This is a genomic window from Streptomyces sp. NPDC051569 (assembly GCF_044454085.1).
Classification (GTDB): domain Bacteria; phylum Actinomycetota; class Actinomycetes; order Streptomycetales; family Streptomycetaceae; genus Streptomyces.
Genome location: NZ_JBITDJ010000007.1, coordinates 61569 through 116762 on the forward strand (window position 1 = coordinate 61569; position 55194 = coordinate 116762).

At 72.3% G+C, this 55194-nt stretch carries 53 protein-coding genes and 2 pseudogenes; 28 read left to right on the forward strand and 27 right to left on the reverse strand.

The genetic code is table 11. From position 1 onward, the window contains the following. A pseudogene (locus ACIBAE_RS13835) lies at positions 1 to 310 on the forward strand (MMPL family transporter); the annotation flags it as partial. A 92-nt stretch (positions 311 to 402) separates the two neighbouring features. Continuing rightward, positions 403 to 612: pseudogene (locus tag ACIBAE_RS13840) on the forward strand (ATP-binding protein); the annotation flags it as partial. On the opposite strand, the gene ACIBAE_RS13845 reads toward ACIBAE_RS13840, so the two are convergent. Next, positions 600 to 1088, reverse strand: a complete 489-nt coding sequence (locus ACIBAE_RS13845) for an NUDIX hydrolase (RefSeq protein WP_399284770.1) — start codon at positions 1086 to 1088, stop codon at positions 600 to 602. The pseudogene ACIBAE_RS13840 and the gene ACIBAE_RS13845 overlap by 13 nt on opposite strands. 317 nt (positions 1089 to 1405) lie before the next feature. Then, positions 1406 to 2836, reverse strand: a complete 1431-nt coding sequence (locus tag ACIBAE_RS13850) for a dihydrolipoyl dehydrogenase family protein (protein ID WP_399284771.1) — start codon at positions 2834 to 2836, stop codon at positions 1406 to 1408. A gap of 127 nt (positions 2837 to 2963) precedes the next feature. On the opposite strand from ACIBAE_RS13850, the gene trxA reads away from it, so the two are divergent. Further along, positions 2964 to 3347 (forward strand): thioredoxin, encoded by a 384-nt coding sequence (gene trxA / locus ACIBAE_RS13855; RefSeq protein WP_399284773.1) that lies wholly within the window; start codon positions 2964 to 2966, stop codon positions 3345 to 3347. A 28-nt stretch (positions 3348 to 3375) separates the two neighbouring features. Here trxA and ACIBAE_RS13860 read toward each other — a convergent pair whose 3' ends face one another. Both ACIBAE_RS13860 and ACIBAE_RS13865 read right to left on the reverse strand, forming a co-directional pair. Next, complete coding sequence (locus tag ACIBAE_RS13860; RefSeq protein WP_399284775.1) at positions 3376 to 4560, reverse strand: thiolase family protein; 1185 nt, start codon at positions 4558 to 4560, stop codon at positions 3376 to 3378. A gap of 190 nt (positions 4561 to 4750) precedes the next feature. Beyond that, on the reverse strand, positions 4751 to 5014 hold the full coding sequence (locus ACIBAE_RS13865; RefSeq protein WP_399284776.1) for a hypothetical protein: 264 nt from the start codon (positions 5012 to 5014) through the stop codon (positions 4751 to 4753). A 189-nt stretch (positions 5015 to 5203) separates the two neighbouring features. On the opposite strand from ACIBAE_RS13865, the gene ACIBAE_RS13870 reads away from it, so the two are divergent. Then, positions 5204 to 5668: a type II toxin-antitoxin system PemK/MazF family toxin gene (locus tag ACIBAE_RS13870; RefSeq protein ID WP_399284777.1), complete on the forward strand. Its 465-nt coding sequence runs from the start codon at positions 5204 to 5206 to the stop codon at positions 5666 to 5668. Between the two features lie 120 nt (positions 5669 to 5788). On the opposite strand, the gene ACIBAE_RS13875 is transcribed toward ACIBAE_RS13870, so the two are convergent. Beyond that, positions 5789 to 6649 carry a TIGR02452 family protein gene (locus ACIBAE_RS13875; protein ID WP_399284779.1) on the reverse strand — a complete coding sequence of 287 codons (861 nt, stop codon included), beginning with the start codon at positions 6647 to 6649 and terminating at the stop codon, positions 5789 to 5791. A gap of 171 nt (positions 6650 to 6820) precedes the next feature. Here ACIBAE_RS13875 and egtA point away from each other — a divergent pair, with 171 nt between their 5' ends. From egtA to egtD, 4 genes are read left to right on the forward strand one after another with little or no spacing between them, the layout of a single operon-like run. After that, a complete protein-coding gene (gene egtA, locus ACIBAE_RS13880) occupies positions 6821 to 8095 on the forward strand; it encodes an ergothioneine biosynthesis glutamate--cysteine ligase EgtA (protein WP_399284780.1) in 1275 nt (424 codons plus the stop codon). Further along, entirely contained in the window at positions 8092 to 9441 is a 1350-nt protein-coding gene (gene egtB, locus ACIBAE_RS13885; RefSeq protein WP_399284782.1) for an ergothioneine biosynthesis protein EgtB, read from the forward strand. Before egtA ends, egtB begins: the two co-directional genes overlap by 4 nt. Next, the gene (egtC, locus tag ACIBAE_RS13890) at positions 9441 to 10196 is read left to right on the forward strand and encodes an ergothioneine biosynthesis protein EgtC (protein WP_399284783.1); all 756 of its coding nucleotides are present in this window, start codon (positions 9441 to 9443) and stop codon (positions 10194 to 10196) included. The genes egtB and egtC overlap by 1 nt, the downstream gene beginning before the upstream one ends. After that, positions 10193 to 11155, forward strand: a complete 963-nt coding sequence (gene egtD / locus ACIBAE_RS13895; protein WP_399284785.1) for an L-histidine N(alpha)-methyltransferase — start codon at positions 10193 to 10195, stop codon at positions 11153 to 11155. Before egtC ends, egtD begins: the two co-directional genes overlap by 4 nt. Here egtD and ACIBAE_RS13900 read toward each other — a convergent pair. From ACIBAE_RS13900 to ACIBAE_RS13915, 4 genes are all read right to left on the reverse strand, one after another. After that, on the reverse strand, positions 11050 to 11997 hold the full coding sequence (locus tag ACIBAE_RS13900) for a lysophospholipid acyltransferase family protein (protein ID WP_399284787.1): 948 nt from the start codon (positions 11995 to 11997) through the stop codon (positions 11050 to 11052). The two genes, egtD and ACIBAE_RS13900, sit on opposite strands and share 106 nt — an antisense overlap. Continuing rightward, positions 11994 to 12776, reverse strand: a complete 783-nt coding sequence (locus ACIBAE_RS13905) for a GNAT family N-acetyltransferase (protein WP_399284789.1) — start codon at positions 12774 to 12776, stop codon at positions 11994 to 11996. The genes ACIBAE_RS13900 and ACIBAE_RS13905 overlap by 4 nt, the downstream gene beginning before the upstream one ends. A gap of 495 nt (positions 12777 to 13271) precedes the next feature. Continuing rightward, positions 13272 to 14525: an extracellular solute-binding protein gene (locus ACIBAE_RS13910; RefSeq protein WP_399285046.1), complete on the reverse strand. Its 1254-nt coding sequence runs from the start codon at positions 14523 to 14525 to the stop codon at positions 13272 to 13274. 246 nt (positions 14526 to 14771) lie between these two features. Continuing rightward, positions 14772 to 15470 (reverse strand): GntR family transcriptional regulator, encoded by a 699-nt coding sequence (locus ACIBAE_RS13915; RefSeq protein ID WP_399284791.1) that lies wholly within the window; start codon positions 15468 to 15470, stop codon positions 14772 to 14774. Between the two features lie 316 nt (positions 15471 to 15786). Between ACIBAE_RS13915 and ACIBAE_RS13920 the strand changes: the two genes are divergently transcribed. From ACIBAE_RS13920 to ACIBAE_RS13970, 11 genes are all read left to right on the forward strand, one after another. Continuing rightward, positions 15787 to 16134: a Dabb family protein gene (locus ACIBAE_RS13920; RefSeq protein WP_399284793.1), complete on the forward strand. Its 348-nt coding sequence runs from the start codon at positions 15787 to 15789 to the stop codon at positions 16132 to 16134. Then, a complete protein-coding gene (locus tag ACIBAE_RS13925; protein ID WP_399284795.1) occupies positions 16118 to 17242 on the forward strand; it encodes a zinc-binding dehydrogenase in 1125 nt (374 codons plus the stop codon). The genes ACIBAE_RS13920 and ACIBAE_RS13925 overlap by 17 nt, the downstream gene beginning before the upstream one ends. Then, the gene (locus ACIBAE_RS13930; protein WP_399284797.1) at positions 17239 to 18672 is read left to right on the forward strand and encodes an amidohydrolase family protein; all 1434 of its coding nucleotides are present in this window, start codon (positions 17239 to 17241) and stop codon (positions 18670 to 18672) included. Before ACIBAE_RS13925 ends, ACIBAE_RS13930 begins: the two co-directional genes overlap by 4 nt. Positions 18673 to 18835: 163 nt before the next feature. Beyond that, positions 18836 to 19762 carry a VOC family protein gene (locus ACIBAE_RS13935; protein WP_399284799.1) on the forward strand — a complete coding sequence of 309 codons (927 nt, stop codon included), beginning with the start codon at positions 18836 to 18838 and terminating at the stop codon, positions 19760 to 19762. A 141-nt stretch (positions 19763 to 19903) separates the two neighbouring features. Continuing rightward, positions 19904 to 20740, forward strand: a complete 837-nt coding sequence (locus ACIBAE_RS13940) for a fumarylacetoacetate hydrolase family protein (RefSeq protein WP_399284801.1) — start codon at positions 19904 to 19906, stop codon at positions 20738 to 20740. Positions 20741 to 20830: 90 nt separating this feature from the next. Then, positions 20831 to 21586: a CoA transferase subunit A gene (locus ACIBAE_RS13945; protein ID WP_399284803.1), complete on the forward strand. Its 756-nt coding sequence runs from the start codon at positions 20831 to 20833 to the stop codon at positions 21584 to 21586. Further along, positions 21586 to 22236 carry a CoA transferase subunit B gene (locus ACIBAE_RS13950; protein WP_399284805.1) on the forward strand — a complete coding sequence of 217 codons (651 nt, stop codon included), beginning with the start codon at positions 21586 to 21588 and terminating at the stop codon, positions 22234 to 22236. Before ACIBAE_RS13945 ends, ACIBAE_RS13950 begins: the two co-directional genes overlap by 1 nt. Positions 22237 to 22361: 125 nt before the next feature. Continuing rightward, on the forward strand, positions 22362 to 22577 hold the full coding sequence (locus ACIBAE_RS13955; RefSeq protein ID WP_399284807.1) for a dodecin: 216 nt from the start codon (positions 22362 to 22364) through the stop codon (positions 22575 to 22577). 59 nt (positions 22578 to 22636) lie between these two features. Beyond that, positions 22637 to 23671 (forward strand): LLM class flavin-dependent oxidoreductase, encoded by a 1035-nt coding sequence (locus ACIBAE_RS13960; protein WP_399284809.1) that lies wholly within the window; start codon positions 22637 to 22639, stop codon positions 23669 to 23671. Between the two features lie 54 nt (positions 23672 to 23725). After that, positions 23726 to 26113, forward strand: a complete 2388-nt coding sequence (locus tag ACIBAE_RS13965) for an ATP-binding cassette domain-containing protein (RefSeq protein ID WP_399284812.1) — start codon at positions 23726 to 23728, stop codon at positions 26111 to 26113. Continuing rightward, positions 26113 to 27540, forward strand: coding sequence for an MFS transporter (locus ACIBAE_RS13970; RefSeq protein WP_399284814.1), 1428 nt, complete (start codon positions 26113 to 26115; stop codon positions 27538 to 27540). The genes ACIBAE_RS13965 and ACIBAE_RS13970 overlap by 1 nt, the downstream gene beginning before the upstream one ends. Positions 27541 to 27583: 43 nt before the next feature. Here the strand turns inward: ACIBAE_RS13970 and ACIBAE_RS13975 are convergent, their stop codons facing one another. From ACIBAE_RS13975 to ACIBAE_RS13985, 3 genes are read right to left on the reverse strand one after another with little or no spacing between them, the layout of a single operon-like run. Beyond that, complete coding sequence (locus ACIBAE_RS13975) at positions 27584 to 28330, reverse strand: succinate dehydrogenase/fumarate reductase iron-sulfur subunit (protein WP_399284816.1); 747 nt, start codon at positions 28328 to 28330, stop codon at positions 27584 to 27586. Then, the gene (locus ACIBAE_RS13980; protein WP_399284818.1) at positions 28327 to 30348 is read right to left on the reverse strand and encodes a fumarate reductase/succinate dehydrogenase flavoprotein subunit; all 2022 of its coding nucleotides are present in this window, start codon (positions 30346 to 30348) and stop codon (positions 28327 to 28329) included. Before ACIBAE_RS13980 ends, ACIBAE_RS13975 begins: the two co-directional genes overlap by 4 nt. A 1-nt stretch (position 30349) precedes the next feature. Then, a complete protein-coding gene (locus ACIBAE_RS13985) occupies positions 30350 to 31066 on the reverse strand; it encodes a succinate dehydrogenase cytochrome b subunit (RefSeq protein WP_399284820.1) in 717 nt (238 codons plus the stop codon). Between the two features lie 82 nt (positions 31067 to 31148). Between ACIBAE_RS13985 and ACIBAE_RS13990 the strand changes: the two genes are divergently transcribed. Then, entirely contained in the window at positions 31149 to 32033 is an 885-nt protein-coding gene (locus ACIBAE_RS13990) for a LysR family transcriptional regulator (RefSeq protein WP_399284821.1), read from the forward strand. 220 nt (positions 32034 to 32253) lie between these two features. Here ACIBAE_RS13990 and ACIBAE_RS13995 read toward each other — a convergent pair whose 3' ends face one another. Together ACIBAE_RS13995 and ACIBAE_RS14000 are read right to left on the reverse strand one after the other, a co-directional pair. Continuing rightward, positions 32254 to 34422 carry a putative bifunctional diguanylate cyclase/phosphodiesterase gene (locus ACIBAE_RS13995; protein WP_399284823.1) on the reverse strand — a complete coding sequence of 723 codons (2169 nt, stop codon included), beginning with the start codon at positions 34420 to 34422 and terminating at the stop codon, positions 32254 to 32256. After that, positions 34422 to 35234, reverse strand: a complete 813-nt coding sequence (locus tag ACIBAE_RS14000) for an SAM-dependent methyltransferase (RefSeq protein WP_399284825.1) — start codon at positions 35232 to 35234, stop codon at positions 34422 to 34424. The genes ACIBAE_RS13995 and ACIBAE_RS14000 overlap by 1 nt, the downstream gene beginning before the upstream one ends. 960 nt (positions 35235 to 36194) lie before the next feature. Between ACIBAE_RS14000 and ACIBAE_RS14005 the strand changes: the two genes are divergently transcribed. From ACIBAE_RS14005 to ACIBAE_RS14015, 3 genes are all read left to right on the forward strand, one after another. Next, entirely contained in the window at positions 36195 to 36326 is a 132-nt protein-coding gene (locus ACIBAE_RS14005; RefSeq protein ID WP_399284827.1) for a hypothetical protein, read from the forward strand. A gap of 14 nt (positions 36327 to 36340) precedes the next feature. Next, a complete protein-coding gene (locus tag ACIBAE_RS14010; protein WP_399284829.1) occupies positions 36341 to 37105 on the forward strand; it encodes a hypothetical protein in 765 nt (254 codons plus the stop codon). 201 nt (positions 37106 to 37306) lie between these two features. Next, the gene (locus ACIBAE_RS14015; RefSeq protein WP_399284831.1) at positions 37307 to 37915 is read left to right on the forward strand and encodes a hypothetical protein; all 609 of its coding nucleotides are present in this window, start codon (positions 37307 to 37309) and stop codon (positions 37913 to 37915) included. Between the two features lie 141 nt (positions 37916 to 38056). Here the strand turns inward: ACIBAE_RS14015 and ACIBAE_RS14020 are convergent, their stop codons facing one another. Next, on the reverse strand, positions 38057 to 38542 hold the full coding sequence (locus tag ACIBAE_RS14020) for a hypothetical protein (protein WP_399284832.1): 486 nt from the start codon (positions 38540 to 38542) through the stop codon (positions 38057 to 38059). 311 nt (positions 38543 to 38853) lie between these two features. Between ACIBAE_RS14020 and ACIBAE_RS14025 the strand changes: the two genes are divergently transcribed. Further along, complete coding sequence (locus ACIBAE_RS14025; protein ID WP_399284834.1) at positions 38854 to 39513, forward strand: class F sortase; 660 nt, start codon at positions 38854 to 38856, stop codon at positions 39511 to 39513. A 132-nt stretch (positions 39514 to 39645) separates the two neighbouring features. On the opposite strand, the gene ACIBAE_RS14030 is transcribed toward ACIBAE_RS14025, so the two are convergent. Next, on the reverse strand, positions 39646 to 40524 hold the full coding sequence (locus ACIBAE_RS14030) for a polysaccharide deacetylase family protein (RefSeq protein ID WP_399284836.1): 879 nt from the start codon (positions 40522 to 40524) through the stop codon (positions 39646 to 39648). A gap of 177 nt (positions 40525 to 40701) precedes the next feature. On the opposite strand from ACIBAE_RS14030, the gene ACIBAE_RS14035 reads away from it, so the two are divergent. Further along, the gene (locus ACIBAE_RS14035; protein WP_399284838.1) at positions 40702 to 41163 is read left to right on the forward strand and encodes a universal stress protein; all 462 of its coding nucleotides are present in this window, start codon (positions 40702 to 40704) and stop codon (positions 41161 to 41163) included. A gap of 86 nt (positions 41164 to 41249) precedes the next feature. Here the strand turns inward: ACIBAE_RS14035 and ACIBAE_RS14040 are convergent, their stop codons facing one another. Continuing rightward, positions 41250 to 42449, reverse strand: coding sequence for a CapA family protein (locus ACIBAE_RS14040; RefSeq protein ID WP_399284840.1), 1200 nt, complete (start codon positions 42447 to 42449; stop codon positions 41250 to 41252). Between the two features lie 218 nt (positions 42450 to 42667). Between ACIBAE_RS14040 and ACIBAE_RS14045 the strand changes: the two genes are divergently transcribed. Next, on the forward strand, positions 42668 to 43288 hold the full coding sequence (locus ACIBAE_RS14045) for a sigma-70 family RNA polymerase sigma factor (protein WP_399284842.1): 621 nt from the start codon (positions 42668 to 42670) through the stop codon (positions 43286 to 43288). A 200-nt stretch (positions 43289 to 43488) separates the two neighbouring features. Next, complete coding sequence (locus tag ACIBAE_RS14050; protein WP_399284844.1) at positions 43489 to 44004, forward strand: hypothetical protein; 516 nt, start codon at positions 43489 to 43491, stop codon at positions 44002 to 44004. Positions 44005 to 44078: 74 nt separating this feature from the next. On the opposite strand, the gene ACIBAE_RS14055 is transcribed toward ACIBAE_RS14050, so the two are convergent. The 5 genes from ACIBAE_RS14055 to ACIBAE_RS14075 form a co-directional block, all read right to left on the reverse strand. After that, positions 44079 to 45269 (reverse strand): sensor histidine kinase, encoded by a 1191-nt coding sequence (locus tag ACIBAE_RS14055; RefSeq protein ID WP_399284846.1) that lies wholly within the window; start codon positions 45267 to 45269, stop codon positions 44079 to 44081. Beyond that, positions 45266 to 46774, reverse strand: coding sequence for a cation acetate symporter (locus ACIBAE_RS14060; RefSeq protein ID WP_399284848.1), 1509 nt, complete (start codon positions 46772 to 46774; stop codon positions 45266 to 45268). Before ACIBAE_RS14060 ends, ACIBAE_RS14055 begins: the two co-directional genes overlap by 4 nt. Further along, entirely contained in the window at positions 46771 to 47079 is a 309-nt protein-coding gene (locus tag ACIBAE_RS14065) for a hypothetical protein (RefSeq protein ID WP_399285048.1), read from the reverse strand. Before ACIBAE_RS14065 ends, ACIBAE_RS14060 begins: the two co-directional genes overlap by 4 nt. Before the next feature lie 148 nt (positions 47080 to 47227). Beyond that, complete coding sequence (locus ACIBAE_RS14070) at positions 47228 to 47977, reverse strand: LytR/AlgR family response regulator transcription factor (protein WP_399284850.1); 750 nt, start codon at positions 47975 to 47977, stop codon at positions 47228 to 47230. Positions 47978 to 48044: 67 nt separating this feature from the next. Then, a complete protein-coding gene (locus ACIBAE_RS14075) occupies positions 48045 to 48911 on the reverse strand; it encodes an Fpg/Nei family DNA glycosylase (protein WP_399284852.1) in 867 nt (288 codons plus the stop codon). Positions 48912 to 49073: 162 nt separating this feature from the next. Between ACIBAE_RS14075 and ACIBAE_RS14080 the strand changes: the two genes are divergently transcribed. Then, on the forward strand, positions 49074 to 49790 hold the full coding sequence (locus ACIBAE_RS14080) for an alpha/beta fold hydrolase (protein WP_399284854.1): 717 nt from the start codon (positions 49074 to 49076) through the stop codon (positions 49788 to 49790). Here ACIBAE_RS14080 and ACIBAE_RS14085 read toward each other — a convergent pair. The 5 genes from ACIBAE_RS14085 to ACIBAE_RS14105 all read right to left on the reverse strand — a co-directional run bounded on the left by ACIBAE_RS14085 (position 49778) and on the right by ACIBAE_RS14105 (position 55136). Continuing rightward, on the reverse strand, positions 49778 to 50641 hold the full coding sequence (locus tag ACIBAE_RS14085; RefSeq protein WP_399284856.1) for an amidohydrolase family protein: 864 nt from the start codon (positions 50639 to 50641) through the stop codon (positions 49778 to 49780). The two genes, ACIBAE_RS14080 and ACIBAE_RS14085, sit on opposite strands and share 13 nt — an antisense overlap. A gap of 6 nt (positions 50642 to 50647) precedes the next feature. After that, positions 50648 to 50959 (reverse strand): L-rhamnose mutarotase, encoded by a 312-nt coding sequence (locus ACIBAE_RS14090; protein ID WP_399284857.1) that lies wholly within the window; start codon positions 50957 to 50959, stop codon positions 50648 to 50650. After that, positions 50956 to 51945: an aldo/keto reductase gene (locus ACIBAE_RS14095; RefSeq protein WP_399284858.1), complete on the reverse strand. Its 990-nt coding sequence runs from the start codon at positions 51943 to 51945 to the stop codon at positions 50956 to 50958. Before ACIBAE_RS14095 ends, ACIBAE_RS14090 begins: the two co-directional genes overlap by 4 nt. Positions 51946 to 52068: 123 nt before the next feature. Then, positions 52069 to 53595 (reverse strand): wax ester/triacylglycerol synthase family O-acyltransferase, encoded by a 1527-nt coding sequence (locus ACIBAE_RS14100; protein WP_399284859.1) that lies wholly within the window; start codon positions 53593 to 53595, stop codon positions 52069 to 52071. Positions 53596 to 53921: 326 nt separating this feature from the next. Beyond that, entirely contained in the window at positions 53922 to 55136 is a 1215-nt protein-coding gene (locus ACIBAE_RS14105) for a DUF6777 domain-containing protein (protein WP_399284861.1), read from the reverse strand. Positions 55137 to 55194 lie beyond the last annotated feature (58 nt).

Below are 55194 nucleotides of genomic sequence, written 5' to 3' on the forward strand. Positions count from 1 at the left end.
CGGCGCTGCGGCGCTGCGGCGCTGCGGCGCTGCGGCGCTGCGGCGCTGCGGCGCTGCGGCGCTGCGGCGCTGCGGCGCTGCGGCGCTGCGGCGCTATCGAAAGCCACGTTTCCGAGAAAGCTCCCAGCGCTCCGGAACCGCGTCGACGTCGATCTCCTTGCCGGGCACCGAGGCACAGAAGGCGTTCGACCTGTTGGAGGACCGCTTCCCGGCCGCCAACGCGGAGAACGCCGGCGCACGCGTGGTGCTGCGCGCCCCCGGCGAGGACAACCTCGGTAAGTCACACCGGGCCGATGTCGAGGGGCGCTGAATCAGCTGCGGGCCTCCTCCGGCGAAGTGGCTTCGGTCAGCGACCCGTTCACGACGAAGACCGTCAACCAGGATGGCCCCACCGCCTACGACGACCCGGTCTCGCTCTCCAGCAATGGGCGGATCGAGGGCTTCACGAATCCGAACGCCGTCTTGGCCGGGATCATCGGTATGGGCAGGTCCGCGCCGGCCAAGTCGGTGGCCACCCGGGCGAACGCCCATGGCTATCGGGTCTACGTTCCCTGCGATCCCAAGGGAGGGTGGACGGCGATCGCGCAGGCGCGCGGCGGTTACAGCATCGCTCGATATCGGTCGAATGCCTCGCGGGCATCCGGGACGAACTCGGAACGGCGGACGATCTCTTCGAGTTCGGTCTCTGTCAGCCAGTCGAACCAGGCGACTTCCTGGGGGTCAGGTTGAACTGGTGCTGTGATCACGGCTTCATGAAGGCCCAGCCAGTAGGGGCTGATCACACCGTCGCACAGGAACTTGAGCACGAAGCGGGGATCAGCGTGGACCCCGAGCTCCTCCGCCAGTTCCCTGGCCGCGGCTTCCTCGTACGACTCGCCGACGTCGACGGCGCCACCGAGCATCCAGTTGAACTGCCCCGGGAAGCGGGATACATCGTCCGGGCGACGGTGTACGAGGATCCGTCCATCGCCGCTGCGGCACACGATTGTCGCGATGCGGTGCGGCCAGCGCTCCCGAATTGCCTCTCCACGGTCGACGACCGCCACGACGTGGTCCTGTTCATCGACCCGCTCCACCAGTTCACCCATGGGACACACGATCGCAGGGGCCTCTCCCGGGGCCACGTTCGGCTGTCTGCACCACTGAGCTTGTTCCGCTGTGACGGACACCAAATCGACCCGGACAGATGACACATCCAGAGGACATCCTCCTGTGTGCGGCGACGTGGCTCTGTGGGGTTCGCTCGCCGCCGCCGGCTACGGGTTCTGGGACGCGACCACGGCCTCCCTGGTTCTGGACCTCTTCCTCCCGTTGGCCGTCCCGGCGGTGGCCGTGCCGTTGTCCCGCCGCCGGCCGGAAGCCGCCGTCGTGCTTGTCAACGGGCTGTGCGGGCCGCCGTCCGTCCCTAACCGCGGTACGTCTCCAGCAGCCGCAGCCAGATCTCGCTGATCGTCGGATAGGCCGGGACGGCGTGCCACAGGCGGTCGACGGGGACCTCGCCGACGACCGCGATCGTGGCGGACTGGAGCATCTCTCCGACGGCCGGGCCGACGAAGGTGACGCCGCGCAGGATCTCGCGGTCGAGGTCGACGATCATGCGGGCGCGGCCTCGGTAGCCGTCGGCGTAGAGGCTCGCTCCCGCGACGGCGCCCAGGTCGTAGTCGACCGCGCGGACACGGTGGCCGGCCGCTTCGGCCTCGGCGAGGCTCAGGCCGACCGAGGCGACCTCCGGGTCGGTGAAGACGACCTGCGGGACGGCCGCGTGGTCGGCGGTGGCGGCGTGGGCGCCCCACGGGTCGGTCTCCAGTACGGGTACGCCCGCGGCCCTGGCCGCGATGGCGGCGCCCGCGATCCGGCCCTGGTACTTGCCCTGGTGGGTGAGGAGGGCGCGGTGGTTCACGTCGCCGACCGCGTAGAGCCAGTCGCTGCCCTCGACCCGGCAGCTGTCGTCGACCGTGAGCCAGGAGCCCGCTTCGAGGCCGACCGACTCCATGCCGAGGTCGTCCGTGCGCGGCGCGCGGCCGGTGGCGAAGAGCACCTCGTCGGCCTCGATCCGCTCGCCGCCGTCCAGCACGACCGTCACGGGGCCGGTGCCTCCGTCGCGTTCGACCGCGCTGACCGAGACACCCGTACGGACGGTGGCGCCCGCTTCCGTCAGTGCCTCGGCGACCAGCTCACCGGCGAAGGGCTCCATCTTCGGCAGCAGGCCGCCGCCCCGGACGAGCAGCGTGACCTCGGAGCCGAGCGCCCGCCACGCGGTGGCCATCTCCACGCCCACGACTCCCCCGCCGACCACCACCAGCCGGTCCGGGACCTGCTGGGAGCTGGTCGCCTCCCGGCTCGTCCAGGGGCTGGCGCCGGCGAGTCCCGGCAGGTCGGGAAGGAGGGCCCGGCTGCCCGTGCAGACGGCGACGGCGTGACGCGCGGTCAGTGTCCGCCGCTCGCCACCGGCGCCGGTGACGGTGACCTTCTTCGTCCCGTCCAGCCGCCCGTGTCCCCGGTGGATATGGGCACCGAGGCCGTCGAGCCAGGCGACCTGGCCGTCGTCCTTCCAGTGCGAGGTGAACGCGTCGCGGTTGGCGAGCACGGCCGGGGCGTCGAGCGGCCCCCGCACGGACCGGCGCAGGCCCGGCACGCGGCGGGCCTCCGCGCGCGCGATGGCCGGGCGCAGCAGGGCCTTGCTGGGCATGCAGGCCCAGTAGGAACACTCGCCGCCGATCAGTTCGCTCTCCACGACCGCCACGCTCAGCCCGGCGGCCCTGGCCCGGTCGGCGACGTTCTCCCCGACCGGTCCCGCGCCCAGCACCACCACGTCGTACTCCATCGCTTCCGTCATGCGATCAGTCTTGTACGGGCCGCCGCACATGGCCACACGATCGCGGGGAACGGGCGAGGAATACCGCGGTGGCGCACACCGTTCCACCAGGCGGCTTCACCCGCAGACGAGGAAGAGGTATCAGGCAATGGCCACGATGGAACTCACCAAGGAGAACTTCGACCGGACCGTGTCGGAGAACGACTTCGTCCTGATCGACTTCTGGGCTTCCTGGTGCGGTCCGTGCCGTCAGTTCGCCCCGGTCTACGAGAAGGCCTCGGAGCGTCACGGGGACCTGGTCTTCGCCAAGGTCGACACGGAGGCGCAGCAGGAGCTGGCGGCCGCGTTCGAGATCACCTCGATTCCCACGCTGATGATCGTCCGGGACAATGTCGCGATCTTCGCCCAGCCCGGCGCGCTGCCCGAGGCGGCCCTGGAGGACGTGATCGGCCAGGCGCGCGCGCTGGACATGGACGACGTGCGCAAGTCGGTCGCCGAGGCGGACGCCAAGGCGGCCGGGGACGCCGGCTGAGGTCTTCGGGCGGCGGCCGGACGGGCCGTCAGCGTTCGAGGACGAGCGCGAGGCCCTGACCCACGCCGATACAGAGCGCCGCGACACCCGTACCGGAGCCCGCCGCGGCGAGTTGATGGGCGACCGACCCGGCGAGGCGAGCGCCGGAGGCACCCAGGGGGTGGCCCAGGGCGATGGCTCCGCCGCGCGGGTTGACCAGGGCCGGGTCGAGGTCGGGCCATGCGGCCAGGCAGCCCAGCGCCTGTGCGGCGAACGCCTCGTTGAGTTCGAACGTGGTGAGGTCGGCGAAGGTGCGGCCGGCCTTGCCGAGGGCGCGCTGGACCGCCTCCACCGGGCCGAGGCCGAAGAGCTGCGGCTCGATGCCGGTGACCGCTGAGGCCCTGATCCGGGCGAGCGGTTCCCGGCCGGTCTCGCGCAGCCCGGCCTCGTCCACGAGGAGCAGGGCGGCGGCGCCGTCGTTGAGGGGTGAGGCGTTCCCGGCCGTCACCGTCCCGTCGGTACGGAAGGCCGGACGCAGCCGGGCGAGGGCCTCCATCGAGGTGTTGTCGCGGACGCATTCGTCGCGGGTCAGCTCCGCACCGTCGTACGGGACGACCTCGACGTCGTAGAGTCCCGAGGCCCACGCCCCGGCGGCCTTGCGGTGGCTGGCGAGCGCGAAGGCGTCCTGCTCCACGCGGCTGATGGCGTGCTTGTCCGCGATGAGTTCGGCGCCCTCGCCGAGCGCGACGGTCCATTCGGCGGGCATCTCCGGGTTGGTCATCCGCCAGCCCAGGGTGGTCGAGTGGAGCTGCTCGTGCCCGGCCGGGAAGGCGCGTTCCGGTTTCCGCATGACCCAGGGCGCCCGCGACATCGACTCGACACCGCCCGCCACGACGACGGAGGCGTCGCCGAGGGCGACCGCGCGGGCGGCCTGGATGACGGCTTCGAGGCCGGAGCCGCAGAGACGGTTGACGGTCACTCCCGGCACGGAGACCGGCAGTCCGGCCAGCAGGACCGCCATGCGGGCCACGTCGCGGTTGTCCTCGCCCGCGCCGTTCGCGTCCCCGAGGACCACGTCGTCGATCCTGGCCGGATCGAGGTCCGGCGAGCGTCCCACGAGTGACCGCACCACGTGGGCGGCGAGGTCGTCGGGGCGTACGGAGGAGAGGGCGCCCCCGAATTTCCCGATCGGGGTGCGGACGGCGTCGACGATGTAGACGTCGCGAATGCTCATCGGATCTCCGGCTTCTCTCCCGCGCCCCGCCGGCGCGGCGCGGCGCTTCCGGTGAACGTTGGTTCACCAGGTGGAGCCGAGTCTCTGCCGCGCGCCGATCGCTGTCAACGGGCGTCAGCGGCGGACGCGCCGAGGAGGCCGAGGGGCGGGGCCCAGGGAGCGAGGTGTCGACGGCGCGGGGGGCAGGCCGTCAGGCCACCGGTACGTCCACCACGCGCACCGACAGGCCGTAGTCCACTTCGTAGCCGTCGATCAGCAGTCCTTCGACCGTGCGCGTCTCCGGGTCGATGTCGGCCACCATGCCGTTGCCCGCGTAGCGCGGGTAGCCGGACTCTCCCGTGTCGCCGGTGGCCTCGACGACGGCCGAGCGCAGGGCGTGCGACGACGCGAACGTGCCGTCGTGGCCCTCGGGGGCGACCAGCAGGATCTCGAAGCGCTGCGGAACGGTAGTCATGCGGCGACGGTAGCCACCCTCCGGTGCCCGCGCATGTCGCCGGCCGCGCCCCGGGGGTCTGCGGCGCGTACCGCGTCCCCATCTCACCCCATCGCCCCCGAAGGCGCCCCCGAAGGACATGCGGGACCGCGCGTCTCGTACCGCGACCCGCTCCGCGCGCCGGATCGGGCAGGTTCTAACGTCATGCGCATGACCTTCTCTCCCAGCACGCACGACCACGCCGACGAAGACCTGCCCGGCCGGAGCGGGCCGACCGCGACGACCGAGGCCGAGGCCCGCCGGGCGGGCCCGGTCCGCACCTCGTACGCCCCGGAGCACGACGGCGACCCCGACCCCGGCGAGATCGTCTGGACCTGGGTGCCCTTCGAGGAGAACGACGGCCGGGGCAAGGACCGTCCGGTACTGGTGGTCGCCCGGGAGGCGGCCGGCACGCTGCTCGCCGTACAGCTGTCCAGCAAGCGCCACGACCGCGACCGGGAGTGGGTGCCGCTCGGGGTGGGGCCGTGGGACCGCGCGGGCCGCGAGTCCTGGGTGGCCGTCGACCGGGTGCTGCGGGTCCACGAGAAAGGCATGCGGCGCGAGGCGTGCGCCCTGGACCGGGGACGCTTCAACCTGGTCGTGAACCGGCTCAAGGAGCTGTACGGCTGGAGCTGATGCCGCGACCGGCGATACGCCTGTGCGACGGGGGCGACGCTCGCGGGGAGCGGCACGGGACGCCCTGGTGACCGCCCCCCGGCCGCCTCACGGCGGCCTCACGGCGGCCGGGGGGCGGGCCTACGGCTGGAGCTGCCCGGCGAAGGCCAGCCGGAACGCGCCGAGCGTGGTCGCGCCCGCCGTCCGGTCCAGTACGGCGAAGACCACCTCGTCGAAGTGGCCCGCGAACCGTCCGACGCCGGTGAGCAGCGCCCGGAAGGCGTCCGCGACCCGCGCCGGGTCGTTGCCGAAGACCCCGCAGCCCCAGGCGCCCAGCACCAGCCGCCGGTAACCGCACGCCGCGGCCGTCTCCAGTACCCGTTCGGCGCGGGCGGCGAGAACGGCGGGGATCCGGTGGACCGCGCCGGGCGCGTTCCGCGCGATCACCCCCGCGTTCGGCGCGGGCGAGGTGAGGAAGCCGACGTGGAACGGGGTGCCGAGCAGCCGGCCCCGGTCGTCGCGGAAGACCGGCACGCCCGGTGAGTGGATCACCCGGTCGGTGTAGAACACGTCCCGGTCCGCGCGGTGGTGCGCGTAGAACCCTGGCGCGCGCAACAGCGTGGCGTACAGGGCGGAGGCCCGGCAGAGCGCCTCCTCCTGGGCCTGCGCGCCGTTCAGGTACCCGCCGCCGGGGTTGCGCGCGGAGGCGAAGGCGAGGACGGCCACGGCGCCAGGACCGGCCATGGTCAAACGGGCCGCCGCCGCCAGACTGGACTCGCCGGTGACCTCGATGACCGTTGAGCGCTGCCTACCACTCTCCGTGTCCGGGCGGTCCGCGTCCGGGGTGACCGGCACCGGGTCGGGGCCGTACATCCGGGTTCCGGCCAGCGCCGCGTCCAGAGCCGGTCCGATCACCACCCGCCGGCCCTCCGGGCAGCGGTAGCTCCCCGTTCGGACGATCTCCTCGGTTTCCTTCGCGATCCCCCGCAAGCGCGCACTCATGCTCCGCATCGTGCGTCACGGGTGTCGCGCCGGGCAAACGGATTACTGATGAAAAGGTGACCGTAAGGGCACTCTTGTGCGTAGCGGCACGAGTGGCTTTAGGTTGGACGAAGCGCTCCCCCCGACCCCGGGGCGGAGTCCGGTCACGGTCTTCGACAGGAGGATCCGGCCATGCCATCCGACGTGTTCAGCGACGACGGATCAGCGATCGGCGAGGACGAGGCCGAGCACCTGGTGCACGGCATCTGTTTCAAGACGGGTCCACCGCGCACCGTGGGCGTCGAACTCGAATGGCTCGTCCATGATCTGCGATCCCCCGAACGACCGGTCCCGGCCCACCGCCTCAGAGAGGCGTTCGACGGCCTGCGGACCCTGCGCCTGACATCGTCACTCACCTTCGAACCCGGCGGTCAGCTGGAGCTCAGCTCGCAGCCCGCCGCGTCATTGATGGAGTGCGTGACCTCCACCGCCGCCGACCTGGACGCCGTACGCGGCGCGCTGCGTACGGCGGGACTCCGGCTCACCGGCCTCGGCCAGGACCCCTGGCACACCCCGCACCGGATGCTGCGTGAGCCGCGCTACGACGCGATGGAGACCTACCTGGACCGGATCGGTCCGGCCGGGCGGGCCATGATGCGGACGACGGCCTCCATCCAGGTCTGCCTGGACGCGGGGCACGAGGAGCCGGGGCCGCTGGGCTACGGGCGGCGCTGGCAGCTCGCCCACCTGCTGGGCGCGGTGCTGGTCGCCGCGTTCGCCAATTCGCCCCTGCGCAACGGCGGGCGGACCGGCTGGCGCTCCACGCGGCAGGCGATGTGGGCTCAGCTGGACCCGGCGCGCACCGCCGCACCGCCCGCGCGGCGCGAGCCACGAGGCGCGTGGACCGCGCACGCGCTGGACGCTCCGGTGATGTGTATCCGGGCGGCCAAGGGGCCCTGGGCCGTGCCGGAGGGTCTGAGCTTCCGGGACTGGATCCGGTCGGGGCTGCCGCGGCCGCCGTCCCGTTCCGATCTCGCGTACCACCTCACCACGCTCTTCCCGCCGGTCCGGCCGCGCGGGCATCTGGAGTTGCGGATGATCGACGCGCAGCGCGGGGCGGACGGCTGGATGGTGCCGCTCGCCGTCACCACCGCGCTGTTCGACGATCCGGAGGCGTCGGAGACCGCCTACCGCACGGTCAAGGCACTCGCCGAGACCGCGGGGGCGCTGCCGGCGCCCCGCAATCAGCTCTGGGTCAACGCCGCGCGGCACGGCCTGGCCGATCCCGAGCTGCACGCCGCCGCGACGGCCTGTTTCGCCGTCGCCCAGGAAGCGCTTCCGCGCCTCGGTGCCACCCCGGCTGTGCGGGAAGCGGTCGCGGCCTTCAACGACCGCTATGTCCTGCGGGGCCGCTGCCCCGCCGACGATCTGCGCGCCCCCGTCACCGGGAAGGATCTCCTCTCATGACCGACCAGCCCGACGAGGCGACCGATGCCCGGACGACCGCGACTCCCGACGTACCCACCGAACAGCTCAGGCGGCGCGCCGTCGAGTCCCTGACGGCGGCCCGGGACCGTACCGCTCTGCTGACCTCCTGTGTCGACGACCACGATCTGACCGCGCAGCACTCGCCCCTGATGTCGCCGCTGGTCTGGGATCTGGCGCACATCGGCAATCAGGAGGAGCAGTGGCTGCTGCGGACCGTCGGCGGCCGCGCCGCGATCCGCCCCGAGATCGACTCGGTGTACGACGCGTTCGAGCATCCGCGGTCCGCACGGCCCACGCTGCCGCTGCTGCCGCCCGCCGAGGCGCGGGCGTACGCCTCCGACGTACGGGGCCGGGTCCTGGACGTCATCGAACGCAGCCCGCTGCACGGCGGTCCGCTGCTGGACGCGGGGTTCGCGTTCGGGATGATCGCCCAGCACGAGCAGCAGCACGACGAGACGATGCTCATCACGCACCAGTTGCGGCGGGGCCCGGCCGCGCTGACCGCTCCCCCGCCACCGGCCGGCGACACCCGGGGGCTGCCCGCCGAAGTCCTCGTCCCGGCCGGGTCGTTCATGATGGGCACGTCCTCGGAGCCCTGGGCGCTGGACAACGAACGCCCGGCGCACCAGCGGCTCGTCCCGGCCTTCTTCATCGACACCGTGCCGGTGACCAACGGCGACTACCAGCACTTCATCGACGACGGCGGCTACACGGACGAGCGGTGGTGGGCCCCCGAGGGCTGGGACCAGATCCGCGAGCACGGCATCGGCGCGCCGCTGTTCTGGCGGCGGGAGGGCGGCCAGTGGCTGCGCCGCCGCTTCGGCGCGCCGGAGCCGGTCCCGGCGGACGAACCGGTGCTGCATGTGAGCTGGTACGAGGCCGACGCGTACGCCCGCTGGGCGGGGCGGCGGCTGCCCACCGAGGAGGAGTGGGAGAAGGCCGCCCGGCACGATCCCGTCTCCGGGCGCTCGCTGCGCCATCCGTGGGGTGACGAGGACCCGACCGAGGAGCGGGCCAATCTCGGCCAGCGCCATCTCCAGCCGGCCCCCGCCGGAAGCTATCCCGAGGGCGCGTCGCCGCTCGGCGTGCGGCAGTTGCTCGGGGATGTCTGGGAGTGGACGTCGAGTGACTTCCTGCCCTATCCGGGCTTCGTGGCCTTTCCGTACCGCGAGTACTCCGAGGTGTTCTTCGGCGGTGCGCACAAGGTGCTGCGGGGCGGGTCGTTCGCGGTGGACCCGGTCGCCTGTCGCGGGACGTTCCGCAACTGGGACCTGCCGGTCCGCCGTCAGATCTTCTCCGGCTTCCGTACCGCCAGGGATCTCTGATGTGCCGTCATATCGCTTACCTGGGACCCCCTGTGGCGATGGGCGAGCTGCTGATCGCACCGCCGCACGCGCTGTACCGGCAGTCGTGGGCGCCGCGCCGGCAGCACCACGGGACCGTCAACGCGGACGGCTTCGGGGTCGGCTGGTACGCCGAGGGTGATCCGGTGCCCGCGCGGTACCGGCGCCCCGGCCCCATCTGGGCCGACCTCGGCCTCACCGATCTGGCCCGGGTGATCCGTACCGGAGCGCTGCTCGCGGCGGTACGGGACGCCACCGTGCCGGGCGCCGACGGTGAGGCGGCCGCGGCGCCCTTCGCCGCCGGTCCGTGGCTGTTCAGCCACAACGGCTCGGTCGGCGGCTGGCCCGGGAGCCTCGCGGAACTGGCGACGACGCTCCCCGCCGGGGAACTGCTGTCCCTGGCGGCCCGCAACGATTCCGCGCTGGTGTGGGCGCTGCTGCTGCACCGGCTGCGGGCCGGGGATTCGCTCGGCGAGGCCCTGTCCGGCACCGTCCTCGACGTGGCGGCCGCCGCCCCCGCGTCCCGGCTCAATCTGCTGGTCACCGACGGCGAGCGCATCGCGGCGACCGCCTGGGGCGACACGCTCTGGTATCTCGCCGGGCCGGGCAGCGGTTCCGTGGTGGCCTCCGAGCCGTACGACGACGATCCGCGCTGGCGCGAAGTCCCCGACCGCAGTCTGCTGGTGGTGACCCGCACCGACGTGTCGCTCTCTCCCCTCAAGGAGCCCCCCGCGTGAGCCCGTACCTGCTGACCCGCACCCTGCCCGAGAACGCCACCGGCGCCGCGCTGCGCGCCGATGTGCTCCAGGGGCTGACCCGTACACCGAGGATGCTGCCGCCCAAGTGGTTCTACGACGCCCGGGGCAGCGAACTGTTCGAGGAGATCACCCGGCTGCCGGAGTACTACCCGACCCGCGCGGAGCGGGAGATCCTGATCGCCCGCGCCTCGGAGATCGCGGCGTCGACCGGGGCGCGCACCCTGATCGAGCTGGGGTCCGGCTCCTCCGAGAAGACCCGTCATCTGCTCGACGCGCTGACCGGGCTGCACAGTTACGTGCCGGTCGACGTGAGCGAGAGCGCGCTGGCCGGGGCCGCCGAAGGGCTGCTGGCGGAGCATCCGGCGCTCCAGGTGCACGCGCTGATCGCCGATTTCACCGCCGGTCTCGAACTGCCGGACACGCCGGGCCCCCGGCTGGTCGCGTTCCTGGGCGGGACGGTCGGCAATCTGCTGCCCGCCGAGCGCGCGGCCTTCCTGTCGTCGGTGCGGGCGCTGCTGGCGCCGGGCGACGCGCTGCTGCTCGGAACGGATCTGGTGAAGGACGGGTCCGTACTGGTCAAGGCCTACGACGACGCGGCCGGAGTGACGGCCGCGTTCAACAAGAACGTCCTCACGGTCATCAACCGGGAGCTCGGCGCGGACTTCGAGCTGGACGATTTCGACCATGTGGCCCGCTGGGATCCGGAGCGGGAGTGGATCGAGATGCGGCTGCGGGCGCGCCGGGCCCTGACCGTCAAGGTCCGCGAACTGGATCTGGTGGCGCACTTCGAGGCCGGCGAGGAGGTGCGTACGGAGGTGTCGGCGAAATTCCGTCAGGAGGGTGTGCGCGCCGAACTGGCATCTGCGGGAATGACGTTGACGCACTGGTGGACCGACGAGGCGGGACGCTTCGCGCTGTCGCTCGCGACGGTGGTCTGAGCGGCGGTCCGGGCAGCGGGGGTCTGAGCGGCGGTCCGGGCGACGGCGGTCCGGGCGACGGTTTTCTCCGCCGCCCGGGCCAGCGCGCGGCGGTCGGTGTGGCGCCCGGCGGGGATCAGCGGCAGGACCGTGATCTCCGCGGTGAGCCCGCCGGCCGCCGCCACCCGCCACAGGGAGGCGGGCAGGGTGTCGTCCCCGACGAACGCCGGGGCGCCCGAGAGCCGCCCGTCCGGTGCGCGGAAGGCGAGGTGTACGGGCCTGACGGCCGTGCCCGCGTCCAGTGCGGCCTGGAAGACGGCCGTGGTGAACCGGCCCTGTTCGCGCCCGCACCAGGTGACCGCCTCGGGAAAGACGACCACCCGCGAACCGGCGCTCAGCGCGGCGCTGAGCGACCGTACGGTGCCGGGCAGCGCCCGCAGCCGCTCGCGCTCCACGAACAGCGTGCCGCCCCGGGCGGCCAGCGCGCCCAGCACCGGCCAGCGCCGTATCTCGCTCTTGGCCAGCATCCGGCCCGGGAGGACCGCGGCCAGCAGCGGTATGTCCAGCCAGGAGATGTGGTTGGCGACGACAAGCACCCCGGGCCCCCGGCGCGGCTCCGGCTCCCCGGTCACCCGGACCCGCAGGCCGAAGGCCCGGAGCACCGTCCGTGCCCAGCGCCGGGTCAGCCGGTCCCGTACCGTCGCGCCGAGCAGTGCCACGAGCGGTGTCAGCAGCACTCCGGCCAGGACGACGGCGATCCCCGTCACCAGCCGGACGCCCGCGGCCGCCGCCCCGGCCCTGGGACCGTCGTGTGTGCCGCAGTCCTGCGGGGTGCAGGGCGCGGCGGGCAGCCAGGCGCTCACGCGCCCGGCGCGAGGGAGAGGAAGTGCCGCAGGTAGCGGGGGTTGGCGCGGCGCATCGACAGCAGTACGTACAGGTCGGCGACGCCGAACTCCGGGTCGTGCGCGGGCGCTCCGCAGACCCAGGCGCCGAGCCGGAGGTAACCGCGCAGCAGCGGCGGCAGTTCGGACGGGGTCGCGGCGGCGGCGCTCACCGGGGTCCAGAGGCGGTGCGGGGTCACCCAGTACTCCTCGGGGGCGAGGTGGTTGTCCTTGACAGTGTTCCAGGTCGCGGATGCCAGGGCGCCGCCGTCGGCGAGCGGGATGGAGCAGCAGCCCGCCAGCCACTCGTACCCGCCGACGGTCATGTAGCGGGCGAGCCCGGCCCAGATGAGGGCGATGACAGCGCCGGTGCGGTGCAGGGGGTGGACGCAGGAACGGCCGACCTCCACCAGGTCGTGGCGGACCGGGCCGAGCCGGGAGAGGTCGAATTCGCTGTCGGAGTAGATCCGTCCGGCGGCGCGGGCGCGGTCGGGCGGCAGCAGCCGGTACGTTCCGACGACCTCACCGGTGCGCTCCTCCCGCACCAGCAGGTGGTCGCAGTAGGCGTCGAAGGCGTCGATGTCCAGGCCGGGCTCGGGGCTGTCGAGCCTGGCCCCCATCTCTCCGGCGAAGACCAGGTGACGCAGCCGCTGCGCGGCCCGTATGTCCTCCTGGTCGCGGGCGAGGGAGACCACATAGCGGGGCTCGGCGCCGGGGGCGGTGGTGGGGGCGGTGAGCGGAGCGGGGGCGATGAGGGACATGGCTGACTCCTGTGCCGGTGGGAGAGGCAGGGGCCGGGGCTCACGCTGCCGCGTGGCCCGACACCCTGTTTCTTCCGTGGCCGGCTGGATTCGACATGACCGCATGGCGGAGAGCGGATGTGGGGCGGCTGAATGGCCGGGACGGCCTGCCCCCCCGGGGGGCGCCGGGCGGCAGGCGGGCGGGCCACGGCCGACACGATCTCCCGAGCCACCCGGCGGACCGGCCCGCCCCGCACCCGGCCCGAACCACCCCCGGCAGCACGCCCCGGCCCGGACGGCCGGGCCCGGCACCATGCCCGGACCGTGCCCGGCAGTGAGCGATCGGGCCACGGGCTGACGCGAAGTCCCCGTGGCCGGCAGTGAGCGATCGGGGCACGGGCTGACGCCAAGTCACCCGTCACCGTACGGCGGAACGGCACGGGGCACGGCGGGCACGGCGGGGACGGCGGGAAGGGCCGGCCCCCAGGGTGTTCGGCGCCCCGCGCGGCGCGTGGCTCAGCCGGAGGCGAGCGCCGCCGAGATGCGCTGCGCGGCGGCCTTCGCCTCCTCCTCCGGGTCCTTGCCCTCCAGCACGGCCGTCATGTACGGCTTGATCGGGTTGTCGGCCTCCACACTCGCCCACTGCGGTGAGTTCGGGGTGGCCCGGCCCTGTGCCGCGCCGGCGGCCATCGCCGCCGTGCTCTCGTCGCCGCCGATGACCCCGGCGAGGGACGCCTTGTTCGGTACGTAGCTCATGGTCCTGGCGAGATCGGTCTGCCATTTCTGGCCCGCCAGCGCCGTGACGACCTCGACGGCGGCCGAGTGGTGGCTCGACTTCTTCGGCACGATCAGGTCGGATCCGCCGGTGAACACGGCACCGGGCTTGTCCGCGGTCTTGCCGGGGATGGGGAAGAAGCCGAGCTTTCCCTTGAGTTCGGGATTGCGCTCCTCGATGATCCGCGCCGCGTTGGGGGTGCTGATGATCTGGGCGATGTCGCCCTTGGCGAAGAGTTCGGCCTGCGGGGGCTTCGCCTCGTCGGAGTTCTTCGGCCCGTCGCCCAGCGACTGCAGGTCCTTGTAGAAGGCCATGCCCTTGAGCGCTGCGGGCGAGTCGATGGCGCCCTGGAATTCGCCGCCCGCTTCGACGGCGAGTTCGCCGTGCTCGTCCCAGATGAAGCCGGCGAGGGTGTACCAGTCCTGGCCCGCGAGATAGATGCCCTGGTTGTCGCCGCGGTTCAGCTTCTCGGTGTCCGCCAGCCACTGCTGGCGGGTTTTCGGCGGCTTCTTGATCCCGGCGAGCGCGAACAGGTCCTTGTTGTAGATCACGATCCGGTTGGCCGCGTACCAGGGGATGCCGAACTGCGCGCCGTTGATGCTGCCCGGATCGGCGAGGCCCGGCAGCCAGTCCTCGCTGCCCAGGTCCCGTACCGATTCCAGGGTGAGGTCGCGCAGATTCCTGGTCTCCGCGTACTGGGCGACCTGGGTGTTGCCGACCTCGATCACGTCCGGTGTGTCGTCACCCGCCAGTGCGCCGAGCACCTTCTGCCCGATCCCGGTCCACTCCTGGATCTTGATGTCCAGCTCGACGGACGGGTGTTCCTTCTCGTAGTCGGTGACGAAGCGCTTGAGGAAGTCGTCCGAGACGCTGTCCTTCATCAGCCAGACGGTGACCGTGGTGGTGCCGCCACCCCCGCCCGGCAACATGCCGCAACCGCCGAGCGCGACGGAGGACACAAGAGCCATGGAACAGATGAGGCAGCGGTTCTTCACGTAGGTCAACCTTCTGGCGTGGCGGCACGAAGTGAGAACCCGACGTGGGGGAGCGAACATCGTTCGCACGGGTGTGTGGGATTTTGGCCCCGCCCCCGGGGACGGTCAAGTTGAGCCGGTGACGGGAGGGGCGACGGGGGACGAAGCCCGGCGAAAGAAGCGGATTTTTCTGCAGAAAAGGTCAGTTGAAGCCCGTCGCCGGCGTCTCGCCTGCCGGTGAGCCGAATCGGGCGAGGGCGCGGCCCGTCAGGAGGCGTCGGCGGCGTCGGTCCGCTCCGCTTCCCGGGCGAACGCGAGCAGCAGCCGGGTCGTATGGGAGATGTGCCGGCGGAGCCGGTCGGAGGCCAGCCCGGCATCCCGCGCGACAGCGGCTTCCATGAGTTCGCGATGGTCCGCGGCGAGATCCCGGTCCGGTTCGCTACCCATGCTGACCGACCAGCGGCGGTACAACTCGGCCTCACCGCGCAACTGCTGGGCGAGGGAGAGCAGCCTGCCGTTCCGGCAGCCGGCGAGCAGGGCCAGGTGGAAGTGCGCGTGCGCGGCCGACCAGCCCTCCGTGACCTGCGGCGGTTCCCCTTCGGCGATGAGCGGGGTCCGTTCCAGCACGTGATGCGCTGCCACGACCTCGGACTCCCAGCGCATGTCGCCGTCCTGGACGGAACGCCGGAAGACCAGCGCCTCGATCTCCAGGCGTGCGTCGGTCAGCTCGATGAGGTCGGCCTGGGTCAGCGGCCTGACCTGGTACCCGTGCCGTGGCTGGGCAAGGACGAAGCCTTCCGAGGTCAGCCGGGTCAGCGCCTCGCGGGCCGCGCCCACGCTGACCCCGTACCGCTCCCCCAACTCCGGGAATTTCAGGCGGCTGCCGGGCGCCAGCCGACCGGACAGGATGTCGGCGCGCAGGCTCTCGTAGACCGCCTCGACGCGTGTCTGGGTTCCCCTCGTCACCTCGCCATCGTAGCCATACCGCGGCGGCTCGTCGACTTTACCGCAAACTTTCGAAAGAGCATTGACTACTCGAAAAACTCTGCGTAACACTCGCCCTACCACCCGAAGAGACCGGGCCGGTCCTGAGGATGCGAGCCGCGCGGTGGCGGCGACCGCCGGCATGCCCGGCGGAAGTCGTCCGATCCCCGCACCGGAACCACGCACCGGAACCACGCGTGCCGCGGAGCGGACCGGACAGCGACTGTCCCGTGCTCGTGACTCGGGGGTGTCCGCGGAGGAAAAGCGTCCGCGGAAGGCAGGAGAGGGCAGAGATTTCATGATTCTTCATACGGTCACGTTCACGTGGAAAGACGGCGTTCCCGAGTCGTCCGTCGAAGCACTGACGCGTGAACTCAAGGAAATGGCGTCGAAACTCCACATGCTCCGTTTCTACAGCTGCGGCCGGAATCTGCGTCTGCGGCCGGGCGGCGCCGACTTCGCGGTCGTCTCGGCCGTCGACGACGCCGAGAGCCTGCACGCGTACCTCGATCACCCCGCGCATGTCGCGGTGTTGCGCACATGGACCGACCACATGATCGCGGACCGTCAGGCCGTGCAGATCGAGATACCGCACCTCCCCGGTCACACCACCCAAGGAATCGTGGACGATGTATCCGATCGGTGAGGCGACGGTCATGAAAGCGGCCGTTTTCCACGGTCCGCTCGATCTGCGGATCGAGGATGTCGCCATTCCCGAACCCGGCGCCGGTGAGGTTCTCGTCAGAGTCTCCGCCGCCGGAATCTGCGGGAGCGACGCGGCGGAATACGCCCATGGACCGCACATGATCCGGCCGGACGCCGACGGCGGCTTTCCTCCCGTCGTGCTGGGACACGAGTTCGTCGGCACCGTGGCCCGGACGGGTACGGGGGTCGAGGGCCTGGTCCCCGGGGCGACGGTCGTCTGCGGCGCGGGGGTGTCGTGCGGCGACTGCCGGATGTGCCGGGCCGGACGCACCAACCTGTGCCGCTCATACCACACCGTCGGCTACCACCGCGACGGAGGCATGGCCCAGTACGCCGCCGTGCCGGCCGGCATTCTCCACGACGTCTCGGACTCGGGGCTGTCCACCGACACGCTGGCACTGGCCCAGCCGCTGGCCGTCGCGGTGCACTCCGTCCGGCGCAGCGGTCTGCGCTCCGGCCAGGACGCCGTGGTCGTCGGAGCCGGCGGGATCGGCGCCTTCCTGACGTACGTCGCCGCCGCCACCGGGGCGCGGGTCCTGGTGATCGATCTCAACAAGGACCGTCTGCGGCTGGCCCGGGATCTGGGTGCCACCGCCGTGGCGCTCGCCGGTGAGGCGCCGCTCGCCGAACAGCTCGCGGAGCTCGGGTTCGATCCGGACGTGCTCTTCGAGGTGAGCGGTTCCGCGCAGGGCCTGGAGGCGATTCTCGGGGTCGCGCGCCCCGGAGCCGTGATCGTCCCGGTCGGGCTGCAGAAGAAGACGTACCCGGCCGACCTGTTGGCCTGGACCCTTCGGGAGTACACGGTGGTGGGCACCGTCGCCCACGTCTTCGCCGAGGACATCCCCGAAGCGGTACGCCTTCTCGCGGCGCGTGCGGCGACCGTGGGGTGGGACGACATCGCCGAAGACGTCATCCCGCTCTCCGAACTCCTCGCCGACGGCCTCCTACCCCTGTCGCAGGGAAATCCCCGCCAGATCAAGACCATTGTCGATCCGTGGACCGACACCGGCCGACCGGCCGACCATCGCGTGTCAAAGGGGACACAGTGAGAATTCTGATCAGCCAGGCCGCAGTGGTGACCATGGACGCGGAGCTCGGTGATTTCGAGCGCGCCGACATCCTCATCGAGGACGGCGGGATCGTCGCCGTGGCGCCACGGCTCGACGTGACCGACGCGGAGATCATCGACGCGTCGGAGATGATCGCGATGCCCGGCATGGTGGACACCCACCGCCACACCTGGCAGACGCAGCTGCGGGGCATTCTCGCCGACGGCAACATCCCCGACTATCTGCGGGGCGTACGGCTCCAGATGGCGCCGCTGTACCGTCCGGAGGACATGTACGTCGGCAATTATCTGGGGGCACTCGACGCCATCAACTCCGGCGTCACCTCGATCGTCGACTACTGCCACAACATCATGACGCCGGACGGCGCCCACGCGGCCGTCACCGGTCTGCTGGACGCGGGAATCCGCGGCCTCTACGGTCACGGCCTGACGCCGGTCACCAGCAACACGTGGTCCGAGGGGGCGGGCGGCCAGGCCGGCACGGCGGACCTCGGCGGGCTGGAGGCGCGCGCCCGCCTCGCGAAGGAGATCCGCGACACCTACTTCGCCTCGGACCGGCAGCCGCTCCAGTTCGGGATCGCGCCGCAGGAACTGCCCATCGCGCCCGCCGAGGAGGTGGCCCTCGAATTCAAGCTCGCCAGGGAGCTCGGCGCGCGCATCACGATGCACGCGAACCAGCTCGCGGTCCGGCAGCTCTTCAAGGACGTCGAAGTCCTCAACGACTACGGCCTGCTGGGTCCGGACCTGCTCCTCGTGCACTGCACCTTCAACACTCCGGAGGAGTGGGAGATGCTGCGCGGCACCGGGACGATGGTCTCGGTGTGTGCCGAGACCGAGATGCAGATGGGCATGGGCTACCCCGCCATCAGCGAGGTCACCGCGTACACGCCCGGCCCCAGCCTCGGGATCGACTGCGTGAGCGGCGACAGCGGGGACATGCTCTCGCACGGCCGGCTCGTGCTTCAGGCGACGCGATGGCGCGGTGACCAGCCGGGCTACGAGAAGCTGATCGCCCCGCAGGTCATGAGGTGGAGGACCCGCGACGCGCTGTCCTGGCTGACCGTGAACGGGGCCGCGGCCGCCGGGGTGGACCGCTTCGCCGGCACCCTCACGCCCGGCAAGCGCGCCGACGTCGTGCTCCTCGACATGAGCGGCGTCAGCCAGGCCGGCTGGAACCGCCGTGACCCGGCCGGTGCGATCATCTCGCAGACCAACTCCGGCAACGTGGACACCGTCCTCATCGACGGCCGCATCGTCAAGCGGGGAGGGCGGCTGACGCACGTGGACGTCGACGCGGCCCTGCGGCGGATGCGCGACTCCCACGACTACCTGTACGAACAGATGGACCGCAAGGGCGGCTTCATCCCCCAGCCGCCGGTCGCCATTCCGCTCTACAGCGACCGCGCCTGACGCGAGGGGCCTCCCGGGACGTCCGGGGACGGGCCGGACCACCACGGCCGTCCCGTTCCCGCGCCCGCGCCCCTCCGCACCCGCGGCCCCCGCCCGCTCCCGCGTTCCCCTCCACGCCCGGGCGCCACCCGCCTGCCCTCCGACGGACGAAGGAGTCCCCGTCATGGCACTGCACCGCTTGATCTCCCTCACCATGGGCGTGCCCAACGTCGCCGAGACAGCCGCCTATTACGCCGATTTCGGGCTCGTCCCGGACCAGGAGGGGTGGTTCACCACCCGGGACGGGGGGCGCCAGCTACGGATCGTGGCGGCCCCGACCCGGCGGCTGGTGGAGGTACGCGTGGGGGTCGACGATCCGGACGACCTCGCGGCGGCCGCCGCCCGTCTGCGGCGGCTCGGCGTACCCGCCGAGCTCGGTTCCGGCACGCTGACCGCCTACGACCGCCCCACGGGCGTACGCGCCGTGCTGGAGGTCTCGCCGCGTCCGGTGTACGCCCCCGTGCCGGCCACCCCGTACAACGGGCCCGGCCGGACCGAACGCGCCGGGACGCGTGCTCCCGGCATCTCGCGTGCCGAGCCCGTACGGCCGCACAAGCTCGGGCACGCGGTCGTCGGCACCACCGACTTCACCGCCACCACGGCGTTCTTCCGGGACGGTCTCGGGTTCAAGGCCAGTGACTACATCGCGGACCACGGGGCCTTCCTGCGCTGCTCGACGGACCATCACAACATCCTGGTCATGGCCGCGCCCGTCGCCTTCCTCCATCACACCTCCTGGCAGGTCGACGACGTCGACGACGTGGGGCGCGGCGCCACCGCGATGCTGGAGGACCACCCCGAGCGGCACGTATGGGGCCTGGGACGGCACCACGCGGGCTCCAACTTCTTCTGGTACCTCAAGGACCCGGCCGGCAATTTCGCCGAGTACTACTCCGACATGGACTGCGTCGTCGACGACCAGCTGTGGACACCGGAGACGCTCGAAGGCGCCAAGGGCCTGTTCAACTGGGGTCCCCCGCCGCCGCCGTCCTTCCTGCACCCGGAGGACCTCGCGGCGCTGATGACCGGCAGTCACAGCCAGGGGGGATGACGCGGGCATCCGGAGCGGGGCGAGGATTCGAATATCCTCAAACTTTCGAAACTTTCTTGATTTCTCGAATGCCTGGATCTATAACTGGACTGTGCCCTGCGGCTCGGCAGGGCACGGTGATGACCCGTGAGGGAGCGTGGGATGCGAACTGCGAATGTGGCCGGCCGGTTGGTCCTGCGGAAGGACGACGGCTGGATCGATGTCGAGCGCGCCAGTGGTGGCCGGTTCGCCGCGGAGCCGCAGGAGATCTTCGAACGGTGGGACGAGTTCCAGGCGTGGGCGGAGGGGGCCGAAGGGCCCTCGGTCGCGGTGGACGAGTCCGACCTGCTGTCACCCGTCCCGAGCCCGCGCCAGATCCTGGCCGTCGGGCTGAACTACCGTGACCACGCCGACGAATCCGGCTTCGCCGTTCCTGAGACGCCGCCCGTCTTCACGAAGTTCGTCTCGTCGGTGACCGGTCCGTACGGCGACATCACGCTGCCCGACGGCAGCGTCGACTGGGAGGTCGAGCTGGTCGCGGTCATCGGGCGCCATGCCTGGCAGGTCAGCCGGGACGAGGCGTGGGAGCACGTCGCCGGGCTGACCGTCGGCCAGGACCTCTCGGAGCGGGAGCTCCAGCTCTCCGGCCCCGTACCGCAGTTCAGCCTCGGCAAGTCCCACCCGGGCTTCGCCCCGCTGGGACCCTGCCTGGTCACCCCGGACGAGTTCGGGAACCGCGACGATCTCGAACTGGGCTGCTCGGTCAACGGCGAAGAGGTGCAGAAGGGCCGCACCTCGCAGCTGATCTTCTCGGTACCCGACCTCATCGCGCGCCTCTCCGGGGTGCTGCCGCTGCTGCCTGGTGACGTGATCTTCACAGGCACCCCGGCCGGTGTGGGGATGGGGCGCACCCCGAAGCGCTTCCTGGCCGACGGTGACGAACTCGTCAGCCACGTCGAGGGAATCGGCACCCTGCGCCACCGCCTGGTCCGCGCCTGACGAGTACACCGGAAGACCGTGGGGCCCGGTCACGGGCCCCACGGCCCGTGACACCGGCCGCAGGGCACCGCCATGAAGGGAAGACAACGCGTGGACAAGGTCGTGGAGTCCGCCGCTGACGCGGTACGCGACATCGGGGACGGAGCCACCCTCGCCGTAGGCGGCTTCGGTCTCAGCGGCATCCCCGGCGTGCTGATCCAGGCACTGCACGAACAGGGGGCCTCGTCGCTGGAAGTGGTCTCCAACAATTGCGGCGTCGACGGCAAGGGGCTGGGCATTCTGCTCGGGGCCGGCCGGATCACCCGCGTGACCGCCTCGTACGTCGGCGAGAACAAGGAATTCGCCCGCCAGTACCTGGCCGGGGAGGTCGAGGTCGAATTCGTCCCTCAGGGCACCCTCGCCGAACGGCTGCGCTCCGGCGGCTGCGGCATCCGCGCCTTCTTCACGCCCGCCGGTGTGGGGACTCAGGTCGCCGAGGGCGGGCTGCCGTGGCGCTACGCCCCGGACGGCGGTGTCGACATCGCCTCACCGCCCAAGGAGACACGGCTCTTCGGCGATCACGCCCATGTGCTGGAGTACGCCATCACCACCGACTTCGCGCTGGTCCGCGCGGCGAAGGGCGACCGGCACGGCAACCTCGTGTTCCACCGCTCGGCCCGGAACTTCAATCCGCTCGCGGCCATGGCCGGAGGGGTCACGGTCGCCGAGGTCGAGGAACTCGTCGAACCGGGCGCCCTGGACCCCGACGAGATACACCTGCCCGGGATCTTCGTCCAACGGGTCCTGCCGCTGACTCCGGGGCAGGCCGCGGCCAAGGAGATCGAGAAGAGAACGGTGCGGCACTGATGGCGTGGAGCAGGGAAGAGATGGCCGCCCGGGCGGCGGTGGAGCTGCCGGACGGCGCCTACGTCAACCTCGGGATCGGTCTGCCCACCCTGGTGCCGAACTTCCTCCCGCCCGGGGTGGACGTGGTGCTCCAGTCCGAGAACGGAATCCTCGGGGTCGGACCGTATCCCGCCCCCGACCAGGTCGATCCCGACCTGGTCAACGCGGGCAAGGAGACCGTCACCGTCCTGCCCGGCGCCTCGTTCTTCGACTCCGCCCTGTCCTTCGGGATGATCCGGGGCGGTCACATCGACGCGGCCGTCCTGGGCGGGATGCAGGTCTCCGCACGAGGGGACCTGGCGAACTGGACGATCCCGGGAAAGATGATCAAAGGCATGGGCGGTGCCATGGACCTGGTGCACGGCGCCCGCAGGGTGATCGTGCTGATGGAGCACACCGCCAGGGACGGTTCCCCCAAGCTCGTCGCCGCGTGCACGCTGCCCCTGACCGGTACGTCCTGCGTCGACCGCGTCATCACGGACCTCGGTGTCCTGGACGTGACGCCGGACGGATTCACGCTGGTCGAGACCGCGCCCGGGGTCACGGCCGACGACGTCGTCCACCGGACGAGCGCCCCGGTGCGGATCGCCCCCGGGTTCATCCCCGGGTGACCCGGGGATCAGGACCGGGGACGCGCCCCGGGCGCACCGCCTCGCGGAGTCCGGCTCGCTGGGGCACGGTGGAGTGAGGCCGCGGCTCCTGCGGCTCCGTGACACGTGAAGAGGAGAGCGACCCCATGTCGAACCACACCTATCGGGTCACCGAGATCGTCGGCACCTCGCACGAAGGCGTCGACGACGCCATCCGCAAGGGCATCAGCCGTGCCTCCGAGACGCTCCGGGGCCTGGACTGGTTCGAGGTGACCCAGGTGCGCGGCCATCTCACCGACGGGGAGATCGAGCACTACCAGGTCGGCCTGAAGGTCGGTTTCCGGCTCGACGCGGACGAGTGACCCGTCGTCCGGCGGGCCGCTCCGGGGAATCCTGAAGCGGCCACGGCGTTGACACCGTTGTGAGCGATACAGCGACGATCCCGTTCTCCGTGCTCGACCGGTCCCGCACCCGTCAGGGGCAGGACGGCCCGCAGGCGCTGCGGGACACCGTGCGGTTCGCCCAGCAGATCGAGGCGCTGGGGTACCACCGCTTCTGGGTCTCGGAGCACCACAGCGTGCCGGGGGTCGCCGGCTCCGCGCCGACCGTACTCGCGGCCGCCGTGGCCGCCGCGACCTCGGCGATCCGGGTCGGTACCGGCGGAGTCATGCTGCCCAATCACCAACCGCTCGTCGTCGCCGAGCAGTTCGGGGTGCTGGAGGCACTGTTCCCGGGCCGGATCGACATGGGTCTGGGGCGCTCGGTCGGTTTCACCGACGGGATACGCAAGGCGCTCGGGCGGGACAAGCGGGACGCCGACGACTTCCCCGGGCAGCTCACCGAACTGCTCGGCTACTTCACCGGCACCCAGAGCGCGCATCCGCAGGTCCACGCCCATCCCGCGGAGGGGCTGCGGGTGCCGCCGTTCGTCCTCGCCACCGGGAAGGGCGCGCGGGTCGCGGCCGAGGCCGGGCTGCCGCTGGTCATCGCGGCCGTGCGCGGCGAGGACGTGATGCTGCGGGCGATCGAGGACTACCGGGGGAATTTCCGGCCCTCCGGCTGGGGCGAGCGGCCGTACGTGGTGGTGTCCGGCACGATCGCGGTCGCGGCCACCACCGAGGAGGCCCGCCGCCTGCTGCTCCCGGAGGCCTGGTCGAGCGCGTACTCGCGCACCCACGGCGCGTTCCCGGCGCTCGCGTCCGTCGAGAGCGTCCTGGCCACCGACATGACGGAACGCGAGCGCGCGCTGTTCGAGGAGGGTCAGCGGGGGCACCTGTACGGCACCGGGGAGGAGGTCGCGGACGGTCTCGGGAAGCTGCTGGCGCGCTCCGCGGCCGACGAGTACCTGGTCACGACGAGTACGTACGACCGGGGCGCGCTGCTGGACTCGTACCGGCGGCTGGCGGCTCTCACCGGGCTCGGCGGGCCCTCCGTCTCCGGCACCGGCGGCGCGTAACATCAGGCTGTTCGTCCCGCTTTCCGCCGGCCGAAACGTATCCACGGAGTCGCCATGCCGAGCCCCCACGACCCGTACGTACGCGTCCGGGGCGCCCAGGAGCACAATCTCCGGAACGTCGACGTCGACGTCCCGCGCGACGCGATCGCCGTCTTCACCGGCGTCTCGGGGTCCGGCAAGTCCTCCCTGGCCTTCGGTACGGTCTACGCCGAGGCACAGCGCCGCTACTTCGAGTCGGTCGCTCCGTACGCCCGGCGCCTGATCCACCAGGTGGGCGCGCCGAAGGTCGGCGAGATCACCGGTCTGCCGCCCGCCGTCTCCCTCGAACAGCGCAGGTCGGCGCCCGGCTCACGGTCCTCCGTCGGTACGGTCACCACGCTCTCCAATTCGCTGCGGATGCTGTTCTCCCGGGCCGGCGACTATCCGGCGGGCGCCGCGCGGCTCGACTCCGACTCCTTCTCGCCCAACACGGCGGTCGGCGCCTGCCCCGAGTGCCACGGGCTGGGCCGTGTCCACCGCACCGACGAGGAGCTGCTCGTCCCGGACCCGTCCCTGACCGTCCGGGACGGCGCGATCGCCGCCTGGCCCGGCGCCTGGCAGGGCAAGAACCTCCGCGATGTGCTGGGCGCGCTGGGGTACGACATCGACCGGCCGTGGCGGGAGCTGGATCCCGAGGACCGGGAGTGGATCCTGTTCACCGACGAGCAGCCGGTCGTCACGGTGGAGCCGGTACGGGAGGCGGGCCGGATCCAGCGGCCTTACCAGGGCACGTACATGAGCGCCCGGCGCTATGTGCTCCGTACCTTCGCGGACTCGAAGAGCACGGCGCTGCGCGCCAAGGCCGAGCGGTTCCTGCGGGCGCTGCCCTGTCCGGTCTGCGGCGGGCGCAGGCTGCGGCCCGAGGCGCTGGCGGTGACCTTCGCGGGCCGGACGATCGCCGACCTGGTCGCCCTCCCGCTGACCGAGCTGACGCGGCTGCTGGCGGCGGGGGGCTCCGGGACCGCCCGCGTCCTCACCGATGACCTGCGGGCGAGGATCGCCACCGTGACCGAACTGGGGCTCGGCTATCTCAGCCTCGACCGCGCCACACCGACGCTCTCCAACGGCGAACTGCAGCGGCTGCGGCTCGCCACCCAGCTGCGCTCGGGGCTCTTCGGCGTGGTGTACGTGCTCGACGAACCGTCGGCCGGTCTGCATCCGGCGGACACCGAAGCGCTGCTGGTGGTGCTCGACCGGCTCAAAGCGGCCGGCAATTCGGTCTTCGTGGTGGAGCACCATCTGGATGTCGTGCGCCACGCCGACTGGCTCGTCGATGTCGGTCCCGACGCCGGTGAGCACGGTGGGCGGGTGCTGTACAGCGGTCCCCCGGCCGGCCTCGCCGACGTCGCGGGGTCGGCGACCCGCCGCTTTCTCTTCGGCGCGGCCCCGGCGGTGCGCCGGACGGTGCGCGAGCCGTCGGGACGGCTGCGGCTCGGGCCGGTCACCCGGCACAATCTGCGGGCGGTGGAGGTGGAGCTGCCGCTCGGCGTGTTCACCGCGGTCACCGGCGTCTCGGGGTCGGGGAAGTCCACCCTGATCGGCGAGATCGGTGAGGAACTACCGGGCGTGGGGCGCCTGGTGACGGTGGATCAGAAACCGATCGGCCGTACGCCCCGGTCCAATCCCGCCACGTACACCGGCCTGTTCGACGTGGTGCGCGGCCTGTTCGCGCAGACCCCCGAGGCGCGGCGCCGGGGCTACCGCGCGGGCCGGTTCTCGTTCAATGTGCCGGGCGGCCGGTGCGAGACCTGCCAGGGGGAGGGCTTCGTCTCCGTCGAACTGCTCTTCCTGCCCACTACGTACGCGCCCTGCCCGGACTGCCACGGCGCCCGCTACAACCCCGAGACCCTCGGCATCACCTACCGGGAACGGACCGTCGCCGACGTCCTCGACCTGACGGTGGAGGCCGCCGCGGACTTCTTCGCCGGTACGCCCGCCGCCGCGCGCGGGCTGCGCGCCCTGCTGGACGTCGGCCTCGGTTATCTGCGGCTGGGCCAGCCCGCCACCGAGCTGTCGGGCGGCGAGGCCCAGCGCATCAAGCTGGCCACGGAGCTGCAGCGCACCCACCGCGCCCACACGCTGTACGTGCTGGACGAGCCGACGGCGGGACTGCATCCGGCCGATGTCGAGGTCCTGCTGCGGCAGTTGCACGGCCTGGTCGACGCGGGCCACTCGGTGGTGGTCGTCGAGCACGACATGACCGTGGTGGCGGGCGCGGACTGGGTGATCGACCTGGGCCCAGCGGGCGGCGACGAGGGCGGCCGCGTCGTCGCGCAGGGACCGCCGGCCGAGGTGGCCCGGGCGGCGGGCAGCCGCACGGCGCCCTACCTCGGCCGCGCGCTGGCCCCGCCGGACGGGGCCTCGGGTACGCCGGGCGGACCCGGGACCGACGGGAGCAGGTGATGTCCGCCCCCGGCCCCCCGGCCACTCCCCCGCAGCCGCCCCCGGACGGCGCGCGCCGGAGCGGCCGGCCCTTCCCGTACACCTTCACCGCACCGCTGTTCATCGGTTCGGCGCTCAACCCGATCAACAGCTCCCTGATCGCCACCGCCTTGGTGCCGATCGCGCGCGGGCTGGGCGTGCCGATCGGGCAGACCGCCGCGCTGGTCACCGCGCTGTACCTGGCCAGCGCGGTCGCCCAGCCAACCGCGGGCAAGGCCGCCGAAGTGTTCGGTCCCCGGCGGGTGTTCCTGGCCGGGATCGTGCTCGTCGCCGTCGGCGGCCTCGTCGGCGGCCTCGCCCAAGACCTGATCACCTTGCTGATCAGCCGTGTCCTGCTGGGTATCGGAACGTCCTGCGCCTACCCGACGGCGATGCTGCTCATCCGCCGCCGCGCCCGCGACGCCGGCCTGGATCAGCCGCCGGGCGGGGTGCTGGGCGGGCTGCAGATCGCCGGTATCGCCACCGCCTCCCTCGGGCTGCCTCTGGGGGGTGTCCTGGTCGGCACGCTCGGCTGGCGCTCGGTGTTCTTCGTCAACGTTCCCGTCGCGGTGATCGCGCTGGTCGCGACGGTGGCCTGGGTCCCGCCGGACGGCCCGCCAACCCGTTCCCGCGGCGCCCGCGCCATCGCCTCCGACCTCGACGTGACCGGGATCGGGGGCTTCACCGCCGCCATGGTCGCGCTGCTGTTGTTCCTGTTCGGCCTGCCCACCGCGCGCTGGTACGTACTGGGCCTCTCGATCGTGCTGTGGATCGCGCTCGTGGCCTGGGAGTTGCGCGCCCGCAGCCCGTTCCTCGATATGCGTCTACTCGCCGGCAACCGCGCCCTGACCAGGACGTACGTGCGCTACGGGCTGGTGCTGCTGTGTGTCTACGTCGTGCTCTACGGCATCACCCCCTGGGTCGAGACCGTCCGCGGCGTGTCCGAGACCGAAGCCGGCCTGCTCCTGCTGCCCATGACCCTGGTCTCCGGCGTGGTGATCTACCCGATCTCACGCCGCAACCTGATCCGCGGTCCCGTCATCACCGCGGCCCTGACCTGCCTGGTCGCCTCCGCCGGCGTACTCCTGCTCAACGCTTCGGCCTGGATCGGCTGGATCGTCGTCATCACGATCGTCCTCGGCGTCGCGATGGGGGCCGCAGGAGCAGGCAACCAGACCGCCCTCTACGCCCAGGCGCCGGCCGAGCAACTCGGCACGGCATCCGGGCTGCTGCGCACCTTCGCTTACGCCGGCTCCATCGCGTCCTCCGCCATCACCGGAATCGTCTTCCGCAGCCATGTCACCGACCACGGCGTCCATCTCATCGCCTGGATCATGATCGGCGTCAGCCTCACCCTGGTCGCGATGAGCGTCACCGATCGCGCTCTGCCCACCCGGTCCGCGCACTGAGGGCCCTGCGGCACCGCTCGAACTCACCGCACGGGCCCGTGTCTCAGCGCGGGGCCTTGCGGGCCGCGCGCAGCCACTCCTTGTTCATGGCCGTGATCGACATCAGCGGAATCCCCTTCGGGCAGGCGGTCGCGCACTCGCCCGCGAGGGTGCAGCCGCCGAAGCCCTCCTCGTCCATCGCCGCGACCATGTCGAGGACCCGGGTCTCGCGCTCGGGCGCGCCCTGCGGCAGGACGTTGAGGTGGTTGACCTTGGCCGAGGTGAAGAGCATCGCCGAGCCGTTGGGGCAGGCCGCCACGCAGGCGCCGCAGCCGATGCACTCGGCGTGCTCGAAGGCGAAGTCGGCGTCGGGCTTGGGGACCGGGGTGGCGTGGGCCTCGGGGGCCGCGCCCGTGGGGGCGGTGATGTAGCCGCCGGAGCCGATGATCCGGTCGAAGGCCGAACGGTCCACGACCAGGTCCTTGACCACCGGGAAGGCACCGGCCCGCCACGGCTCGACGTCGATGGTGTCGCCGTCCTGGAAGTGCCGCATGTGGAGCTGGCAGGTGGTGGTGCGTTCCGGGCCGTGGGCGTCGCCGTTGATGACGACGCCGCAGGCGCCGCAGATGCCCTCGCGGCAGTCGTGGTCGAAGGCGACGGGCTCGTCGCCCTGGAGGATGAGTTCTTCGTTGAGGGTGTCGAGCATCTCCAGGAACGACATGTCCTCGGAGATCCCGTCGACGGGGTAGGTGACCATGGCGCCGGGGGCGTCGGCGCCGGCCTGGCGCCAGACGCGCAGGGTGAGCCTCATGCGTAGCTCCGCTGGGTGGGATGGACGTACTCGAAGACGAGGTCTTCCTTGTGCAGGACGGGCGCGGCGCCGGTGCCGGTGAACTCCCAGGCGGCGGCGTAGGAGAACTCCTCGTCGCGGCGCTCCGCCTCACCGCCCCCGGTCTGTGACTCCTCGCGGAAGTGGCCGCCGCACGACTCGGCGCGGTGCAGCGCGTCGAGGCACATCAGCTCGGCCAGCTCCAGGTAGTCGACGATGCGATTGGCCTTCTCCAGCGACTGGTTGAGCTGCTCGCCGGTGCCCGGCACCTTGACGCGCCGCCAGAATTCGTCCCGGATCCGCGGGATCCGGTCGAGCGCCTCGCGCAGGCCCTCCTCCGTCCTGGCCATCCCGCAGTGTTCCCAGAGCAGTTCGCCGATCTCCTTGTGGAAGGAGTCGGGCGTACGGTCACCGTCGACGGCGAGCAGCAGCCGCAGCCGGTCCTCGGTATCGGCCACGGCTTCCGCGACCGCCGGATGCGCCTCGTCGATCTCGTCGTGGTGCGGGTTGCGTGCCAGGTAGTCGGCGAGGGTGGCCGGAAGGACGAAGTAGCCGTCGGCCAGGCCCTGCATGAGCGCGGACGCGCCGAGCCGGTTGGCGCCGTGGTCGGAGAAGTTGGCCTCGCCGACCGCGAACAGGCCGGGGAGGGTGGTCTGGAGGTCGTAGTCGACCCAGAGGCCGCCCATCGTGTAGTGGATCGCCGGGTAGATGCGCATCGGGACCTCGTACGGGTCCTCCGCCGTGATCCGCTCGTACATCTCGAAGAGGTTGCCGTACTTCTCCTCGACCGCCGTGCGGCCGAGCCGGGCGATGGCGTCGGCGAAGTCGAGGTAGACGCCCTGTCCGCCGGGGCCGACCCCGCGTCCCTCGTCGCAGACGTTCTTCGCGGCCCGTGACGCGATGTCACGCGGAACGAGGTTGCCGAAGGACGGGTAGATCCGCTCCAGGTAGTAGTCGCGCTCGTCCTGGGGGATCTCGGCGGGTGGCCGCTGGTCGCCGGGTGCCTTCGGCACCCAGATGCGGCCGTCGTTGCGCAGCGACTCACTCATCAGGGTGAGCTTCGACTGGTGCTCGCCGGAGCGCGGGATGCAGGTGGGGTGGATCTGGGTGAAGCAGGGGTTGGCGAAGTAGGCGCCGCGACGGTGGGCCCGCCAGACGGCGGTCGCGTTGCTGTTCTTGGCGTTGGTGGAGAGGTGGAAGACATTGCCGTAGCCGCCGGAGGCGAGGACGACCGCGTCGGCGAAGTACGTGGTCACCTTGCCGGTGATCAGGTCGCGGGCGACGATGCCGCGGGCCCGGCCGTCGACGACGATCAGGTCGAGCATCTCGGTACGCGGGTGCATCTCGACGGTGCCCGCCGCGATCTGCCGCGACAGCGCCTGGTAGGCGCCGAGGAGGAGTTGCTGACCGGTCTGTCCGCGCGCGTAGAACGTACGGGAGACCTGGACGCCGCCGAAGGAGCGGGTGTCGAGGAGGCCGCCGTACTCACGGGCGAAGGGCACGCCCTGGGCGACGCACTGGTCGATGATCTCGACCGAGACCTCGGCGAGCCGGTGGACGTTGGACTCGCGGGCCCGGAAGTCGCCGCCCTTGACGGTGTCGTAGAAGAGCCGCTGGATGGAGTCGCCGTCGTTGCGGTAGTTCTTGGCGGCGTTGATGCCGCCCTGGGCGGCGATGGAGTGGGCGCGGCGCGGGGAGTCCTGGTAGCAGAACTGGACGACGCGGTAGCCCTGTTCGGCGAGGGTGGCGCCGGCGGCGCCGCCCGCCAGGCCCGTACCGACGACGATCACGGTGTGCTTGCGGCGGTTGGCGGGGTTGACCAGCCGGGCTTCGAAGCGGCGCCGGTTCCAGCGCTCGGCGACGGGTCCGTCCGGCGCCTTGGTGTCGGCGACCGGTTCACCGTCGGTGTAGGCGCTGAAGGCACCGTGGCCGGGGGGCGTGGCGAGGTCGGGGGACGCGCCGGAATCGGGGGACGCGCCGAGGTCGGGGGATGCGTTCATGTCAGTTCACCAGTCCGGTCATGACGGCTACGGGTATGGCGATGAAGCCGGCGGTCAGCACCAGCGCCAGCAGATCGGCCGCCGCCCTGAGGACGCGGTCGCGGGTGGCACTGCCCGCGCCGAGGGTCTGGGCGGCGCTCCAGAAGCCGTGCCGGACGTGGAGTCCGAGGGCGAGCATCGCGACGAGGTAGATGGCGTTGCCGTACCAGGTGGAGAAGGTGTCCACGACGTTCTGGTACGGATCGCCGGGGCGGAAGCCCGGGTGCACGGTGCCGGTCGTCAGGTCGAGGATGTGCCAGACGATGAACAGGGCGAGGATGATCCCGCCCCAGCGCATGGTGCGGGTGGCATAGCTGGCGCGCCGCCGCCGGTGGGCGTAGGCGACCGGGCGGGCGGCGCGGTCGCGACGGCTCAGCTGGTACGCGCAGACGCCGTGCAGGACGACGGCGGCGACGAGGAGCAGCCGGACGATCCACAGCGCCCACTCCGCGTGCAGGACGGGCTCACCCAGGGTCCGCAGCCAGTGCGCGTAGCCGTTGAAGGCGGTCAGGCCGAAGAAGATCTTGAGGTTGCCGTACATGTGCGCGACCAGATAGCCGAGCATGATCAGGCCGCTGACGGCCATGATCGTCTTCTTCCCGACGGTCGAGGTCCAGAGGATGCTGATCAAGGACGGCCGCTTGTGCGGCCGCTTGTCCGTCCGCGTTGCCAGAGCCATACGGGGAACGCTAGGCCGGTGCGGTCGGTAGGTCCAAGACATGGTCCCGCTCATGTCCATAGGCCCCACCTATCATGGCGCCATGCAGTTCCAGCAGCTCCTGTACTTCGTGGCCGTCGCCGAGACCCGGCACTTCACCCGGGCCGCCGAGCGCGTCCATGTCTCGCAGCCCTCTCTGTCCCAGCAGATCAAGGCGCTGGAGAGGGAGTTGGGGGCCGAGCTGTTCAGCCGCGCCCGCGGCAATGTCGCGCTCACCGAGGCGGGCGAGGCGCTGCTGCCGCTCGCCCGGCGGATACTCGCCGACACCGAGACCGCCAGGCTGGAGGTGCAGGAGCTGGTCCAGCTGCGGCGGGGCCGGGTCAGGCTGGGGGCGCCGCCGAGCCTGTGCACGGGGCTGCTGCCCGAGGTGCTGCGCGCCTTCCACGATCTGCACCCGGAGATCGAACTGCTGATCGAGGAGAACGGTTCCCGCGATCTCGTCCGGGCGTTGGCGCGCGGGGCGCTGGATCTCGCGCTGGTGGTGCTGCCCCTGCCGGCCGGGTCCCCCGCGCTGACCACGGTCGAACTGCTGCACGAGGACCTGGTGGTGGTCTCCTCGGCCACCGGCCCGGCGCCGCCGGAGCCGGTCAGGATCGCCGATCTGCGCGACGAGCCGCTGGTGATGTTCCGGCACGGCTACGACCTGCGCGAGCTGACCGTGGCCGCCTGCCGGGCCGAGGGCTTCGAGCCGTCGTTCACCGTGGAGGGCGGCGAGATGGACGCCGTGCTCGGTTTCGTACGGGCCGGTCTCGGCGTGGCGGTCGTCCCGAGCATGGTGGCCGCACGGGCGGACGGCCTGCGGGTCACCGCCCTGGCCCGGCCGGGACTGAGCCGTACCATCGCGCTCGCCCACCGCAGCGATGTCGCCCCGCCGCGCGCCGCCCGCGAGCTGCGGAAGGTGCTGCTGTCCTCCCGGAGCGGGGCGTAGCCACCGCTGCTGTCCACCCGGATCGGGGCGTAGCCACCGCTGCTGTCCACCCGGAGCGGGGCGTAGCCACCGCTGCTGTCCACCCGGATCGGGGCGTAGCCACCGCTGCCGACCCGGGCCGGGGCCCGGCCACCGCCTGGCCGCCCGGACCCGGACCGCCCGGGTGCGGCCCCGTCACCGGTTCACGTCGAGGCGTCAGCTCACGCCGAGGCGCAGCGGCTCATACGGCGTCCGCGAGCGACAGCGTGTGCAGCTGCTCCGGCGGCCCGGGCCTGGCGTAGTACCAGCCCTGCGCGGTGTCGCAGCCGAGCCGGCGCAGCTGCTCCGCCTGCGCCCCGGTCTCCACGCCCTCCACCGTCACGGCCAGCTCCAGGCTGTGCGCGAGCGACACGATCCCCTCGACGATCTTCAGATCGACGGGGTCCGCCGGGTGCTGCTGCATGCCCTGGGTGAAGGAGCGGTCCAGCTTGAGCACGTTCACCGGGAGCCTGCGCAGATTCGCGAGGTTCGAGTACCCGGTGCCGAAGTCGTCGAGGGCGATGTCCACGCCCATCTCGGAGAGCTGCCGCAGCGGCTTGAGCAGATCGTCGTCGGCGCCGATCAGCGCGGACTCGGTGACCTCCAGGCAGAGCGCGCCCGGCGGGAGGCCGACCCGCTCCAGCACCTCCACCGTGTCGGCGACCAGCCCGGGGTGCTGGAGCTGCGTGGGCGAGAGGTTGACATTGATCCGCAGAGGTCCGCCGAGCGCGCCGGGCGGCAGCTGCTCCTGCCAGCACCGGGCCTGCCGTACGGACTGCTCCAGCACCCAGCGGCCCAGCGGCACGATCAGTCCGGTGTGCTCCGCGAGCGGGATGAACCGGTCGGGGCCGAGGACGCCGTGCTGCGGATGGGACCAGCGCACCAGCGCCTCGGCGCCGTGCACCGTGCCGTCGTCGAGATGCACCAGCGGCTGGTACTCGATGAAGAACTCACCGCGCTCCAGGGCGGCGGGCAGCGCCGTGGTCAGTCCGTGCCGGGTGATGGCGCGCTTGTCGGCCTCCGGGTCGGCGAGCTCGTAACGGTTCCCGCCCGCGGCCTTGGCCCGGTACATGGTGATGTCCGCGCTGCGCAGCACCTCCGCCGGGCCCCGGCCGGCGGCCGGGCCCTCCACGATGCCGATACTGCCCCGGACCGTGAACTCCCGGCCGTCGAGCCGGATCGGGGTGGACAGCGTGCCCAGGATCCGGGAGGCGAGATCGGCCACGTCGCGTTCGGTGTCGGGCCCGGAGGTCAGCGCCACGAACTCGTCGCCGCCGAGCCGGGCCACCATCTCGCCGGGCGCGGTGGCGCAGCTCTGCAGCCGGTCCGCGACCTCGACCAGCAGCCGGTCCCCCGCCGAGTGGCCGAGGCTGTCGTTGATGGCCTTGAAGCCGTCGAGATCGAGGTAGCAGAGGCCGAAGCGTGCGCCGTCGCCCGCCGCGAGGGTCTTCTCCAGGCGCTCGAAGAACAGTGTGCGGTTGGGCAGTCCGGTCAGGGCGTCGTGCGTGGCCTCGTACCGCAGCCGCAGATTGAGCAGCCGGCGCTCCGTGGTGTCCTCCATCAGGGCCAGCTGGTACTGCGGCCGGCCCTCGGCGTCCCGGAGCAGGGAGACCGTCAGATTGGTCCAGAGCACGGTGCCGTCATTGCGGTAGAACGGCTTCTCGACCCGGAAGTGCTCCCGCTCCCCGCGCACCAGCTCGCCGTACATCCGCCAGACCTGGGGCACGTCCTCGGGGTGGACCCACTCGCTCACGTTCCGGCTGCGGACATGGTGTTCCAGGCCGCCGAACATCTGCGTGAGGGTGTCGTTGACCTCCAGCACCTGGCCTTCGAGGTCGGCGATCCCGATGCCGATCGCCGCGCCCTCGAAGACCGCGCGGAAGCGGACCTCGGTGGCGTGCAGCGCCTCCTCGGCGTCGCTGCGCGCGGCGAGCGCGGAGCGGGCGATGGCCTCCTGCTCGCAGAGGGTCCGCTCCCGCAGGGCCTGGGCGAACCCCGCCGCGAGGGAGTGCTGCGAGCGGGCGCAACGGGCCCGGATCTCCTCCGCCGGCAGCTCTTCCGTGCCGCAGTACAGCACCAGGTAGGAGTCGATGACCCCGAGCGTACGGCCGAGGGCTTCGGGGTCGGTGCAGTGCGCCGCCACGAGCGCGGCCCCGACGCGTTGCGCGGGCCCGGTGTCGAAGTGACGCGCGTGCAGCGCCTCGTTCAACTCCCGAGCGAGTGAAAGGAGTTGCTTTTCGAATGCGGGTCTCGTCAGGGGGGTGGCCGACGACGGGAAGATCGCCCGGCTCCAGATCGTCGCGAACCGCCGGAGTCTGTCCTCCAGGCCGTCGGGGTGCGCCGCCGAGCCCGCTGCCTGCGACGGCACCATCACGGCTTACGTCCCACTCCAGCGAAGCCCGAGAAGGCGTACGGGTCCTCCTGGCCGACGGGCCCTTCGGGCCGCCATGCGGGCATCGTCACCAGACCGGGCGCGACCAGCTCGAACCCGTCGAAGAAACGGGCGGTCTCCTCGCGGCCCCGCATCACCAGCGGGTTGCGGATGTTCTTGTAGACGCCGACCGCGCCGCCCGCCCGCTCCTGCGGGAGCGGGATGCCGTCGTACGAGGCGTGCGTGAGGACGAGCAGGCTGCCGGGCGCGAGCGCGTCACGCAGCTCGGCCACCGCGCGGTGCGGCTCGTCCTCGTCCTCCATGAAGTGCAGGACGGCGACGAGCAGCAGCGCCACCGGCCGCTCCAGGTCCAGCAGTCCGGTCGTCTCGGGGCTGTTCAGGATGGCGGCGGGCTTACGGAGATCGCCGCTCACGATGACGGCGTTGTCGCGACCCGCGAGGACGGCCTGGCTGTGGGCGACGGCGACCGGGTCGTGGTCGACGTAGACCACCCGGGCGTCGGGGCTGGCGGCCTCGGCGACTTCATGGACATTGCCGAAGGTCGGAATGCCGGAGCCGATGTCGAGGAACTGGGTGATGCCTTCGGACAGGGCGAATTCCACGGCGCGCCGCAAGAACGCGCGGTTCGCCTTCATGATCTTGGGGAGACCCGGCATGAACTCCATTGCCTTGCGGGCGGCTTCCCGGTCCACCTCGAAATTGTGCGATCCGCCCAGATAGTAGTCGTAAATGCGGGAAACGCTCGGCACCGATATGTCGATGCCGTGCGGTGCCCAGGCGGGACGCTCCATCGATGTCTCCAACAAGTCGCCAGGGATGCGGCCGGCTACACGGCCGGTTGTTCGAGCAGAGGCTACTGATCGCCCGCCAAGAGAGCGAGCCCAAACGGAAATCGACGGTCCGTTCTTGGTCACACGCCAGCGGCACGTGCGGCCGGTTCACTGTCGCGCGCGGTGGCCTGACGATCCGACGGGAAGACCTCGGAAGCGGTATCGGGAAAACCGCGCACCCCGTACGCGGAGGCCCTGACCATGGGCGTCACGCACCGCCGCCCGATTTCGCCGGGTGGTCGGCGGTGCCGAAAATCCTCCCGCGAAGGACTTTGACGGCATTCCTCGCGCAGGGGGCGACAACCGGCCACTTTTCGGGACGGGCAACCGGCGCCCTGCCCCAACCCCGCCGGACACGCAAACCTCTTGACGGCAAAGTCCCCCCATTTGGAGGAATTTGAATGATTTCTGGCGTACGGCCGCCAGATGGGGAACAAGCTCCTGCCCGTGTACGGATCGCTCGTAGGACGGCTGCTGGCAGCCGCCGCACTCATCTCGCTGTCGGCGGTGCCCACCCCTGCCGAGGCCCACAGCTGCGCCTATGTCTCGATCGGGCCCGGCGGTTCGGTATGGGCGGTGGCGGTGGCGGGCGACGGCCAGGGGCACGGCCCTGGTCACGACCACTGGCCCTGGCCTTGGCCCTGCCACCCCGCCCCGTCACCGACACCGCCGCCACCACCGCCACCGCCGCCACCACCACCTCCTCCGCCACCGCCCCCGACGCCCACGCCCACGCCCACGCCCACGGTCGCCCCCGAGCCCCCACCTCCGCCGCCTCCCGTGCGGCCGGTTCCCCGGCCACCGCGGCCGACGCCGCCGCCACCCGTACCGGCGCCGCCACCGCCCGCCCCGAAACCGGCCCCGAAGCCGAGCCCGCCCCGGCCGTCACCGACGCCGTCCGCCACTCCCGCCCCGTCCCCGGTGGCCCTGCCGGTCTACCGCAAGGCGACCCGCAAGCAGCCCAAGGGCGGTACCTCGCCCGTCGTTCTGATGCTCCTGATCACGGCCCCTGCCGTACTCGCCGTGGCCGTGCTGCGTCCCCGCTCCCGCTGATCCACGGAGACACCATGTCGGAATGGCTCGTTCTGAGCATCGCGATGGCCGCCGCCTGCGCGGTCGTCCTCACCATCGTCATCATCAACAACCGCCATGTCAGCGAGGACGACGACCCCACCGAGACGCCCGACGTCATGGAGTACATGACGATGATGATCGGCGTGATCTACGCGATCGTGCTGGGTCTGGCGATCGCCGGCGTCTGGGAGGGGCGCAGCGCCGCGCAGGAGACCGTACGCCAGGAGGCCCAGGCCCTGCACGAGGTGCAACAGCGTGTCCAGGTCTATCCCGCCGAGGTCCGCGACCGGATCAGGGGCGACGTCGACACGTACGTCTCGTACGTCGTGCACACCGAATGGCCGCACATGGCCGAGCACGAGGCCCTCAGCCCGAAGGGCACCCAGCTCTTCGACAAACTCCGCGGCGACGTCACCCGGTACGCGCCGCGGACCGATCTGGAGGGCCAGCAGTACCAGCCGCTGCTGGACGAGATCGCCGCCGCGGACGACGCGCGAGGCGCCCGTGGCCAGAACGCGGGCGACACCATGCCCGGGGTCGTCTGGTTCGGTCTGATCATCGGCGCCGTGGTCACCGTGGGGCTGATCTTCGTGCTGCAGATCCGGCGCACCTTCCGCGAATTGCTGCTGGCGGGGCTCTTCAGCGTCCTGATCGCCTTCCTGCTCTTCCTCATCTGGGACTTCGACGCGCCCTTCGGCCGGGGCATCGCCGCGACCGCGAGCCCCTTCTTCGACCTGTTCCCGCACATCGGGTCCTGACGGGGTGACAAGCCGTCCTGTCAGGCGCTCCTGAAGGGGGCACGGGTGTCCGCCGCTCGGGGGACACCCGTGCCCCATTCGCCCGTCAGCGATCGCGGCTGTGATAACGCGCTCCTAGCGTTTCCGGCATCGAGGCGCATTTCCCGCCGTCCGTGGATACCGGTTCCGCGGCTGCTCCTCGGGGACCCGGAGGATTTGACCATGCGCGCGATACGTGCCGCGTCCGCCGCTCTGCTGGGAGCGGCCGCACTCGCCCTGGGCGCACCCACCGCGACGGCCTCGGCCGACGGCAAGGTCACGCCGTTCGGATTCAGCGTCACCCCATCCACCGTCGCGGCGGGCGGCCGGGTGACGCTGGCCGTCACCCGGTGCGCCACACCGGCCACGGCCTCCTCCGGGGTCTTCGACACCGTCACCATCCCCTCGGGCGGAACGGCCGCGGCCACCGTCGACTGGGACGCCAAGGCCGGCGCGATGTACGAGGTGACCTTCACCTGCGACGGGGTGTCGGGCAGGACCGAGCTCACCGTCGCGGGCGCCACCCGCAGGCCGACACCCACACCGGTCCGGGATCCGAGCCGCACCCCGGCCAGGACTCCGGCCGTGGCACCGACAGCGGCGTCGACCCGCACGGCGGCCGCGGTGGCCGACCCTCCCTCGGCGTCCCCCGGAGGTGTCCAGGGCGGTCTCGGCGGCAGCGTCGGCGGGACGCGTACCGGCGAACTCGTCGCCGGTACGGCGCTGGTGGTCGCAGCGGCCACCGGCGTCGTCCACGCCGCGCGCCGGCGCGCGGAGAGCCGCCGGCACTGAACCGCCGCGACACCGACCCGTCCGTACACGGCGGAACGCCCGTCGCCCCGAGTCCTGGCACCGGACTCGGGGCGACGGGCGTTCGGGATCCTTGCGCACCGCCGGCCGGGAGGCCAGGGCCTCTCGTTCGGATCAGGCCGGTCAGACCCGCGCGCCGCTCGTACGACGACGGCGCGCGACGAACAGCGAGCCGCCGACGGCCGCCGTGGCGACGAGACCCGCGCCGATGGCCATCTCCGTCGAGCTGGGGCCGATGGACCCGCCGAGACCGCCCTGCGAGCCGCGTCCGGGGAGCACCTCGAACTGGTGGGTCTCCACGCGGTCGTTGTCGCTGCACCTGACGGCCAGGTTGTAGCGGCCGGGTGTGGCGTTGTCGTGGATCCGGGCCGTGGCGGTGACATGCCCCGACGGGTTGATCGACAGCTGGGCCTTGGGGAAGGCGTTGGACGTGACGGTGCCGCCGTGCCCGCAGCCGTCGGCGGTGATCCGGATCGTGCCGCCCTGGTGGACCGCGAACGGGTTGACATTGACGTTGCTCGGACCGTTGGTGGCGCCGGCCAGCGGGGTGGAGAGCGCCAGGGCCGCGCAGACGGTCGCGGTCACCGCGAGAGCGCGTGAAGCACGCATCGTTAAAACCTCCAGCGAAAGGCGCCCCAAAGCGGTGCTCCGGGAGTTTCGACGAGTACGCCCTTCATGACGAACCCTCACCGGGGGTCTCCCGGGTCGCATGTCGGGGCTGGTCCACCCCGGTGAGCCGACACGCCGACAGGAAGCCGTCCCACCTGACGGATCCGCAGGTCACAGACCGTCAGAAATTTTATGTGGCGCTGACTCGGATGGGTCATCGCGGCCGGGGCGGCCACCCGTTCGCCCGCCAGTGATCGCCGCCGTGGCGCGGCCCGCTTAGCGTGCGAGCAGGCGCCGACGAAGGGATGACTATGGGCCAGGACCACGGCGACCCGGAGTCGAGGAAGCGCTCGCCCTGGGGCGTTCTGGCTCTCGTCATGCTCTCGGGGCTCGCCCTGATGCGGAACGGCGTGGACGTACCCCTGGGACCGCCGCAGCCGGCTTCGGCCGCCGCGCTGGTCAGCCGGCCGGACCCGGCGGCCCTGGCCACCGCCGTCCCCCTCGTGAAGCCGCTGCCGTACGCGCCGATGTCCCGGGTGCGGATCCCCGCGATCAAGGTCGACGCGCCGGTCGTGGACGTGGGGCTGGACAAGGACGGCTGGATCGCGGCGCCGCCGCCGCAGGATCCCAATCTGGCCGGCTGGTACCAGAACGGCGTCGCGCCCGGCCAGCGGGGCACCTCGGTGGTGGTCGGCCATGTCGACAACCAGGCGGGGCCCGCCGTCTTCTACGGGCTCGGTTCCCTGGAGAAGGGCCAGCACATCGAGGTGGCCCGGTACGACGGCCGGGTCGCCGTGTTCGAGATCTACGGGGTCGAGGTCTTCTCCAAGAAGGACTTCCCCGGGGCCCGGGTGTACGGCGACACCGGCCACGCGGAGCTGCGGGTGATCACCTGCGGCGGCGGCTATTCGAAGGCGGGCGGCTACGACGGGAACGTGGTCGTCTTCGCCCGGCTGGTCAGGACCCACTGACCAGCCGGACGACTGCCGTACCGGGCGACTGCTGTACGGGGCCGGCTCACCGGCCGGTGCCTCCTACCGGCCGGTGCCTCCTACCGGCCGGTGCTCCTATCGGCCGGTAGGAGGCTCACCCGCCGGCGCGTCTCACCGGTACGGCACGGCGATCCGGTAGCCGTCGCTCAGGAGCGTGGGCAGATAGCGCCGCAGCGCCGCCACACTCTGCGAGCGGTTGCCGCCCGCGTCGTGCTGCAGGACGATCACCCCCGGCCCCGCCCCGTCCAGCACCGCGCGGACGACCTTGTCGGTGCCCGGCGTGGCCCAGTCGAGGGTGTCGACGGTCCAGGCGACCGGTTCCATGCCGAACTCGGCGCCGATCTCGAAGGTGTGCTTGTTCCAGGCGCCGTAGGGCGCGCGGAACCAGAGCGGCGGGGCGCCCGTGGTTTTGACGATCATCTCGCTGGTCCGCTCGATCTCCGAGCGGATCGCGGACGGCGTGAGCTTCGTCATCAGCGGATGCGACCAGGTGTGGTTGCCGATGATGTGGCCGTCCCCGGCCATCTCCCTGACCAGGTCCTGGTTGTAGCCGGCCATCTCGCCGCACACGAAGAACATGGCCCGTACGTCGTGCTCGCGCAGCGTGCGCAGGATCTGCGGGGTGTAGCGGGGGTCGGGACCGTCGTCGAAGGTGAGCACCATGGAGTGGCCCAGGTCGGGCAGTTCGAGGAAGGGCTTCTCGCGGACCGGGGGCGCGGCCCTGCGGTAGCCGGGCGGGGCACCCTCCGTGAGGGGCTGGAGCCGGTACGCGGCGGGGGTGCGGAGGGCGCTCGACCGGGTCTCCACGACCCCCGGTCCGGCCGCCCCGGCCGCGGCGGCCCCCCCGTCGGCTGCCGGGGACGCGAGCGCGGCGTGCCCGGGTGTCCCGGCCGGTTCGGCGGTCAGCAGCCGGGTGGTGACCGCCGCGCCGAGGCAGGCGGCGATCCGCAGCACCGCCCGGCGCCCCGGAATCATTTCATCTTTTTTCATTACTAATGACTCGCATGGCGGACAGTCCTGGCCGCTGAGCAACACCCTTTGTCCGGGGGAAAGCACCCGAAGGGCTGAGTCACGGCCACCGGCCCCACGGTGTCGCCGTCAGCGGGAGTGGGGGGAGCGCCGTACCCGTCGGCCGGGGTGTCGGCGGGTACGGATAACCTGCCTGCCGTGACGGAGCACCAGCCAACGCAATTCGAACGCGGTACCGACGGCCCCAAGGTCATAGTCGTGGGCGTGGACGGCTCACCGTCCTCGCTGCGCGCGGCCGCGTACGCCGGCGGTCTGGCCAGGCGGCAGCACGCGCTGCTGGCGATCGTCTACGTGCAGCCCGTCCTGGCGGGGGGCGCCGGTCTCGGCGCTCTGATCGCGAGCACGACGCAGGAGATCGCCGACGACCTGGTGGCCGGGATCCGTACCGCCACGGAGCAGGTGAAGGGCATCTGGGACGTCCGCTGGGAGTTCCACACCTTCCACGGCGATCCCTACAGCGGACTGGTCACCGCGGCCGACGAACTGACGGCGGACGCGGTGGTGGTCGGCGCCTCGGAGTCGATGGGGCATCAGCTCGTCGGCTCGGTGGCGGTACAGCTGGTCAAGTCGGGCCGCTGGCCGGTGACGGTCGTTCCGTAGCAGCGGCGCGTGTATGGGACGGCGGCGCGATCGCGACGGCGGCGCGTCGGGGTGACGGCGGCGCGTCCGGGTGACGGCGGCGCGCTTCAGCGGCCCATCGTGAGGCCGTCACCGGCGGCCCCACGGCCCAGGACCGCCGCGCTGATCGCCGACCGGGCCTCCTGGTAGTCGTCCCGGTCGGGCTCCCGGCGTACGGCCTCCGGAAGATTGATCACGCGTCCCGCCTCCGTGTCCATCAGCTGCGGGATGAACTCCGCCTTCTTCACCGGCCAGCGCTCCCCGGCGGCGGCGGGCGGTGCGAAGGTGAAGCGGCCGATCGACCCCTGATTGCCGCGCGGGTCGTGCTCACCCGAGTCGTTGACCATCGTGCCGGCGATCTGGTCGCCCATCCCGTAGATGATCCAGGTGCCGTTGACCTTCTCGTACGCCTGCGGAACGTGCGCGTGCGTACCGAGGATGAGATCGATGTCGGGGCGGCCGTTCGTCCGCGACGCGGTGAGTTTCCTGCCGAGGCTCAGCTGCTTCTCGTCGGGGGCGGTCTCCCACTCCGTACCCCAGTGGAGGCTCACCACGACCACGTCGGCCCCGGCCTTACGGGCAGCGCGGGCGTCCGCGACGATCTTCCGTTCGTCGAGGAGGCCGACCGCCCAGGGCTGTCCGTCGGGGAGCGGATAGCCGTTGGTGTCGTACGTGTAGGCCAGCTGGGCGACCCTGGCGCCGCCCGCCCTCAGCAGGGCGGGGCGCGCGGCCTCGGCGGCCGAGCGGGCCGATCCCGTATGCCGGACGCCCGCCCGGTCGAGGGCGCCGAGGGTCCTGCGTACGCCGGCCGTCCCGTCGTCCAGGGTGTGGTTCGAGGCGGTGGAGCAGGAGTCGTAGCCGGTGTCACGCAGCGCCCGGGCGATCTCGGGCGGGGACGTGAAGGCCGGATAGCCGGTGTAGGGGCCGCCCTCCTCGCCGTACACGGTCTCCATGTGACAGATCGCCAGGTCGGCGCCGGAGACGACCGGCTTCACCCCGGCCAGCATCGGACGGAAGTCGTAGCCTTCGCCGCCCGCGTCGTCGGCCGCCCGGCTGATGACGGAGTCGTGCGGCAGGACGTCACCCGAAGCGACGAGGGTGAAGCCGCGCCGGGAGACCGCGCCGCCCGCTCCGGCAGGGGAGGCGGCACCCGGGTGAGGCGGGCCGGGGACGTCGGCGGAGGACTTCGGGGGCCCGGGGGCGCAGGCGGCGGCGGTGGCGAGGAGAAGGACCGTGGCGGACAACGCCCGCCGTCGCAATGGATTCATATAGTCATATAAATAGACGTCAGGGAGTCAGGCCAGCGGGGAGACCGCGACGCACCACCCCCTCCGTCCGACCGTTCACCGCACCACTCGCCGCAGTGAGCGACCGCTCGTCGCAGAGCTCGGCGCACCGCCTGTCGCGGCGCGCCGCCATGCGTTCGGATACGGCCAGCGGCAGCGATCACCGCGCGGCGGCGTTCCCGGCGGGAAGGGTGTTCACGATGACCACGGCCATGGCCCCGGCGCGACAGGCGGCCCCGCGGACGGGACCGCGCAGAGCCGACGAGCGGACACTGACGGTGCTTCAGCGCGACCACGGCCCCGCGCTGCTGAACTTCCTGCTGGGGCTGACCTACGGCGACCGCCAGGGCGCCGAGGATCTGCTGCAGGAGACGCTGGTACGGGCCTGGCAGCATCCGGAGGCGTTCGAGGCGCCCTTCGACTCCATGCGCCCCTGGCTGTTCACCGTCAGCCGCCGGCTGGCCATCGACGCCCGCAGGGCCCGGCTCTCGCGCCCCCGGGAGGTCAGTGACGTGGCCCTCGCCGCCACCCCCGACCCGGAGGACCGTACGGAGAACACGGTCGCGGCGCTGGACGTACGGGCGGCGGTGCGGGCACTGAGCCGGGAGCACCGCGCGGTTCTGGCGCAGATCTACTTCCGGGGACGGAGCGTGGACGAGACCGCGCGGCTGCTCGGCATCCCGCCCGGCACGGTCAAGTCGCGTTCGTACTACGCCCTGCGGGCGCTGGGCCGCTCCCTGCCCGGCTACAGCGGCTCGCCGCCGCCGGGGAGCCCCGGCGGCGGCACGGCGACGGCCCTGCCCGGCGAGGGCGCGTCGTAGCGGTCCGCGAAGACCGCCCGCCCCCTCGGCCACGGCCGGAATCGGCCGCTCCGCCCCGGGTCGCGTCACCGTCGGTCACACCCGTCACAATCCTCGTCTCTCCGCCACCCGATCCTGCTCTTCTGGCCACGCGGGGCGGCCTCCGCCGGTTCAATGCTCCCTGAAGCAGACTTCGGGGAAAGGAAGGAAGGCGGAACGCGATGTGTCCGAAATACGCGGAAGGGGGCGGTCGTGGCGGCCTGCTGGTGCCGATGGCTTGGCTGTACGCCGAGTACATCGCCGACGAGCTGCTGCGCACCGGCGATCTGATGCCGCCGACGACGCTCGAATACAAGGCGGGCCGGGACGCGCTGGCCCTGACCATCTATCTCTCCGACGGCTCGGCGGACGGCCCGCGCGCGCTGGCCCGCATGGAGGAGTGGCGCTCGCTCACCGCGTACGGCACCGGCTGGCGCGACTGGGTGTGCGGCCGGCTCGACCGGCTGGAGGTCGCCGCGTTCGAATCGGGACCGGGAGACCGTGATCCGGACCTGGCGCTGGCGAGCGCGGCCTGGCGCTGGCTGGAGGAGACGGAGCTGCTGGCGGCCGACCTCGACGCCCTCGGCCCGGTGTGCGACGCTCCGGTCACGGTGGCCGAGGAGGAGGGGCCGCACGTGTGGACCCCGGCCTGGCAGCTGGGACTGCCGCTCGGGCACCTGGCGATTCATCTGTTCTGAACCAGCCGCGCACCCCGGCCGCCCGCTCCGGTGCGCGTGGATCACCGCGCGGAACCCCCCTCAGGGTGCGTCCCTCAGGTGCCGTGCACACCCGCGCGGTACTTGGGGATCCGTACCGTGATCTTCGTACCGGCGCCGATCCCCGTCTCGATGACCAGGCCGTACGCGTCCCCGTAGACCTGGCGCAGCCGTTCGTCCACATTGAGCAGTCCGATCCCGGTGGACGGTCCGCCCTCGCCGCGCAGGATCTGCCGCAGCCGCTCCGGCCGCATCCCCACGCCGTCGTCCTCGATCACCACCTCGGCCTCGGAACCGGCGTCCAGCGCGCTGATGGTGATGCGGCTGGTGGTGACGGCCCCTTCGAGGCCGTGCTTGACGGCGTTCTCGACCAGCGGCTGCAGACAGAGGAAGGGCAGTGCCACCGGCAGGACCTCGGGCGCGACCTGCAGGGTGACCGAGAGCCGCTCGCCGAAGCGGGCCCGTACGAGCGCCAGATACTGGTCGATGGAGTGCAGCTCCTCGGCCAGGGTGGTGAAGTCGCCGTGTTTGCGGAACGAGTAGCGGGTGAAGTCAGCGAATTCCAGCAGCAGTTCGCGGGCGCGCGCCGGGTCGGTGCGGACGAACGAGGCGATGGCGGCGAGGGAGTTGAAGATGAAGTGCGGCGAGATCTGGGCTCGCAGCGCCTTGATCTCGGCCTCGATCAGCCGGGTGCGGGAGTGGTCCAGCTCGGCCAGTTCCAACTGGACGGAGACCCAGCGGGCGACCTCCCCGGCCGCCCTGGCGAGCACCGCCGACTCGCGGGGGGCGTAGGCGACGAGGGTGCCGAGCACCCGGTGGTCGACGGTCAGCGGGGCCGCCACGCCCCAGCGCAGCGGGCAGTCCAGGTCGCCGCAGCCCGCGGCGAAGGCCGTCCGGCGCCCACTGCCGAGCAGCCCCTGGACGTGGCCCATCACGTGCCGGCCGTGGTGGTCGCCCCGCCCGTCCCAGGCGAGGACCCTCTCCCGGTCGGTGAGACAGAGCGCGTCGGTGCCCAGGAGCGAGCGCAGCCGGTGGGCCGCCTTGCGCGCGCTCTCCTCGGTGAGGCCGGCCCGCAGGGGAGGTGCGGCGAGGGACGCGGTGTGCAGGGTCTCGAAGGTGGCGTGCTCCACGGGCGTGCCGACATCGCTGGTGCGCTCGGGGCGCGCGGTGCGGCGGCCGAGGACGAAGCCGCCCGCGAGGAGCAGCGGGCCGAGCACGATCAGTGCGGCGAGGGCGGCGGCGCTCATCGCGCACCCCCTCCCGGGCCGCCGCGGGTGCGCGGGGTCAGGGCCTCCGGCAGATGGAAGCGCGTCATGGCGGCGTTGGTGCCGGGCGGTATCCGGCCGCGTGTGGCCAGCGACACCAGGATCATCGCCAGGAAGCCGACGGGGACGGTCCAGACGGCGGGCCAGGCGAGCAGGGCGTGCGGCCAGCCGGAGCGTACGGCGCCGCTCACCGTGACCAGGGTGGCGGCGAACGCGAGGCCGCCGCCGAGCAGCAGCCCGGCGACCGCGCCGGGCGGCGTGAGCCGGCGCCACCAGATGCCCAGGACCAGCAGCGGGCAGAAGGAGGAGGCGGAGACCGCGAAGGCCATGCCGACGGAGTCCGCCACCGGGATCCCGCTGACCAGCAGGGAGCCGCCGAGCGGTACGGCGATGGCGAGCGGGGTGGCCAGCCGGAAATGCCGTACGCCCCGGGACGGGAGGACGTCCTGGGTGAGGACCCCGGCGACGGCCATGGTGAGCCCGGAGGCGGTGGACAGGAACGCCCCGAAGGCCCCGGCCACGACCAGCGCTCCGAGGAGATCCCCGCCGAGTCCGCCGATCGCCCGTACCGGCAGCAGCAGTACGGCCGCGTCCGCGTCGGTGCCGTACTGGAGCTCGGGGACGTACAGCCTGGCCAGCACGCCGTAGACCGGCGGCAGCAGGTAGAACGCGCCGATCAGGGCCAGCACGACGACGGTGGTGCGGCGGGCGGCCCGGCCGTGGGGGCTGGTGTAGAAGCGGACGACGACATGGGGCAGGCCCATCGTCCCGAGGAAGGTCGCCACGATCAGCCCGTATGTCGAGTAGAGGGGGTGGCCGCCGCGGCCGACGGCGGCGGACACCGGATCGTGGTGCAGGTCGAGATGCGGCCGGCCGTCGCCCTGCCAGGCGAACAGCACGAACAGCACGGGAACGAGCAGCGCGGTGAGCTTGAGCCAGTACTGGAACGCCTGGACGAAGGTCACGCTGCGCATGCCGCCCGCCGCGACCGCCACGACCACGACCAGCGCGACGAGCACCCCGCCGAACCAGTCGGGCGCCCCGGTGAGGATCTTCAACGTCAGTCCGGCGCCCTGGAGTTGGGGTACCAGATAGAGCCAGCCCGCACCGACGACGAAGACGCTCACGAGCCGGCGCACCGGACGGGATTCGAGCCGGCCCTCGGCGAAGTCGGGAAGGGTGTACGCCCCCGAGCGGCGCAGCGGCGCGGCCACGAAGACGAGCAGCACCACATAGCCGGCGGTGTAGCCGACCGGGTACCAGAGCATGTCGGGTCCGTGCAGCAGCACCAGGCCCGCGATGCCGAGGAAGGAGGCGGCGGAGAGGTATTCGCCGCTGATCGCGGCGGCGTTGAGCGCGGGCCTGACCGTGCGGGAGGCGACGTAGAAGTCGGAGGTGGTACGGGATATCCGCAGGCCGAAGCCGCCGAGGAGGACGGTGGCGAGGACGACCATGGCGACGGCCGCCACCGGGTAGCTCTCGCTCATGGCACGGGCCGGTCTCTCACGAGCCGGGCGAAGTCGCGTTCGTTGGCCTCCGCGCGCCGTACGTACCACCAGGCGAGGAGGGTCAGCAGCGGGTACGCGGCGAAGCCGAGCACGATCCAGACCGCCGTCGCGTCGTGCAGGGTGGCGAAGGCGAGCGGCAGGGTGCCGGCGACGAGCGCGAGGACAGCGAACGCGGTCAGCCCGGCGCGCAGTTGACCGCGCATCAGGGACCGGACGTACGCGTCGCCGAGGGCGGTCTGTTCGTCGATCTCGGCCTGGGCGCGGTAGCGGGGCAGCGGACGCACCCGCCGGGGCTCACCGGTGACGACCTCGCGCCGGGGCGCGGGCCGGCGGGACGTGGACTCCCCCGTCATCGTGTCTCCTCGTCCTCGGCCGCACCGGTGCTCGGCCCGGAGTGTACGCAGCCCGCCGAGCGCCCCGGCAGGCGCCTGGTCAGCGCCCGGCCCCGCGCATCAGCAGATCCCGCAGGGCGCGGGCGTGCCGCCGGCTGACGGCCAGTTCCGCGTCACCGACCCGGACACTCATCGCGCCGGCGTCCAGGCGCAGTTCGTCGATCCGTCCCAGCGCGACGAGGTGGCGGCGGTGGATCCGGACGAAACCGCGCGCCCGCCAGCGCTCCTCCAGGGTGGTGAGCGGGATCCGCACCAGATGGCTGCCGGAACCGGTGTGCAGCCTCGCGTAATCGCCCTGGGCCTCGGCGTAGGCGATGTCGTCGACGGAGACGAAGCGGGTCACCCCGCCCAGCTCGACGGGTATCTGGTCGGTGGCGACATCGAGCACCGGTGCCCGCTCCCCCACCAGTTCGGCGACCCGGCGGACGGCTTCGGCGAGCCGCTCCCTGCGGACCGGTTTGAGGACGTAGTCGACGGCCTTCAGATCGAACGCCTGGACGGCGAAGCCCTCGTGGGCGGTGACGAAGACGATCAGCGGGGGTTCGGCGAAGCCGGCGAGCAGCCGGGCGACGTCGAGCCCGGTCAGCCCCGCCATGTGGATGTCGAGGAAGACCACATCGACGGCGGCCGGGTCGTCGGGGCCCGCGTCGAGCGCGGCGCCGATCCGGCGCAGCGCGTCGGTCGCGCCGGTGGCGCCCTCGGCGCCGCCGACCCGGGGGTCGGCGCGGAGCAGGTAGAGAAGCTCTTCGAGGGCCGGTTCTTCGTCGTCCACGGCCAGTACGCGCAGCATGACGCCGGAGTGTAGATCCTGCTCGGGGCCGCGGGCCCCGGGGCGGACGCCGCCGGCCCGGGCCGGCCTATTTCAGCAGCCGGGACAGCCGGCGGTCGGCGAGTGGTTTCCCGCCCGTCTGGCAGGTCGGGCAGTACTGGAGCGAGGAGTCGCTGAAGGAGACCTCCTGGATGGTGTCGCCGCAGACCGGACATGCCTCACCGGTACGGCCGTGCACCCGCAGTCCGCTCTTCTTCTCCGCCTTGAGCCGGCCCGCCGCCACCCCGCGCGAGCGTTCGACGGCCTCGCGCAGGGTGCTGATCATCGCGTCGTACAGGACCGTGATCTCTTCCTCGGTGAGGTTCTTCACGGGCTTGAACGGTGACATCTTCGCGGCGTGCAGGATCTCGTCGCTGTAGGCGTTGCCGATCCCCGCGATGAGGCTCTGGTCGCGCAGGGCGCCCTTGATCTGCCGCCGTTCCCCGGCGAGCAGCCGGCCGAACGCGGCGCGGTCGAAGGACTCGTCCAGCGGATCGGGGCCCAGCCGCGCGATGCCGGGGACCTGCGCCGGGTCCCGTACGAGATGGACGGCGAGCCGTTTGGTGGTGCCCGCCTCCGTCAGGTCGAATCCGTCGCCCCCGGCGAGCACCACCCGCAGGGCGAGCGGCCCCTTGCCCGGGCGCGGGGGATCCGCCGGGAACGAGTCCTTCCAGCGGAGCCAGCCCGCGCGGGCGAGATGGACGGCGAGATGCAGTCCGGCGTCGCCGGCGACGATGTCGAGATACTTGCCGCGCCGGGCGACAGCGGTGACCGTGGCGCCCTCCAGGGCGGAGAGCGGCGGATCATAGGTCTTGAGGGCATTGATCGTCAGGGGCAGGACCCGGACGATCTCCTTGCCCACCAGCTGTCCGCCGAGAAACTCTCGTAGCGCTTCGACTTCGGGTACTTCGGGCATGCGTCCAGCGTGCCGCAGGCCCCGGACGGCCGCCTGGCGAAGCCGGTGGGAGCCGGGACGCCGGGCGGGGCATCCGGGACCGCCCCGGCTACGAATCATCCGTGGAGGTGCGGCGCTCCCGTGCCCCGCCCTGTGCCGCACCCGCCGGAAGGAAGACCCCACGTGTCCGTACGCGACAGCCGAACCGCCGTCCAGCCCGCCCTGGTCCTCGACAGGACGGCCGCGCGGCCCCGCGCCGCCGTCCTGCTGCTGCACGGCGGACGCTCGGAGAGCGAGCAGCCGCCGACCCGGCTGAATCTTCCGGGCGCGCGGATGCGGCCGTTCACCCGGGCGGTGCTCCGGGCCACGGAGGGCCATGAGGTGGTGGTGGGGCGGGTGCGCTACCGGCACCGGGGGTGGAACGGCGGCCGTGCCGACGCGGCCCGCGACGCGCGCCGGGCGCTCGACGAGCTCACGCAGCTGATCGGACCGGTGCCGGTGGTCCTCGTGGGCCACTCGATGGGCGGCCGCGCCGCCCTGGCCGCCGCCGGTCACGACCTGGTCACCGGCGTGGTGGGGCTGGCCTCCTGGTGCCCGCCGGGCGACCCGGTGGGGCAGCTCGCGGGCCGCAGGGCGGTGCTGCTGCACGGCGACCGCGACCGGATCACGGATCCGCGCGGCAGCGTCGAACTGGCCGCCCGCGCCCGGGACGCGGGCGCCGAGGCCGGGGCCGTGCTGCTGTCGGGCGGTGATCACGCGATGCTGCGCCGGGCCGCCACCTGGCACGCGCTGGCCACCGGCTCGGTCGCCGCCCTGCTGGGCATGGACCCGTTTCCCGAGCCGGTGCGCCGGGCGCTCCGGCCGGGAAACGGTCAGGAGGACCTGGTTCAGAGGGCGTAGACGCGCCGGGCGGTGCCCGCGAAGACCGCCGCGCGCTCGGCCTGGCTCAGTGCGTCGGTCACCGTGCGGGCCGCGTCGAGGACTTCTCCGTACGTGGCGGCCAGCCGGCACACCGGCCAGTCGGAGCCGAACATCAGCCGGTCGGGACCGAAGGCGTCGAGCACGGTGTCGGCGTACGGGCGCAGCCCGTTGGCCGTCCAGGAGTCCCAGGCGGCCTCGGTGACCATCCCGGAGAGCTTGCAGACGGTGTTGGGCCGGGCGGCCAGGGCCCGTACGTGCCAGGCCCAGGGCTCCATCCCGCCGGCGGCTATCGGTGGTTTTCCCAGGTGGTCCAGGACGAACGTCAGCTCCGGCAGCAGTCGCGCCACCCTGGCCGCGGCGGGCAGCTGGAGCGGGAGGACCACCAGGTCGTACGCGAGACCGGCGGCGGCGACGGCGGCGAGGCCGCGCCGTACCTCGGGGCGCAGCAGCCACTCCGGGTCGGGCTCGCCCTGGACCTGGTGGCGGATGCCCACCAGCTTCTCCCCGCCCGGCAGGGCGCGCAGCGCCGCGAGGGTGTCCGCGATTCCGGGCGCGGTGAGGTCGGTCCAGCCGACGACGCCCGCGACCAGGTCGCTGCCGGCGGCCTCGGCGAGGAATTCGGGGGTCTCCTCGGCGACCCCGACGGTCTGTACGAGAACGGTGGCCGCGACCCCGGCGGCGCGCGCCTCGGGCTCAAGGTCGCCGAGGGTGAAGTCACGGCGGAGAGGGGCCATGGCGGGGCCGGTGATCCAGTCCTGGTCGCGTACGGACAGGTCCCAGATGTGGTGGTGGGCGTCGACGACGGCCGGCGGTGCGCTCGGCGGTGGCATCCGGTGTCACAGCTCCCAGACGGCGGGCAGTCCGGCGCCGGCGCCGCCCTCGGAGTAGTCGTGGACGACATCGAGCAGCTCGGCCATCCGGGCCTGCCAGGCGATGTTGACCGGGAGCTGGTCCAGTGCCGCCAGCAGGCGTGCGTAGTCCTCGCACTCCAGCAGGTGGAACAGATCGGTGCCGCTGCGCCAGATCGTCCAGGAGGAGGCGCCGGCGGCGCGGATCGCGGCGGTGAGTTCGGCGGGCACCTCGCGGTGCGCGGCCTCGTACTCCTCGACACGGTCGGCGCGGACCTTGGTGTGCAGGGCGACTCTCATGACAGTCCGTCCTCGGTCAGCAGTCCTTCGGCGCGCAGCTCGGCCCAGAGGTCCTCGGGGACCGTACGGGCGGCCAGCTCGGCAGCGTCGCGTACCTCCGCTGCGGAGCGGGTGCCGACCAGGACCCCGGCGACGGCCGGATGGCGCAGGGGGTAGTGCAGGGCCGCGGCGCGCAGCGGGACGCCGTGCCGCCGGGTGACGGCGTCCATGCGCAGGGCCCGGTCGAGCAGGGCGGGCGGGGCGGCGGTGTAGTCGTAGGTCGCGCCGGGGCGCGGGTCGGCGAGCAGACCGGAGTTGAAGACCCCGCCGACGACGACGCTCCTGCCGCGCGCGGCGGCCTCGGGCAGCAGCTCGGTGAGTGCCGACCGGTCGAGGAGGGTGAAGCGGCCCGCGCACAGGACGACATCGACGTCGGTGTCGCGGAGGAAGCGGGTGAGCATCGCGGTCTGGTTCATCCCGGCGCCGATCGCGCCCACGACCCCTTCGGCGCGCAGCTTCTCCAGGGCCGGATAGGCCTGCTGGAAGGCTTCGTCCGCGTGGTCGTCCGGATCGTGCAGATAGACGACGTCGATCCGGTCGAGACCGAGCCGCCCGAGACTGTCGTCGAGGGAGCGGCGCACGCCGTCGGCGCTGAAGTCCCAGACGCGGCGGTGGGTGGCCGGTACGGCGAATCCGGTGGCGAGGTCGTCGCCGGTCGTCCCGGCGCCCGCTCCGGGGACGGGTTCGAGCAGCCGGCCCACCTTGGTGGACACCGTGAACTCCCCGCGCGGCCTGGTGCGCAGGGCTTCCCCGAGGCGCCGCTCGGAGAGCCCGAGGCCGTAGTGGGGTGCGGTGTCGAAGTAGCGGATGCCCGCGTCCCAGGCGGCGTCGACCGCGGCCGTGGCCCGGTCGGGTTCGACCGGGGTGTAGAGATTTCCGATCCCGGCCGCCCCGAAGGACAGTTCGGTCACGCTGACCGGACCGCGTCCGAGCGTGGTGTGGCGCATACCGCCGCCGCCTCCCCAAAGTCCTGCTGCCAAATCCTGTCACCGACCACGTCGTCGCCGGTCACGACGAATATTCATCGGATGACTGGGTGGCGTCAACACCTCTGTGGCAGCAATATCCGGTTATTCGGGGAGGAGCTGTCCGATCTCTCGGGTCTCTCCGGGCTCCTGGGTCTCTCCGGGCTCCTGGGTCTCGCTGGTCTCTCCGGCCTCGCAGGGCGCGGCGGGCTCGCACGTCGATCGGGAGACACGGAGCAACTCCGCCAGCTCGTCGGTCATGGCAGCCGCCAGCCGGCCGAGGTCCGGCACCGCCTTGCCGTCGGCGACCAGACCCACCTGCACCCGTCCACCGTACGTGGACAGCGCCACGGCCAGGGACTGTCCGCGTGCCAGCGGCGCCATCGGGTAGACCTCGCGCAGCGGGCAGCCGCCGAGCGAGAGCGTGGAGCGCGGCAGCGGCACGCTGGTCACCAGGATGTCGAAGAGAATCCTCGCCGCACCGCCGGCCAGCGGCGCCCCGAGCCGGTGGGCGAGCGGCGGCAGCTGGGCCGCGAGCAGGGCGACCGCGCCCGCTCCGCGCGCCGGTCCCTCGGACTTGTTGCGGTCCATGCCGCGCCGGACGGCGGTGAGCCGGGCGCCCGGTTCGGCCTCGGCGACCGGCAGGCCGAGGAGGTACGCGGAGAAATCGTTCGCCGCGCCGGGAGACCGGCCGGGACGGCGCCGGGAGACCGGCACCAGGGCGCGTGGCGGGGCGAGGGGCAGCGGCTCGCCGCGTTCGAGCATCCAGCGCCGCAGCGCACCGGCCACGGTCGCGAGGAGGACATCGTTGGCCGTGCCGCCCGCGGCACGGCGGATCCGCTGGACGTCCGCCAGATCGAGCAGGGCGGTCGCGAACCGCCGGGTGCCGCTGGATCCGGCGGTGAGGGCGGGGGTGCCGCGCGGGTCGAGCCGGCTGGCCCGTACGACCGAGGCGCCGATGCCGACCGCCCGGCCCAGCTCGCCGAGCCGGTCCCTGGTGAGCCCGGCGGCCTGCCAGGGGCCCGGCAGCCAGGACCGGGGCGGGACGGGGCGCACCCGCCGGACCCCGGCCGCGCGCGCGTCGGCGATCTGGTCGAAGATGCCCGCGCCGATGGAGACGGCACGCATCCCGTCGGCGAGCGCGTGGTGCAGCTTGACGAGGACGGCGAACGGCCGGCCGCCGTCACCTGCCCCGCCCGGCCCGTCACCGCCGGCCGGGTGCCCGGCCTCCCCCGGCCCGTCCCCGGCCGCGCCGGGCTGCGTGAGCACGTACATCTCCCAGGGCGGGATACCGCGTTCCAGCGGGCGTTCCATCAGCTCTCCGGCGAGGCGCGCCGCCGCGGCGGCGAAGTCGCCCTCGGCCAGCGGCAGCCACCTCACGTGCCGGCGTACGTCGAAGCCCTTGTCGGCCATCCAGGCGGCGCCGCCCACGGGCAGCAGGACGTCCCGTACCCGCATCCGCAGCCGGGGGACGGCGGCGGCGCGCGTGGCGAGCAGGTCCAGCACGCCCCGGGCGTCCGTCGAGCCGGGTGCCGAGGAGAAGACCGCGAGCGCGCCGAGGTGCATGGGATGGTCCGCGGATTCGAGGTGCCAGAAAGCCAGATCGAGAGGTGCCAGCAGCTCGGTGGTCAAGAGGTTCCAATCGTCTGCGGTCAGCTACGTTCACATACGATCACTTCACGTGCCTTAACGACGGATGCCGCTCAGTGTGACGGTCGTTCCCGGACAGGAACTCGCGCCGGACCCTCTCGCCGCTGCCACCGCGACCCGGACCGGCCGCACCGGACCGGCCGCACCGGACCGGCCGCACCGGACCGGCCGCACGGGACCAGCCGCACGGGACCAGCCGCATCACCCCGCTCAGTCGGACCGGCCCCCGGGTAGGCGCAGGCCGCGACGTGGTCCATGTCCCGTTCGCGCGGGTCGTGAGAGCGCTCCGCCCCCGGAGAGCGCCATGGTCAGCCCTGAAGCGCGTCGGACCCGGCCGGTTCGTCGCCGACTGCCCCCTCCTGGTCGGAGATCGCGGGGGCCGGTCCTTCGAGTACCCCGTCGGGGAGGGGTCCTGACCCGTCGTCGGCCGGATCCGGACCGGTTACGGGCTCGTCGGCCGCTGTTCCCTCCTGGGCGTCGGGCTGGATACCGGACCCGCCGTCGGGCTGGAAGGCGGCACCGGCCGTATCACCGGCCCCCGCCGGCGCGGGGCATCCCGGCGCCTGGGCGCTCGGGGGCGGGCAGTCGGCGGCCGGTGCGGCGTCCGCCCCCGGGACGGAACCGCCCGGATCGCCCGGACCGCTCCGCTCCCCCGGGGCGGCGGGCTCCTGGCCCGCCGGGGACGTACGGGAGGCGGCGTCGGGCGGCTTCACGACGTTCGCATCGGTGACGTCGGCGTCCGGGCCGTACGCCGGGAGGATCTCGGGATTCGCGTCCTCGTCGCCATCGGTACCGATGTTGCGCTCGATCCAGGTGCCGTCGGCCGCGTCGGAGATGATCAGACTGTTGACGGAGTCGGTGGTGCGGGTGATGACGACCACCCGCTCCGGCCGGTAGCCGGCCCACGGCTTCCCCCGGTGCGTCACGGAGCCCTGGGCGGCGACCGGCGGACGCAGCGGGCTGCCGCCGGCGCAGCGCAGTCTGGGCAACCCGCGCCCGTCCACCATGACGGCGGTGCCGGCCTGGAGCACCGACTGGAAGGCGGTGGCGTTCCCGCCGCGATAGCCGTAGTTGGTCACCCGGGTGTCGGCCCGCAGGAACACGGGGGTGAGCCCGCGCAGGAAGCCGGGGACGGAGACCTGGCTGATGCCCGCGCCCTGGGCGAAGGCCCGGGCCTTCGTCCGGTCCTCCGTGAGGAAGCGGACCTGGCGTTCCCCATCGCAGCTGGAGAGGGACCGGGCGCCGCCGTAGAGCCCCGGCGTCGACCCCGGGAGGGCACGTGCCCGCTGCCCGGCGGGGGAGCCGGCCCGCGCTCCCGGCGGCGAAGTCCGGTCGGCCGGCGGGGCTTTGGCCGTCGAGGGGGTGAACGGGTCGGGGCCAGGGTCGGCGGCCCGCTGGAGGAAGAGTTCCTTGGCGCGCACGGCGTCCTCGCCCGCGCCGTCCCCGCCGCAGCCGGCCGTGATCAGAATGCCCACGGACAGTGCGGCCAGCGCGGCAAGCCGACGACGGTTGGGTGAGCGCACCAGAATCTCCCGCCTCTTCATTCCAGAGATGTCCCCCCATATCTGCCGGATCCCCCCG

Excerpts from the sequence above, each read along its gene's own strand:
- ACIBAE_RS13935 (WP_399284799.1), top strand. The coding sequence starts at position 18,836 with ATGGCACTGCACCGCTTGATCTCCCTCACCATGGGCGTGCCCAACGTC.
- ACIBAE_RS14090 (WP_399284857.1), bottom strand. The coding sequence starts at position 50,959 with ATGAGAGTCGCCCTGCACACCAAGGTCCGCGCCGACCGTGTCGAGGAG.
- ACIBAE_RS14010 (WP_399284829.1), top strand. The coding sequence starts at position 36,341 with ATGTCGGAATGGCTCGTTCTGAGCATCGCGATGGCCGCCGCCTGCGCG.
- ACIBAE_RS13965 (WP_399284812.1), top strand. The coding sequence starts at position 23,726 with ATGCCGAGCCCCCACGACCCGTACGTACGCGTCCGGGGCGCCCAGGAG.
- ACIBAE_RS13905 (WP_399284789.1), bottom strand. The coding sequence starts at position 12,776 with ATGTCCCTCATCGCCCCCGCTCCGCTCACCGCCCCCACCACCGCCCCC.
- ACIBAE_RS13995 (WP_399284823.1), bottom strand. The coding sequence starts at position 34,422 with ATGGTGCCGTCGCAGGCAGCGGGCTCGGCGGCGCACCCCGACGGCCTG.
- ACIBAE_RS14075 (WP_399284852.1), bottom strand. The coding sequence starts at position 48,911 with ATGCCCGAAGTACCCGAAGTCGAAGCGCTACGAGAGTTTCTCGGCGGA.
- ACIBAE_RS13875 (WP_399284779.1), bottom strand. The coding sequence starts at position 6,649 with ATGAGTGCGCGCTTGCGGGGGATCGCGAAGGAAACCGAGGAGATCGTC.
- ACIBAE_RS14070 (WP_399284850.1), bottom strand. The coding sequence starts at position 47,977 with ATGCTGCGCGTACTGGCCGTGGACGACGAAGAACCGGCCCTCGAAGAG.
- ACIBAE_RS13940 (WP_399284801.1), top strand. The coding sequence starts at position 19,904 with ATGCGAACTGCGAATGTGGCCGGCCGGTTGGTCCTGCGGAAGGACGAC.
- trxA (WP_399284773.1), top strand. The coding sequence starts at position 2,964 with ATGGCCACGATGGAACTCACCAAGGAGAACTTCGACCGGACCGTGTCG.
- ACIBAE_RS14020 (WP_399284832.1), bottom strand. The coding sequence starts at position 38,542 with ATGCGTGCTTCACGCGCTCTCGCGGTGACCGCGACCGTCTGCGCGGCC.
- ACIBAE_RS13850 (WP_399284771.1), bottom strand. The coding sequence starts at position 2,836 with ATGACGGAAGCGATGGAGTACGACGTGGTGGTGCTGGGCGCGGGACCG.
- ACIBAE_RS14025 (WP_399284834.1), top strand. The coding sequence starts at position 38,854 with ATGGGCCAGGACCACGGCGACCCGGAGTCGAGGAAGCGCTCGCCCTGG.
- ACIBAE_RS14050 (WP_399284844.1), top strand. The coding sequence starts at position 43,489 with ATGTGTCCGAAATACGCGGAAGGGGGCGGTCGTGGCGGCCTGCTGGTG.
- ACIBAE_RS14060 (WP_399284848.1), bottom strand. The coding sequence starts at position 46,774 with ATGAGCGAGAGCTACCCGGTGGCGGCCGTCGCCATGGTCGTCCTCGCC.
- ACIBAE_RS13975 (WP_399284816.1), bottom strand. The coding sequence starts at position 28,330 with ATGAGGCTCACCCTGCGCGTCTGGCGCCAGGCCGGCGCCGACGCCCCC.
- ACIBAE_RS14055 (WP_399284846.1), bottom strand. The coding sequence starts at position 45,269 with ATGAGCGCCGCCGCCCTCGCCGCACTGATCGTGCTCGGCCCGCTGCTC.
- ACIBAE_RS13865 (WP_399284776.1), bottom strand. The coding sequence starts at position 5,014 with ATGACTACCGTTCCGCAGCGCTTCGAGATCCTGCTGGTCGCCCCCGAG.
- egtC (WP_399284783.1), top strand. The coding sequence starts at position 9,441 with ATGTGCCGTCATATCGCTTACCTGGGACCCCCTGTGGCGATGGGCGAG.
- ACIBAE_RS13985 (WP_399284820.1), bottom strand. The coding sequence starts at position 31,066 with ATGGCTCTGGCAACGCGGACGGACAAGCGGCCGCACAAGCGGCCGTCC.
- ACIBAE_RS13845 (WP_399284770.1), bottom strand. The coding sequence starts at position 1,088 with ATGGGTGAACTGGTGGAGCGGGTCGATGAACAGGACCACGTCGTGGCG.
- ACIBAE_RS14095 (WP_399284858.1), bottom strand. The coding sequence starts at position 51,945 with ATGCGCCACACCACGCTCGGACGCGGTCCGGTCAGCGTGACCGAACTG.
- ACIBAE_RS13925 (WP_399284795.1), top strand. The coding sequence starts at position 16,118 with ATGTATCCGATCGGTGAGGCGACGGTCATGAAAGCGGCCGTTTTCCAC.
- ACIBAE_RS14040 (WP_399284840.1), bottom strand. The coding sequence starts at position 42,449 with ATGAATCCATTGCGACGGCGGGCGTTGTCCGCCACGGTCCTTCTCCTC.
- ACIBAE_RS13920 (WP_399284793.1), top strand. The coding sequence starts at position 15,787 with ATGATTCTTCATACGGTCACGTTCACGTGGAAAGACGGCGTTCCCGAG.
- ACIBAE_RS13970 (WP_399284814.1), top strand. The coding sequence starts at position 26,113 with ATGTCCGCCCCCGGCCCCCCGGCCACTCCCCCGCAGCCGCCCCCGGAC.
- ACIBAE_RS14015 (WP_399284831.1), top strand. The coding sequence starts at position 37,307 with ATGCGCGCGATACGTGCCGCGTCCGCCGCTCTGCTGGGAGCGGCCGCA.
- ACIBAE_RS13950 (WP_399284805.1), top strand. The coding sequence starts at position 21,586 with ATGGCGTGGAGCAGGGAAGAGATGGCCGCCCGGGCGGCGGTGGAGCTG.
- ACIBAE_RS14000 (WP_399284825.1), bottom strand. The coding sequence starts at position 35,234 with ATGGAGCGTCCCGCCTGGGCACCGCACGGCATCGACATATCGGTGCCG.
- ACIBAE_RS14085 (WP_399284856.1), bottom strand. The coding sequence starts at position 50,641 with ATGCCACCGCCGAGCGCACCGCCGGCCGTCGTCGACGCCCACCACCAC.
- ACIBAE_RS14030 (WP_399284836.1), bottom strand. The coding sequence starts at position 40,524 with ATGAAAAAAGATGAAATGATTCCGGGGCGCCGGGCGGTGCTGCGGATC.
- ACIBAE_RS13870 (WP_399284777.1), top strand. The coding sequence starts at position 5,204 with ATGACCTTCTCTCCCAGCACGCACGACCACGCCGACGAAGACCTGCCC.
- ACIBAE_RS13990 (WP_399284821.1), top strand. The coding sequence starts at position 31,149 with ATGCAGTTCCAGCAGCTCCTGTACTTCGTGGCCGTCGCCGAGACCCGG.
- ACIBAE_RS13980 (WP_399284818.1), bottom strand. The coding sequence starts at position 30,348 with ATGAACGCATCCCCCGACCTCGGCGCGTCCCCCGATTCCGGCGCGTCC.
- ACIBAE_RS13860 (WP_399284775.1), bottom strand. The coding sequence starts at position 4,560 with ATGAGCATTCGCGACGTCTACATCGTCGACGCCGTCCGCACCCCGATC.
- egtA (WP_399284780.1), top strand. The coding sequence starts at position 6,821 with ATGCCATCCGACGTGTTCAGCGACGACGGATCAGCGATCGGCGAGGAC.
- ACIBAE_RS13955 (WP_399284807.1), top strand. The coding sequence starts at position 22,362 with ATGTCGAACCACACCTATCGGGTCACCGAGATCGTCGGCACCTCGCAC.
- ACIBAE_RS14045 (WP_399284842.1), top strand. The coding sequence starts at position 42,668 with ATGACCACGGCCATGGCCCCGGCGCGACAGGCGGCCCCGCGGACGGGA.
- egtB (WP_399284782.1), top strand. The coding sequence starts at position 8,092 with ATGACCGACCAGCCCGACGAGGCGACCGATGCCCGGACGACCGCGACT.